The organism is Sphingobacterium sp. ML3W (genome assembly GCF_000747525.1).
Lineage (GTDB): Bacteria > Bacteroidota > Bacteroidia > Sphingobacteriales > Sphingobacteriaceae > Sphingobacterium.
Genome location: NZ_CP009278.1, coordinates 690533 through 748203 on the forward strand (window position 1 = coordinate 690533; position 57671 = coordinate 748203).

Sequence of the window (57671 nt, forward strand, 5' to 3'; positions counted from 1 at the left end):
CTGAACCATTTAGTCTTCGGGTTTTCTTGTGCGAAAGTTGTGGAAGTAAAGCTTAATAATAAACAAAAACTGAATAGGATTCTTTTCAAATGTATCATAAAGGTCATGGAAATTTAGATTGACTAAGATAGTGAAAATATTTTATGGATGGTCAAACGGGTATTTCTTGGTGCAAAGATGCGCCCTAGTAATTCTATAAACTATTTTTATTGTATTTCTGCTCAATTGTATAGAAAATTTAAACTTTTATTTGTTAATATTAAAAAATACTATATTTTTGTATAGTAAATCTATACATATTATTTATTATAAATCTCTAATTATGCAACTTAACACCCAATTATTGGTCGATCGATTGGTTCAGCGGATTGATTTAGATCGTATTTTTTTGTTTAATTTTCTCAATGATAGCGTCGAAAGTCCACATCTATTGTTGGTCGTGAATCCTGTAAAAGGTATCTCTGTTCAAAGTATTGAACCTATTATTCGCCTTTGTATGGCCGATATGCCCGATATTCCATTCCATGTGATATGGACAGGGGAGTGGAGCAATCAGTTGAAAAAGGGAAGTCTTTATTATACGTATGCGTCTCTGCCTGCGCACCTGCTTTATCAGGCAGACAGCAAAAAGACCCCCATTTTAGGGGGTAAGCTAGTGGTCAGTTTAATGGAAATGTCTCATGTGGACTATGCTAAAGGCAAAAATTTAGCAGATGAATTCATGTTCGCCTGTTACAATTTTCAATCTAAAACGGATTATTTTCAAGCAACAGCCATGTTGCATCAGTTTATTGTGTTGCGGTTAAAAGGGTTTCAAACCATGGCGGGTGTAACGATTGGTAAAGCGCAAAATCTGGAGCATATTCTCAAACTGATGCGTGGCACTTTACCGGGACTTTTTAAGATTTTTACTTATGATACGCATAGTACGCCTTTGCTGCGGTTATTGGATACTTGTCATGTTTATTCAAAGAAAAAAGATCGTTTCGATATTTTAGAAGAAGAATTTGAGTTTTTATTGGCGCATTGTCAGGCATTTGGTCAGGCTTTGGATAGTATGGTTGATTTTATATGGAATGGCGTAGCGGTATATCTTAAAGAGAGAAGTGATCATGCTGCTACTGTACCAGTAGATAAAGAATCTGCTGTTGTCATGGTTAAAAAAGTTCAGTCGATTGTTGCTGGACCTATCATCATGGAAAATTTCTCCAGTTTTCCTTGGCCTCAAAAGTATAAGGATGATGCGAATGCACTGATAGATAAAATTTATTCAGTTTATCGACCTGAACAGATTTTATTGGTCAATTATCAAACCGTAGGATTTTCAAAAGGTAATCCTTTTCATGATAAAGTTGATGTTGGGGCGAATGACATCAAAATGGAGCTTTATTTGGTTGTTTTAACAAAGAAAAGCTTACCCTTTTCATTTCGACGCAGGCATTTTGGGGATGTGGGCGCTTCTTTAGTCTTTCTAGATCTTCCCTATGTGGAGAAGCATCTGGCAATGGGAAGCCGGTTTGTGAATATCGTATGGGAAAAATCTTACGTTTTGCGGCAAAAGTCTACTTTCAACTCGCAGCTGGTACCTGGAGAAGTAGACTGGAGCCGTAAACTTGAGAAGATAAAAGTGATAGCAGACAATGCGATTGCTGTCATGCGAAACCTCTTAATGACGATGACAGATGCTCCTTTATTGATGCCCGACGCGGCTTTGCTATTACTGCGCGAGTTGCATCATATCGGTATTCATACTTACCTCCGTTGTGCCATTGGTTTTATTCCTAAAAATATGGATTTGCAAGAACTTATGGATTGGTCTGCCATTGCCAGTTTTGAAGTGATAGATGGTGTCTTGGGGGGTAATGAAATCAACAAGCTGATTCTTTCAATTATTCTAAAACCAAACGATATCTGGTGGAAAAGTTTGGCGATGGATATGGATGAAAAACATGAAGCGGTTGTCATTACACAAGGCCGCGCTGTTGTTGAATTGTATGAGCGCTTGTTTAAAGGGGTAGTTCACTCTATTGAACAACGTGTTGCTGCTCATGAGGGGAACGTTAAATAACTATAAACTTAAATTATGAAAACAGCTCATATTATTAAAAGCTCCTATTCAGGAATGATGTATTCACGTGATTTTCAATTGTGGTACACGTATTTAAGTCGTAGGCTTAATCAAGGTTGGAGTCCGCAAGACTTGTCATTTTTACTGGGTAAACCGGATCATTTCTATATGGATTTTGAGAAAATGTTTCAGGTTTCTAAATTTTTATCTGCCGAGTCTCTGCTATTAGATCGCGTATATATCAGTTCGGAGGTCGTGCCAATGGCCTTTCATCTTGAACCGTATGAAGTTTCAACTGAACGTATCGTTCGTGTCAAAATAGAGGAAGATGATGTAAAGTGGAACTATACAATTGAAATTCCTTGGCGATTTGAGCTAGGGAAAAAGTGTTCTGCGGCACCTTTGTTATATATGGAGGAATGGAAAGCTGAGAAGGACTTGCAATTGGAGTCGGATGCGATGATACATGTACGGGGTAAATTGGATTTTTTATTGGACAAGAAAATTCTTGAAAGAGGAAAATCATCTTGGGAATTGTTTCAGGAAGTTTGTACGACAGGATTATCGCAATTGACAATTTATCCTAGGCATTTGAAAAACTGTTTGTATACCATGATCCAGCAGGGAAAAATAGTGGTGCGCAATGTGGAGAATCGTTATTGTTTTAGTTCCATAGTATAAATATAGGTGATTTGTTATGATAGAATTATATGAGAATGCGAGGGAAAAATATCGTTTCCAGACAACTATGCGGTATGCAAGTTCAATCTATTTTCTGCTATTGAATCGAATAAGTTACGAATATAGTCCTGAAGAGCTTTCGTTTTTGTTAGGGCAGGAAGATGACTTTGTGTGGCGATTAGAACGACTTAAGATAGCTATGGGGAATCTCGAGTTGATGATTCATCTAAATTGGGTATTTGAAGGGAGGAATCTTTGTTTTGAATCTTATGATGATGAAATAACATATGATTTCGAACTCGAGATCTGGATGGAGGATGGGGTGAGATACTACCAAATGGATTATTTTATTAATTCCGTTGAAAGCATGTCTTTTTTCAGATTAATGGAAAATATCAACATAAAAAGCATCAAGCAGGCAGAAGAATCAAGTGCATTGAAACGGGGTATATGCCGAACGTTTTTTGAGGTTTTATTGCCTACAGACTTTTTTAAAAAGCCTAAGTCAGCTAGAGAAGTTAAGTTTCAACTTGATAATCATTCGGATATTAAAATCCCCGTTATTCATCTTAAAGAAGAGTTGGATTTGCTATGGGGCAGAAAGGGCGCTGCTCCTCTAAAAAGAAGTAAGGCCAAGAGCTTTGGTTATCGGTATAGCCTACACAAATAAAAAGATGTTAAAATTTTTAAACTAAATATTTATGGAAAATAAGCAGCCCGAAGCTATTGTAGTACCAAAAAGTTTTAGACTTGCCTGTCAGCTTTTTGGTATTGCAGTACCTGATTTTTTACAATTATATGTAAATCATTTTTCCTACATGGATCAGTATTTTCATGACAACTCCGTTTATGATTTGGTGACTAAATCTTTCGACTATGTGCTTCCTGAAAAGGATGACTTGAATGTTGAACTGAATGAAATGGACCGTGCTCGAGGGGCGAAACTTGTGCAGCAGCAAATTAAGCTCTCCATAAACAGGAACTATAGTTATGGACAAAGAAGAAATAAAGGGAAGTTGTTGACTAATCAACTCTTTGACCTTTGTTCAAAAGGCTGTGAATTGAAGAATGTGATTTACCTCGATGAAGAAACCAAGATAAGCTTAAACAAGGATTTGTTGTTAATGTCTCTTCTTACGGGTTTTTCGGTACCACAGTTTCTGAATAGCATCATGCAATGTTTAACCCTCCCTGACTATCTTGCTAGAATGCATTTGGATAAAGGTATATACAACCCTGTTGTAGCAGTATATATTAGGGTATTTGACGGTTTTGGTAATATCTGTGATAAGGAATATCAAGAATCTAAAGCATGCCGTGAGCTGATTATGGAAATTCAAGAGTTAAATAAACGTTACTTCTTTTGTCAAGATGTGGAGCAAAGAATCTCGTTTTATCAGGAATGGTTAGATAACTATTTAGAGAATAAAATTTCAATTTATTAGATATGAATAATTTAAAGGACATTAAGCTCACAAATGAGTTTAAGCAGTTTTGTGACATTTTTAATTTTACACCTGAAAAGGTGATTCAGGATTTTGTTGATAAAGTGGATATTGCACAGTACATGTGCTTTCCAATGGATCCTGATCGATGGGCAAATCTGTTCATGATGGAGTATTTGATTAAATACACGGAGTCTGAAAATGCATTGAAAGGTTACCTTCAATTTGGTGAAAAATGGGTTGAGATTATGAGATCTGGCGATAAAAATGCTGTCGAAAAGACTAAAAAATTATTGGAGAACTGGCATAAGGCTGTGTTGGAAGAGCGTATCAATAAGATTATGAACGCCGACGAAGGTAAATTAGAAGAATAGTAGCATTCTATTGGTGGCTTGTTGTAAGTATGGACTATACAAGTTCTGAAGATAGTCGTGGAGATGCTTATCTAAAAGAAATTTATGAAAATTTGCGTCGCGTGATTGAAGCAGCTCAATTAATTTATAGTTGGAATATGGAAAAATGGCCACGTTTGTTTGCAACCTAACATGCAGAACATCTTTTAAGAAGTGATTTCGTTGTCACATTTTATTGAGATTTAACGTTATCATATGACTAACAATATAGATTATGATTAAAAAGTATTTTTGCGGTGTCGCGATCTTGGCTCTCTTCAGCAATTGCAGTGAAGATAGTGGTACACCAATTTTAGAAATCCCAAAAGATGTTCAAAAGCAATTAGGAGCTTATGTCTGGTATCATATTACCGCTGATATAAAAGATGAAAATGAGTATGCTAACTACAAATTGCTTGACTGTGAAATGGACAATAGTTACCACTTTCTGTTTCAAGAAAATTTAAATCAGTTGAATTTTGACCCAGGAACTAAAGTTTGTAAGGTTAATACGGGGCGCTTTGAACAGATCGTTTTTAAGAAGAAAAATAGTTCCAATTTTACTTTTAATAAAGAAAGCGGTACGATTAAGTTTGAGGATCAAGATCAATACTCTTCTTACTTGGCGGTGGTTAATGGCGATAAATTGGTGCTGGCCAGTCAAAATAATAACCCTGCGGCCAATGTGGTACCAGTGAAGTATTATTTTAAAGGGGTGAAAGCGCAATAATTTGAGTTTTTTGATAAAGAAATTATCAAGATTGGGTAGGAATAGGATCATGCGTTTTAAAATACAAAAAAAGGAAGATTTATTCTTCCTTTTTTTATCCCTATGCTTCTGGAAATATTAATTCCGAATTACGGATTTCTAATACTAAAGCTTTATTTTAGTGGTTTAGAAACCGACTACTTACCCTTTTATAAAATTATAAATGAAACTCAGCAGTATCTTTTTTGGTGGAATGCTATTCCTTACAAGCCCTAATCTACAAGCACAGCAAATTCCGTATAAAAACAGTAATCTTCCGGTAGAAAATAGAGTTCAGGATCTATTGGGTAGGATGACAACGGATGAAAAAGTGGGACAATTATCGAAATTGTTAGGATGGGAAATGTATGAGAAGGGACCTGCTGGTGTTGGGGTGAGTGCAAAACTTAAAAAAGCAGTTAAAGAACAGCATATTGGTTTGCTATGGGCAACCTTACGTGCTGATCCGTGGACACAGAAAACACTTTTAAATGGTCTAAGTCCTGTGGAGGCGGCTCGTGCTACAAATGCAATCCAACGGTATATGTTGGATAGTACGCGTTTGGGTATTCCTTTATTATTGTCGGAAGAAGCTCCCCATGGCCATATGGCTATCGGCGCAACAGTTTTCCCAACAGCTATCGGACAGGCGAGTACCTGGAATCCAGCATTAATAGAACAAATGGCTGGAACGATTGCAAAAGAGACTTATGCCGTTGGTGGTAAAAATGGTTACGGTCCTGTTTTAGATTTAGCTCGCGACCCCCGTTGGTCGCGTACCGAAGAGACTTATGGTGAAGATGCATATTTGATCGGACAGATGGGAAAAGCGATGGTGAAGGGTTTCCAGGGTGGTGGCTTAGGCAAAGAGGATAAGATTATTGGAACGCTTAAACATTTTGTTGCGTATGCAGTTCCTGAGGGCGGGCATAATGGTGAGGCTGTTTCCATTGGTGAAAGGGCTTTAAGACATCATTTTTTGTATCCTTTTGAACAAGCAGTAAAGGCAGGTGTTGGTTCGGTGATGACGGCTTATAATAGTATTGATGGTATTCCATGTTCGGCAAACCCTTGGCTATTGAAGGATATATTGCGTAAGGAATGGGGTTTTAATGGTTTTGTCGTCTCTGACTTATTGAGTATATCGGGATTGAATGGTGGCCATGCTACGGCATCGAATGGTGCAGAAGCCGCTTCACAAAGTATACATTCCGGTCTTGATGTCGATTTGAGTGGTACAGGTTATGGCGCTAATTTATTGCAGGCTGTACAGGCTGGACTTGTGGAAAGTGCTGTGCTAGATACGGCCGTGGCTCGGGTATTACGGATGAAATTTAACTTGGGTTTATTTGACCGTCCTTTTGTGGATGAAAAGCTTGTCTTGAAAAAAGTAGGTACTCAAGCCAATAGGGAAATGGCAAGAAAGGTTGCTCAGGAATCCATTGTGTTGCTGAAAAATGAGGCGAATCTGCTGCCTTTGAAAAAGACAATCAAGCGCATCGCTGTTGTAGGTCCTAATGCGGATAATGTCTATAATCAATTGGGTGATTACACCGCTCCGCAGGCAGAGGCTAAGGTGACGACTGTGCTAAATGGTATCCGTGCTGCGGTGGGAAAGGGTACTCAGATTGATTATGTAAAAGGCTGTGCGATAAGGGATACTTTACACAGTCATGTTCAAGAGGCGGTTGCTGCTGCTCAGTTGTCCGATGTTGTTGTGGTCGTATTAGGAGGTTCTAGTGCGCGTGATTTTAAGACTTCTTATCAAGCTACTGGTGCGGCTAACGTGGATATCAATGCCATCAGCGATATGGAGAGTGGTGAGGGCTTTGATCGTGTTTCTTTGGATATGATGGGGGATCAATTGAAATTATTAAAAGCATTGGAACAAACGGGTAAGCCAATTGTATTGGTGACCATCATGGGGAGACCGTTGAATTTAAATTGGGCATCTGAACATATTCCTGCTATTGTCAATGCTTGGTACCCAGGACAGGAGGGGGGCTTGGCGATAGCAGATGTGCTTTTTGGAGACTATAACCCTGCAGGTCGTTTGCCAATTTCAATACCACGCTCCGTAGGACAATTACCGGTACATTACAATCATAACAAACCGAAGCATCATGATTATGTAGAGATGACAGCTAAACCTTTGTATACTTTTGGTTATGGTTTGAGTTATAGTGCATTTGATTATTCAAGTCTTCATGTTGATTTGAAAGAAAATACTGATGATTTTATTTGTACAGTTTCTTTTGATGTGGAAAATAAAGGGTCGATGAGTGGCGATGAAGTCGCACAATTGTACGTTGTAGATGAGGTGAGTTCTGTCGTAACAGCTGTAAAACAATTAAAACGTTTTGAACGTAAGTCTATTGGAGTAGGGGAGCGTGTGCGTATCTCTTTTCAATTGACAAAAGAAGATTTGAAACTATGGGCTGTGGATAGCGTTTGGAAAACAGAGAAAGGAAAGTTCAAATTGCTTATCGGCGCTGGTTCGGATGATTTGCGATTGGAAGGTGTACTGGAATTGAAGAAAGATTATTTGTAGGGAAAACATAAAGAGAGCCACAGAAGTGACTCTCTTTATGTGATTATTGAGTTTTCTATTCAATAGCTAAAATAAAAAACCGCTTCATAATTTCTTATGAAGCGGTTAGATTCAGTTTACTAAATCAAAATCTATTAATTCTGTTTAGCCCACCATAATGGAGTTAAGACAGCGTCAGTTCCACCAAGTAGTTCTTTTGCTTTGTCATAGCCATTCGGATCACTTTCTCTAAGCGAAGATGGGTATGGTATACGTTGTGGAAAAAACTTAATATTACTTGTTTTATAATTTCCACTATTAAGATCTGGTAAATTGGTTAAAGTATTTTCTATAGCAGGATTTTCAAAGAATGGTAAACCTAATCTTCGTTGATCGTTCCATGATTCTAATGGTAACCAAGGCATATTTGCAATATATTTTTGCGTGATGATTTTGGTCAGGATATCATTTTTTACAGATCCACTTTTGTAGAGGTTATTTACCGGATATTCGATATTTGCAGTTCCTGCAGTTCCTGTATAACCGTCAATGTATTTCATTGTATGCGAGCTGCCTGGCTCAGCAGTATGGGTGAATTTTGCCGAAGTACCAAGGCGGTTATAGCTTTCCGAAGCTAAATATTGGGTAGCAAATTGCTCTACTTTCCAATACTCGAAATTGGCTTTAACACCATTTTCATAAGCAGTTTGTGCAGAGGTTCCGGTATTCCATCCCCTAACAGCAGCTTCTGCCATCAAGAAATATGTTTCCCAGCTCGCGAAAAATATTCTCGAACTATTGCTTAATCTAAACTCTTTTGATAAGCCCGGTACTTTTCCTACTAACGTTGTTTTTGCTTTGTTTAAAGTTCCTTTTGCAGCCCAATCTCCGATTGCAAATGTATTCCAAGTGTATTTAGCATCTAACTTAATGTCATTGCTTTCATTGGCATCTTTGTCATCATCATCTTTTCCAATAACTAACTTGGTTGTTGTTGTGATTGCATCTGTCGTATACGAAGGGAAATTAGAAAAAGTAGAACCAGTTAAATCACCAGGTATAAAAAATGCTTTATATGCTCTTGGATCGATAGTGTTTGGTAATCCATCTAACCAATATCCTGCAGAAGGATCATTGGTCATTACAGAATAGTGATTCAAATATCTTTTACCGATATAATCGTTTTCTTTAATGGCACTTTGGAAAGCCGCTCCTAATTGTTCATTAGATTTTATTCCGCCCAATCCAATGTACATATTATTGAGTGTTGTGGATAATACCTGTGAATTCCATTCTCTGGACATGACACCAGCTAGATCATTCCATCCGTCAGCTTCTTTAACAGTAAAATTGTCTGCAGCAGTTGTAATCAAATTATTTGTGGCTATTGCTGCTTCGAACTCAGTTTTTGCTTTTGCAGGGTCAACTTCTGATAGACGCATCGCTAACCTTAAACGCATTGAGTTTGCATATTTTTGCCATTTAGCAAAATCAAACTTGTAAACACGGTCAAATTTCTCAATATCTCCCGGAATTTTTATTGCAGGATCTAATTTTTCACTGGCATCTTTAAGTTCGACCAACATGTATTCATAAACATCTTTAACCGAATTAAATTCCGGGTTGATACCTTGAAAAGCTTCAATTGGAAGCGGTCCGAATAAATCTGAGGCTTCACTCAATAGATATGCTCTCCAAATTCTTGATACCTGTATTAAGTTGTCGGTGTATTCTTTGCCAGCTCCTTTTGCTTTTTGTTCTTCTGCGACCTGAATTCCAGTATTGGTATTATTGAGCCATTTTGAAATTTGACTCCAATATACTCCAGACCATTCATCGTTATAAGAACCTCCTGAAATACCAGTTGTAAAATGCTGTCTAGCTGCAGTTTTCCAATACAATACGAATGATCTTTCAGCTACATCTGGATTCATCTGTGCTCCAGTAATTGAACCATTTATGAAATATTCAATTTGCACCTGATCACCATTTGCTGCTGTAGGAGAGGTGTTTATTTCTTCGAATTTGCTACAAGAAGCGAAGCCTGTACTGATCAGTAGGGCTAAGCTGATTTTTGATATGATAGTTTTCATTATAGTAAGTTTTAAAAGCCTAATGTTACGTTAAAGAAATATGAACGTGATGTAGGGGTTGAGAAGTTTTCAAAGCCACTAGCGTTGCTACTAATTGAAAATACTGATTCTGGATCAACACCATTTCCATAACTTTTGATCATCCAAACATTATTTGCTGTAATGCCGATTTTCGCACGTTGTATAAAATTGCCCTTAAATAGTGTAGATGGTAATGAATAGGTTAAGTTAACATTTCGTAAACGGATGTTCGTAGCATCATAAATGTTCGCTTCTCCAATTCCTAAGTTTCCATTTTCAGCTATTGCTTTCCAATAACGCTGTGGAGAAACTTCTTTATTATTTTGCTCTAATTTGCCATTATTATTAAAAACACCATCTACGATAAAATTGTCTCTTTTACCGTCAATTACTGTGGCTGCTGCAGTTCCGTTTCCTTGAAGTGCTACATTGGTTCCAGAGAAAAATTCTCCACCAAATCTTCCGTCGATTTGGAAATTGAATGCAAAGTTTTTATAATTAAAGGAGTTTGTCCAGCCAACTAGTGCTGTAGGAGATTGATTTCCTAGTTTTTCAATTTCAGATGTTGCTTGTGGTAAGCCATTTCCGTCCAATAAAAGCTGTCCCAGGTAAGGGCTTTTTTCATCTGTTACTCTCAAAAATTTTGTACCTAAGATATCGCCATATAGACTTCCTGTTACTGCACGTACGGCAACATTGTCAAAACCTCCTAGAGGGTAATAATCGCGGTCTGACGTTAGTGAAATGATTTTATTTTTGTTTTTAGAGAAGTTAACACTGGTATTCCATGATAAACCTTCTTTGTTATCTAGAATTGTACCATTCAACATGATTTCAATACCCTGATTTTGTATATTACCAGCGTTTACCATCTCAAAGCTATACCCACTCATTGGATTCATCGGTAATGCAATAAGTTGGTTTGTTGCATTTGTTTTATACCAAGAGAAATCGAATCCTAAGCGGCTATTGAACATTCTTAATTCAAAACCTGCTTCTACTGTTTTGATTAACTCACTGACAATATTTGGATTGTATTTGGTGTTGTCTCGATTTGCAACTGTATTTCCATCAGGATCTTTTCCAGTACTATAGACATTGAATAATTTATACGAACGTAAATCATTTCCTACAGCAGCGTATGAAGCCCTTAATTTCGTGAAATTTAACCATGAAGGCATTGTACCACCATTCTTCGATATCATTTCAGATAAAATAAGTGATGTACTTACTGATGGGTAAAAGAAGGAACGGTTCTCCTCAAGTAACGCTGAGGACCAGTCATTTCTTCCTGTCAGGTTAATAAACCAAAAGTTATCATAATCAATTTCGGCAGTAGCATAAAGTGAATTGATTTGTTTTCTATAGAAGGTTTCATCAACTGAAGGATTGTTTTTACCATTGTTGATGGTGAAAATATCAGGTACTTGTAAGTCTCCAGCATTTGCACTCAACCCAGTTTCTTTGGTGTTCATTATTTGTCCAAAAAGGGATGCTGATCCTCCCCATTTGCCTACCAAATCATCCTTTCTTGCATTCAAAGCAATGGTGTAATTGTTTTCAAAGAAAGTATTTTTTCCTAGCGAATATCGACCTGTTGTTGCTAAAGGACTTCCTGAATAGATTCTATCATTGTAATTCGTTGAATAACGATCCGACCCAACTCTACCTTCTACATCTAACCAATCAGTTAGGACATACTTGATGTTTGCATTCATGATGTAACGATCACGAACATCCTGATTGAGTCTATATTTAGCTAACCAATATGGATTTGTTGAATTTGATGTACCATACCAGTTCATCTTACCATCTTCATTGATTGGGTTTTTGAAATCCAAAATATTCAAATCTCTGGGCATTCTAAACAAAGTCGAATATACGTTTGACGAGTTTTGACCTGCTTGTGGGCGATTTAAAGCTTCGGTGTTCATATATTGAACTTTGACATCAGTAATCCACCGCTTATTCGGACCAAATGTCGTATTGACTTTAGATAGTAGGTTTATTCTTCTAAATGTTGAACCAGGGATTTTACTATCATCATTCAAATAGGTTGCCGAAGTATATACATTTGTGTTTTCTCCTATTTGTTGTTGAAACGAAAGATTTTGAGTGTGGTTGATACCAGTTTTAAAAAAATTGCCGATATTATCATAGGCAGTCTCAATTTCTGGGCCCCAATTTTCAGTGCTCGTTTTCTCACCTACCCCATCCTTTCCCTGACCAAAATTATTTTGGATCTCTGGGGTCATAAAAATGGATTCTAGACCAAGTGTAGAAGAAAAGGTGATTCCTGTTCCTTTTTGCAGCTTACCAGATTTCGTAGTAATAACAATTGCTCCATTTCCTGCTCTTGAACCATAAATGGCAGATGCTGCTCCAGATTTTAAAACAGACATGCTTTCAATGTCTTCTGGGTTGATATCACCAAGTCCACTCCCCATATCTAATGAGGGATTCCAATAATCATTATTTTTTGCTCCAATGAAGTTGTTAACCGGTACACCATCGACAATAATTAATGGTTGATTATCTCCTGTTAGTGAGTTATTTCCTCTTAATGTTAATTTGGTGGAGGATGCAGGGCCGTTTGACCCTTTAATAACTTGTAAACCAGATACTTTTCCGACTAAGGCATTCGCAATATTATTTTCTTTAGTTTCTAATAATTGCTCTGACTTTACTTCTTGAAAAGAATATCCAAGTGCTTTTTTCTCACGTTTTATTCCCATAGCGGTTACCACCACTTCACCCAAAGCTTCCGAATCTTGGACTAAGGAAACATTAATCGTTTTAGTTGAACCGACTACAATTTCTGTTGCTTTATAACCAATGTTTGAAAATCGCAGTGTTTCGCCTGCTGCTGCTTGGATGGTAAATGTACCATTTGCGCTTGTTTGTGTTCCGCGCGCTGTACCTTTTACGGATACGGTAACGCCAGAAACTGGGCCTGTAGCATCTGTTACCGTTCCAGTAATAGTTTGCTGTGCGAATAAGGATGATGCACTAAATAGGGTGCATAATGCCAAACCTGCACTTTTTTTGTAGAAATAACTCATAATAAGTGATTTATAAGTGTGATTAGTTAGCTTTTATTAGGGTTTGTGTTAAGTTTTCTATGACGAAGGCGGCAGTGCCTAAGCTCTGTGCCTGCTTATTTGTATTTGATATTTTTAATTCTGTTGCTTGAGCTAGTCTTGGTATGCAAAATTCATTAATAGCTGTTTGTATCTGGGGCATGAGTATAGTTCCTGCCTTGGCTCCTCTTCCACTAATGATTATTGCTTCTGGATTGAGGATGTGAATTAATGTTGCAATACCTTTTCCGAGCATATAACCAATTTTCCCTAGGCTGGCTACGGCAAGTTGATCGCCATTGATAGCACTTTCCAATAGTGCATCTCCTTGAGCTAAAAGATTATTATGTTGTTCGGATTCTAAACTTGACTTTTCTCCTGAATTTAATGCAGCTTGGACATTTTTTACTGCAGCGGTTAAAGATGCTTCGACTTCTAAACAACCTTTTTTTCCGCACGAACATAATTCATTACTGTCACTAAGCGGAATATGGCTAAATTCTCCGGCGTAACCGCTCGATCCTTTAAATATCTGATCGTTTACAATCATACCTAGGCCTACTCCCCAATTTAAATTGATGACTAATGAGTTTTTTATATTTTTAGCCGCACCAAATTTTTGTTCTGAAAAGGCGATGCAGGTAGAATCGTTTTCAATAATAGTCGGTATTTTGAAGTGTTCGGAGATATGTTTTTTGATATGGTGTAATTTAGATTGTTTATTAAACGAATCATTGATTCCTTTTTCTGTGTCAACGAAGCCAGGCATACTGATGCCGATACCTAAAAAATTTGCTTCAGGGATTTTGGATGAAGCTATTACTTCTTCTGTTGCATTGATGATAATTTCTAAAGCTTTATTATTTTTTAGTGGATTATATAAATCCACATTTTCTGAAACACTATTGTTTTCTAAATCAAAAATGTAAATAGACGTGTAATATTGATCCAGAGCTATGACTAATGTATAGATAGGGAGTTTGTTGTTAAGTTTAAATTGGATTGCTCTTCTTCCTCCTGTAGACACAGCGAGGTCATTGCCTTCAATTAAATCCATTTCTAATAATGAATTTATCGACTTTGTAATGACTGGTATGCTTTTGTTAAAAACCTTACTCAGTTGGGCAATCGATTGCAATTTTTGAAAGTATATAGCTTTAATAATTTGACTATTCATAACTGGATTGGTTTTCCGTTAAGACAAAGTTATGATAATATTTCTAAAAGATGAAATACTTTTTATTTTTTTTTAAGAAGTATGAATTGTTATTGCTTAAAATTATTATTAGGAATGGTGTTAGTTTCAATTATGAAATTAAAATCTTGATAGATTTAAAATGTTTTAGGTTTTATTTTTACTTTTTTGGAATAAGATAATATTTGTTAAACTTCAAAAGTTTATTGGAACACAATTAATGGAATATCGGTATTGTTTGTGCTATTTGTTATTTGTTTGCAGTAATCGAACGATTTTGATTGGTGAAAATGGTCTATTTTCTGCCCTAAAAACAATATCTTTGGTTCAAATAAACGAATTATGAAACAACGTTATTATTCACTTGACGTATTTCGCGGTGCTACAGTTGCGCTGATGATTATGGTCAATAATCCGGGGACATGGTCGCATATGTTCGCACCCTTAAAGCATGCAGGATGGCATGGCTGCTCACCAACAGATCTGGTTTTCCCCTTTTTCTTATTTGCAGTAGGTAATGCGATGTCATTTGTTATCCCACGCTTGCAAGAGGCGGGTGATGCCATCTTCTGGAAAAAAGTAATCAAGCGTACTGTTCTGATTTTTGCTATAGGTTTATTTCTGAATTGGGCACCTTTTGTCCAATGGAATGGCGATACTCTGGGATTGAAACATTGGGTGAATCCGGATAATGCTGAAAAAGGTATTCGAATCTTTGGTGTTTTGCAGCGTATTGCTTTGGCATATTGTTTTGCTTCGGTTTTAGCTTATTATTTTAAAGAGAAAACGCTCATTTGGATTTCTGCGCTTATCTTGTTGGTCTATTGGGGTATTTGTGCTTTTGCTGGTCAAGCGGGAGATCCATATAGTTTAGCGGGCTGGTTTGGTACAGCAATCGATATTAAGATTTTGGGTATAGCCCACGTTTATAAAGGTGAGGGTGTCCCTTTTGATCCTGAAGGATTGATGAGTACATTGCCTACTATTGTACAGGTCGTATTTGGTTATTTAGCTGGTACGTTTATCAAGAAACATGGACAGGTAGATTGGCTATGGTCTAAAGTTCCAGAGAGTAAAGAACCCCATTTTAAATTGCTTTCGGGCTTATTTGTTACCGGATTTATTTTGGTGGTATTGGGATGGGTTTGGTCTTTGGGCTTTCCAATCAATAAGAAAATATGGTCAAGTTCCTATGTGTTGTATACAACAGGACTTGGTATGATGACAATTGGTGGTATGATTTGGTTTATCGAAGTGCAGGGAGTGAAGAATGGTGTTACCAAATTTTTTGATGTATTTGGTAAGAACCCCTTATTTATCTTTGTATTGAGTGGTGTCTTACCGCGTTTAGTCGGGCTTATTCGAATACCAAATGGGGTAGGGGAAGAGGGGCAGCAAGTGTATACCAATGCATTTACCTGGTTTTATACGACAATTTGTAAGCCTTTACCGGGGCCTCCTGAAGTGGGTTCGTTCTTTTATTCCCTATGTTTTTTAGCATTCATGTGGCTGATCTGTTTTTACTTGGATAAAAAGAAAATCTATGTAAAAGTCTAGCTCTTATACTTAGTTAAGTATGCTATGCAATTGCTACACTGTTGTCATACGGCAAAGCAGCGCTGCGTATAAGTGATAAGCCAATGATTGGTAGATCTGCACACAAGCGTCTATGCCTTGATAGTGAGGGTATACCTGAATTTTAATCTGCATTAATTTTTGTGGGTTAAAGTTTATTGCTACCTTTGCAGTCAATTAACAAAAATTTTTAACGCTTTAATATTATTTCAGAGATGTATTTAAGTAAAGAGTACAAAGCAGATATCTTCGCGGAATTTGCAGGTTCGGCAACGAACACAGGTTCTACAGAAGGACAAGTAGCTTTATTCACTAAGAGAATTGCTCACTTAACTGAGCATTTGAAAAAAAACAGAAAAGATTTTAACACACAACGTGCCCTACAAATGTTAGTAGGTAAACGTCGTTCATTATTAGCTTACCTGTTCAAAACTGATATCAACCGTTACCGTGCGATCATTAAAGGTCTAGGTTTACGTGATATCATCAAATAAGCTTTTAGTATAAAACTTTAGAAAAGCCGTCTCCTTCGAGATGGCTTTTTTTTGTTCCCCTGTTTTTTGAAATGTTGTTTTTAACTGCTCAATGTCGCGCTAAAATAATCTGCTATGGTGGAGGAGATAATGTTAAGTTGCTTTGACATGCAATTATAGTAGTATATAAAAGCAAGTTATCTAAGTTTGATTCTGAAAATTTTACCTTATCTTTGCGATGAAATTAAATAGTTTTAATAATAGGTATGCCGCCAAAAGATGAAAAGCATATCGCAAATAACAACGAATGAGTTATAACGAAATCAAAACAGTAATTGATATGGGCAATGGCTCCCAGATCGAGCTTTCTACTGGTAAATTGGCTAAACAGGCTGATGGTGCAGTAGTTTTAAAACAAGGTGATACGATGATTCTTGCGACGGTAGTTTCTGCTAAAGAAGCGAAATCTGGAGTTGACTTTTTACCTTTGTCAGTAGATTACCAAGAAAAATATGCGGCTACAGGTCGTATTCCTGGTGGTTTCTTACGTCGTGAAGCACGTTTGTCAGATTACGAGATTTTAATTTCTCGTTTGGTTGATAGAGCTTTACGTCCTTTATTCCCTGAAAATTATCACGCAGATACACAAGTGATGATCTCTTTGATCTCTGCAGATAAAGATATTATGCCAGATGCATTAGCTGGTTTAGCAGCTTCTGCTGCTATTGCAGTGTCTGATATTCCTTTCAATGGTCCTATTTCAGAAGTTCGCGTAGCGAAAATCGATGGACAATTGGTGATCAATCCAAAAATGTCTGAATTAGAAAGAGCAACTTTAGAATTCATCGTTGCTGGTTCTGCTCAAGATATTGGTATGGTTGAGGGTGAATGTAGCGAAATTTCTGAGGCTGAAATGGTAGAAGCAATTGCTTTTGCGCATGAAGCGATCAAAAAACAAGTTGCTGCTCAAGTTGAATTGGCTAACTTAGTTGGTAAGAAAGTAAAACGTGAGTACAACCACGAACCTACAAATGATACGTTGAGAGCTGAAATCTTCAGCGCAACTTACGATAAAGTATATGCAGTTGCTGCTTCAGCGTCTGCTAAGCATGATCGTTCTGAAGCTTTCGCGAAGATTGCCGACGAATTCAGAGCTACTCTTCCTGAAGAATTGGATGAGGATACTAAATTCTTATTCAAAAAATACTTTCACGATGTACAATATGATGCCGTTCGTAATTTAGTATTGGATGAAGGAAAACGTCTTGACGGTCGTGATGTACGTACAGTACGTCCTATCTGGTCAGAAGTAAATTACTTACCAGCAGCTCACGGTTCAGCAGTATTTACACGTGGTGAAACACAAGCATTGACTTCGGTAACTTTAGGTGCTAAAGATGCAGAACAAATGATTGATGGTGCATTCATCAACGGTTATAATAAATTTATCCTTCACTATAACTTCCCGGCATTCTCTACAGGTGAAACTAGACCAAATAGAGGTCCAGGCCGTCGTGAAGTAGGTCACGGAAACTTGGCACTACGTTCATTGAGACAAGTATTGCCTCCAGTAGCGGAGAATCCTTACACCATCCGTGTTGTTTCTGATATCTTAGAATCTAATGGTTCTTCTTCAATGGCAACAGTTTGTGCTGGTACATTGGCATTATTAGACGCAGGTATTAAATTGAAAGCGCCAGTTTCTGGTATTGCTATGGGTTTAATCTCGGATGAGAAAACAGGTAAATATGCGATTCTTTCGGATATCTTAGGTGATGAAGATCATTTGGGTGACATGGACTTTAAAGTAACAGGTACTGAAAAAGGTATCGTTGCTTGTCAAATGGACTTAAAGATCAATGGATTGAAATGGGAAGTATTAACACAGGCGTTGGATCAAGCGAAAGAGGCTCGTCTTCATATCTTAGGTGAGATGAAGAAAACGATTGCTGCTCCTCGTGAAGATTACAAACCACATGCTCCTCGTATCGTTCAGATCATCATCGATAAAGAATTTATTGGTGCGATTATTGGCCCCGGTGGTAAAATCATCCAAGAAATGCAACGTGAAACTGGCGCTACTATCTCTATTGAAGAGGTAGATGGTAAAGGTATCGTTCAGATCTTTGCTGATAATAAAGCGGCAATTGATGATGCGAGTACACGTATTAAGAATATCGCTGCTAAACCTGAGGTTGGAGCTACTTACGAAGGTAAGGTGAAGTCTATCATGCCTTTTGGTGCTTTCGTTGAAATCATGCCAGGAAAAGATGGTTTATTGCACATCTCTGAAATTGATTGGAAACGTTTTGAAACCATGGATGGTATCTTTACAGAAGGTGATCAAGTAACGGTTAAGTTATTGGATATCGACAAGCAAGGTAAATTGAAACTTTCTCGTAAAGCTTTATTACCTCGTCCTCCTCGTGAAGACAAACCAGCTGATGAAGCTCCAAAAAATGATGCTCCTAAAGCGTAAGTTATAAAAACTTAAATATTAAAAAAGCTCACTGAAAAGTGAGCTTTTTTTTGGTTGACAAAAAAAACAGGCTGTCTTATTGACAGCCTGTTTTCGTCTTATTATAACATTATAACAGATTCTATTTTCGATACTTCTTTGTAATAATCAATTACTTCATCTGCATTGTTCACAAAAGTCTCAACCGTGATGGATTTGTATTTACCACCAGATGATTCTTTTTCAGCATATTTGGTACTAGCATGTGTAAATACCTGCTTTACTTGCGCTATTTTTTCCAAATCGGCTTTTACAATGAATTTGAATTTGTACAAGGATGGAAATTTTTCTACAGCAATTAATTTTTCTCTGAAATTGGTGTAGAAGTCTTTATTGTTATCTCCGTCTTGGATATCTTCTATGTTGATGTTGTTGTTCAATTCTGACATTTTTAATCTCCTTATTTTAGCCTAACTAATACAATAATTGTACCTTGGCTTTTTTGGTGTCTATTTGGCAGTTTTTAGTGCTAATTGTTCAAATATACGTGCTACAATTTCAGCTCCTGGATCTACGATATTTTTCAAAGTCTCTTCATTTAAATACGATGACCTTCCGAAATTTGTTTTGGTGATTTTCTTAGTGCTTTCAGCACCCTGTCTGGCAGCGTCAGCAATTTGTGTTAAATCTTTTTTGTCAGATATTGCTTTGAAAGCTGGACTTAAAGCATCTATCATCGTACGGGCACCCTCTTTCGCTCCTCCGTATGCCATCATTTGATCTAAACCCGCTGATAGAGCTGTTCCTAAATTTTGGTTTACTGAATATGCTTCTGCTGCTTTTGTAAACATGATGGAAAGTAATACTCCAGATGATCCTCCTGCATCACGAGCCGTTAATCGACCTATAGTTGCAAGTAAAGCTTGAATGTCATCGTAGGGAAGTTGTTGCGCGTAACGTGTAATTTGGTTTCCTATAATAGCAAAAGTGGAACCTGCATCGCCATCACCTACTAATTGATCAATAGCATTCAATTCTGTTTCAGATTTAATCAATAGCGCTGTAATTTCTTTAATAATTATTTCATTTTTTGCATTTGAAGAGGCTTTTGATTGTATTATTTTTGGTAAATCTGGAACCTCCATGTAGTCAGGTTTTCTGATTTGTTGTAATTGAAACCAGTTACTATTTGAATCTGCTGCTAACGCTTCTAATACAGCAGGTGTTTCTTTTATAAGTGTAATGGAAATACCTTTCATATTGAGTGCTGTCATGAAAGTATGTGGGCCTAGGATATGGTTGACAACTGGCTGTAAATCTTTTTGGTGTAATAATGAATTAAGAATTACAGAAAGTTCTAAAGAAGTTACCGTTCCTAGATTGTTCAGTAATAGCGTATATTTTGAATCCGTAGTGAGGTAGGGGATTAATAGATCGACGGCTTCTTTTAATAAATTATCTGCTGTTGAGTAAGGAATGGTTTTAATGCCAGGCTCACCATGAATACCTAGTCCTAATTCAGCTTGATCTTCATGAAGACGTTCAGGTGCTTGTTGATCAAATTTTTGACAAGAGGTTAATGATAACCCTATAGTGAACGTATCATTTAATGCCTCTTCAACGATTTGTTTAATTTCGATTAGGGATTTTCCTTTTTCAGCATAATAGCCTGCGATTTTGTGAGCAAGAATAGTACCTGCCAAGCCACGTCTTTTTCCAGATGTTCCAAGTGCAATATCATCTCCTACAATGACCATTTCTACCTGGTATCCTAAAGCTTTTGCCTGTTCTGCTGCTAAGCCGAAATTTAATCGGTCACCTGTGTAATTTTTGATAATCAAAAGACAACCAGATTCTCCGGTTGTGCTGATAATGGCCGTGAGTACGGCGTCAACAGAGGGGCTCGCGAAAATCTCTCCACAAACGGCGGCTGTCAATAGTCCTTTTCCAACAAAACCAACATGCGCTGGTTCGTGACCAGATCCTCCACCAGAAATAAGCGATACTTTTTTCTTATCCCAATCTGAACGAATGACGACATTGACTTCGTCTGATTTGATTCTTTTTAAGGGCTGGTGTAAAAGAGATACCTGCAAAGCTTCTTGGAGGATATCCTTGGGATTATTGATGAAAAATTTCATTCCTTATGAATTTTAGTTACTTTCGATTATTCAAATGAAAGCTGATTTTATTATAAAGTGTAATGTGTCAAAATTAAAGAAATAAATCATTTAAAAATAAAAAAGACAGCTTTTAGCTGTCTTTTTATTCCTTCCTAGTTATTGACTGAGACGGGCCTATCTTGTACTGCTTTTCCCCAGTTCTTGTTTGGTGTACTGCTCATCTCAATTTCGATCGTTCCTCCTTTTAAGATGTCTTCATAGGTGATGTATGATTTTGAGTAGGCGCTACCATTACGTTTGATGTTTTTAATATAGCTGTTCTTTTTAGCTTGGTTTTTAACCACTATGTTCAATTGTTTTCCGTTTGGAAGACTCATAGTCGCTTTCTCCATCAAAGGAGAGCCAAAGACGTATATACCGCTAATAGGGTTTAAAGGATACATACCCATGGCAGAGAATACATACCAAGCACTCATCTGTCCTGCGTCATCATTACCACATAGTCCATTTGGTTTGCTCGTGTAGAACTCTGTCATGGCTTTACGGACAAGCGCTGAGCCTTTCCAAGGTTCTCCTGCGTAAGCATGTAGATAAGGAACATGGTGATTCGGCTCGTTTCCTTGCGCGTACTGACCGATAAGGCCGGTGATATCATTCGATGCTTCGTCGCCCAAATCGGATGACATGGTTGTGAATTCATCTAATTTTTTCAAAAAGTTTTTGTCTCCTCCAAAGAGGTTGATCAAACCCTTAACATCTTGAGGCACCAACCAAGTATATTGCCAAGCATTCCCTTCACAATAATCATTTTCACGGTGTTTGGCCATCAAAGCATTGAAGGGTCTTCTGAACTCACCTGTTGCTTTTCTTCCAACAAAGTGACCGACTTCTTTGTCGAAATATTGTTCATATAGTTTATATCTCTTTTGGAAGTAAATAGCATCTTCTTTTTTACCGAGTTTCTCTGCCATTTTGAATGCACTGTAATCTGCAATAGCATATTCCAATGCCCATGCTACAGATTCGTGATCCATGCTGTCTATAGGGATATACGTTAGGTCACGAACGAATTTCAAACCATTGTCATAGCCCATTGCAGTTGTTTTGACTGCTTCCCAAGCCAATTCATAGTCTTTTTCATCCAAGATTCCTTTTATGACTGCATCGGCAACTACTGGTATAGCCGGTAGGCCTACCATCGTATTGGTTTCGTTGCCTTGTAAGTGCCATATGGGTAGTTTGCCCTGTTGCTGATAGATGGCCAACATGGTTTTAATAAAATCTTGATTGATCTTACGATCTTCTAATAAATTCATCAATGGATGTAGTCCACGGTAGGTATCCCATAATGAAAAAACGGTGTGATTCGTGAAATCTTGCTTCTCGTACACTTGTTTATCTGTGCCTAGGTAATCGCCATTTGCATCGTTGAAAATTGTTGGGGCAAAATAGGTATGATAGAGTGCGGTGTAGAATATCGTTTTGGTATCTGCGTCTCCTTCAAATTGGATTTTATTCAACGTGCTATTCCATTTGTCGTTTGCTTGTTTTTTCGTTTGCGCAAAATTCCAAGTAGGAATTTCTACTTGTATGTTTTCTAACGCATTTATTGTGCTCACGGCTGAAATACCTACTTTCACTTCGATGGTTTTATTTTTGATTGCATCAAAAAACAAAGCCGCTTTAATGGCTTGGCCTTTTACTGTGGAAGAACCAAACTTTTGATCGTTATCATCGTAGAATTGTACCTTTTGGATTGGGACTGATGTTCTTAATGCAAAATATACTTTTTGATCGCTTGCCCATCCTGAAGAAAAGCGGTAGCCAACAAAAGTGCTGTCGTTGATTTGCTTGATATAAGAGTCTGTTGTCTTGTCCCAATTCATTTTAAAGGAGAGGTCAATGAATAGGTGGGCATTGTCCGATTTATTGTAGACATATTGATGGTAACCTACACGTTCGGTGGCGGTCAGATTAGCCTGTACTTGGTAATCGTCCAATTGCACGCTGTAGAATCCCGGTTGGGCAATTTCATTTTCTTTTTTAAAGCTAGATCCGTAACCTGTATCCATCTTATTGAATTCTGCCGGCTTCAATTGTACTTTTCCGTTTGCTGGTACAATCATGATATCATTGAGGTCACCGATTCCTGTTCCGCTCAGATGTGTATGTGTAAATCCTAATATTTCTTTGCTTTTGTAATTGTATCCACTGCACCAATCCCAACCATTGAATTGGTCCCAAGTTTGGGCGATTTGTGATGGTCCCAATTGTACTGCTCCTAGTGGAACATTGGCGCCTACGAATACATGGCCATGATCTTCGGAACCTATTAATGGGTTGACGTAAGGTGTCAAATTTTGTTGTGCTACTAGACTTAAGGGTGATAATGCAAGAATGCTGAATAAAAATTTATTGTAATTCAATCGAATCATAAGTAATTAATTTGGTCTCATTTAAGGGCGAAATATAGTATTTTTTTTGTTTAATAAAACCTTTTAGCTTAAATATTTTTAGATTATATGGCATTAATTATATAATTTTTTTTAGTTTAGTAACTGATAAATCTAAAAATATTATACTTAATGAAGAAAAGAATTTTGATTAGTGACATCGCTAAAGCTTTAGGGGTTTCGGTTACGACAGTATCTTTTATATTGAATGATAAGGCCAAAGAAAAGCGGATCAGTGAGTCATTGACAAAGCGTGTTCTTGATTATGTGAAAAAAGTGGGTTATAAACCCAATGAACTAGCCAAGAGTTTGCGTACAGGTAAGACGAAAATTATCGGATTAATTATTGAGGATATTTCAAATCCATTTTTTAGTAATATAGCGCGCTTGATCGAGACAAAGGTCTATGAGCAGGGTTATCGGATTATTTATTGTAGTACGAATAACGATACTGAGAAGACGAAGGAGTTGATTGGTATGTTCAATGATAGGCAGGTGGATGGTTTTATCATTACGCCTTCTGAGGGTATAGAGGATACGATTTCAAATTTATTGCAAGCAAACGTGCCTGTGGTTTTATTTGATCGTTACTTGCCAGAAGTGGAGACTGACTATGTGATCGCGGATAACTTTCAAGGTTCGTTTGATGCGACTGTTCATTTTAATGAACAGGGATATAAGCGTATTGGTCTGGTTTCACTATATTCGAATCAAACGCAGATGCGTGACCGATTGGATGGGTACATGAAGGCTATGGATCAATTTAAGAAGCAGGCGTATATTAAAAAGATCCAACTGGATGTTTCGGAGGAGGAGGCTATGGATGAGCTGCATGAGTTTGTGGTAGACAATCGGTTGGATGCTGTCTTATTTGCGACCAACTATCTGGCCATTACCGGTCTTAAATCGGGTAAGAGAAATGAATACAAATTGCCTGCATTGATTGCATTTGATGATCATACGCTTTTCAAATTGCATGAGCCTGCTATTACGGTTGTTTCTCAACCTATTGAAGAGATTGCAAATCAGATTATCAATATCTTACTTTTAAAATTACAAGGTAAAGCCAAGTCTATTAAATGCTTGACCTTACCCTGTGAGTTGAAAATACGCGAATCTTCTATTATGAAGTAGATTCGGTCGTATCTGCGACAAATTTCATAGCGATGGAATTAACGCAATGACGCATGTTTTTATCGGTTAATCTTTCACCGGTAAAAACATGGCCTAAATGTGCACCGCATGTATTACATAGAATTTCTGTTCTTCTTCCATCGGCATCCGTTTCTTTTCGAATGGCACCTTTGATCTCATCGTCAAAACTTGGCCATCCACATTGCGAATCAAATTTGTCTTCCGATCGGTAAAGGGCGGCGTTGCATCTTTTGCATACGTATGTTCCTTTGGTTTTGTTATCCAATAAAGTTCCTGTGTAAGGACGTTCTGTTCCTTTGTGAAGAATGACATGTTCTTCTTCGGATGTTAATGCATTGTATTTTTTTGAATCTTCCATTGTATTAAAGATTAATGTCTGTACTGGGCGATATGAAGCTCTTGGAACGGATCTAGTCGTCAAAAAACCAAGCCCTATAAAATTAGCAATTTTTTCATGATAATCTATAGCTGTAAAGTTACACATCTGTAATCAATTCTTTGTCAACATACTGTTATGAAGAAAGCTGAAGTGGGTAGGCTGTATTTTTTTATGTCATCTTTAAGTCTTAAATTTGGCGTTTATCGATTTCTGCCTCGAAGTACAAGAGGTGGTTTGTTCCCGCTCAATATAGTTGTTTTAATTTATTTAGAACGATTATAAATTGATAAATTACGTCACAAAATTGTCAGGGATTTATTAATAAGTTATACTTTTGTGGCATTAATAGGCAGGGGTATGTTCTGTCTAGAATGGTGTTTAAATTTTTATATTCACAAATAAATAGTATAAAGTGCTAAATATGAGAAATGTCTCATCCGTTTTGGGAAAACTTGCGAGGATAGTGTCAATGAGTTTGGCGCTATTATTTGCCGTTACGACGTTGCGTGCGCAAGATGTCAAGGAAGGTGAAAAAATCTTCAAATCTAAATGTGCAAGCTGTCACGCTATTGGTCAGAAGCGTGTTGGTCCTGCTTTAAAGGGTATTACCGATACAAAATCTGAAGAATGGTTGATTAAATGGGTTCAAAACTCAGCGGCTTTAATTAAGTCTGGAGATCCAGATGCTGTTGCAATCTTTGAGGAGTACAACAAGTCTGTAATGACAAACTTTACAGATATGCCAGATGAACAAGTGAAATCTGTGTTGGCTTATATCAAAGATGAATCTACAGAGAAGCCTAAAGAAGGTGGTACTGTTGGTGGTGGAGCTGCGAAAGATGACAATGCTAACTTATTTATGATCTTCGGATTGGTAGGTGTAGTTGTTTTGGCTATTGTTGTTATCGTAGTTTTAAACAGAGTAATCCGTACCTTAGAGAAAGTAATCGCTACTAATCAAGCTGCTATAGAGGCAGAAGAGGAGCCAAAAACGAGCAAGAAATTCCTTTCTTTCGCTCAAGGTTTTATTAAAAACAAAAAGTTAGTTGGTTTTGCTGTATTGATGTTGGTTGCTTTATTAGGTGTTGGTGGTTGGAAAACGATGTGGAACGTAGGTGTTCATACAGGTTATCAACCGGTTCAACCCATTAAGTTCTCTCACCAATTGCATGCTGGTGTAAACAAGATTGAATGTCAATATTGTCATGGTGGCGCTTTTAAATCTAAAAATGCCTCTATTCCTTCTGCAAATGTTTGTATGAACTGTCACAATACAATAACCGGTTCGGAGCATTATGATGGTGAGATTTCACCAGAAATTGCGAAAATCTACCGTGCGTTGGATTGGAATCCTGAGACACGTGCCTATGGTAATAATCCTAAGCCGATTCAGTGGGTTCGTATCCATAATTTACCAGATTTTGCTTACTTTAATCACTCTCAACACGTTACAGTGGCAGGAGTGGAGTGTCAAACATGTCACGGCCCTATAGAAACAATGGAAGAAGTATATCAATACTCTCCTTTGACGATGAAGTGGTGTGTGGATTGTCACCAAACTACAGATGTGAAGTCAGATAACAAATACTACGAAGATTTAATCAAGGCGCATGAAAGCATCAAAAAAGGTGAGAAAATGACAGCGGCTATGATCGGTGGTCTTGAGTGTGGTAAATGTCACTATTAATAATTATTCAGAAATACGCAATCTTATATACAGCTTAAATGGATAGCAATAAAAAATATTGGAAAGGTTTGGAAGAATTGAAACAAACACCTGCTTTTGTTCAAAAGAGTAAGGGTGAGTTTGCCGAATCTATTCCTGTAGAAGATGTTTTAAATGAAGCAGGGTTGAGTACAAAAACTCCACGCCGTGACTTCTTAAAAGCATTAGGTTTTGGTGTTGGGGCTGTTACTTTAGCAGCTTGTAATAGCACTCCTGTGCATAAAGCAGTTCCTTATTTAATAAAACCAGAGGAGATTACTCCTGGTATTCCTAACTTTTATACTTCGACATTCAATGGTCAAAGTATTTTAGTAAGAACACGTGAAGGTCGTCCTATTAACGTAGAGGCTAACCCGAATGCCATTGGTTTAAATCAAGGTACGGATTCAGGAACTGCAGCATCAGTTTTAGATTTATATGATGAGTCTAAATTAAAAACAGCTCAATTAAAAGGGCAAGATGTTGAATGGTCTAAATTAGATAGTACTGTTGTTGCTGCTTTAAATGCAGCTTCAAGTGCTGGTAAACAAATTACTATTGTTGCTAGTACTGTAAATAGTCCTACTACATTGGCTGCTATCGCAAAATTAACAGCGAAGTACCCAACGACTAACTTGGTACAAGTAGATGCTGTTTCTTACAGCGCTATTATTGAAGCGAACAAAAACACTTTTGGAAAAGCAGTCGTTCCTTCTTACAATTTTGATAAAGCAAATGTTGTTGTTTCTGTAGCTGCTGATTTCTTAGGAACTTGGTTAGCTGGCGAAGAACACACGCAGCAATATGTTAAAAATCGTGATCACAAATCATTGAAAAATGGTAAAATGTCACGTCATATTCAATTTGAATCTGGTCTAAGTATGACGGGTTCTAATGCGGATGTGCGTATCGCAATTAAACCTTCGGAAGAAGTTGCTGTTTTAATTTCATTGTATAATGAAATCACAGGTTCATCTTTAGCGGGTGGTATTGCTACTAAAAGAGCACAAACGGCAGTTACTTTAGCTGCTAAAGAATTAGTAAGTAATAAAGGTGCTGCAGTTGTAGTTGCTGGTTCGAATGATGTTAACATTCAAACCTTAGCAAATGCGATCAACAGTGCATTGGCTTCATACGGATCGACAATTGATTTAGATAATTATTCTAAACAACATCAAGGTTCTGATGCTGCTTTTACACAATTCTTAACAAGTGCTCAAGCAGGTCAAGTAGGTGTTGCTTTATTCTTGAACAGTAACCCTGTTTATGATTATTTCAAAGCTGAAGAAGTTAAAGCTGCGTTAAAGAAAGTTGATTTTACATTATCTTTCTCACAACGTGCTGATGAGACTGCTTCTGAATTGACGGCGATTGCTCCAACAAGTACGTTCTTGGAATCATGGGGTGATGCTTCTCCAAAAGAAGGATTATTCTCTATCGTTCAACCGACAATCAATCCTGTATTCAACACACGTCAAGCAGATCAATCTTTATTGGTATGGGCGGGTGATACGACAGATATCTATACTTTCGTTAAGGATCTTTGGACTTCAACTATTTTAGCTGGAAGTGCTAAAAACTGGAATGCAGTATTACAGACTGGTTTTGAATATAAAGGTGCTAAAACAGCTTCTTCTTATTCTTTCTCTGGTAATGTAGAGGCTGCTGCTAGTGCAGCTCTTGCTGCCGCTAAAACAGTAGTTGGTGATTTCGAGTTGAAATTATATGAGCCAAGTGCTATTCGTGATGGTAAATTTGCAAATAATGCCTATTTACAAGAGGTGCCAGATCCAGTTTCTAAGGTAACTTGGGACAACTATGCTGCTATCAATCCGAAAGACGCTGAAAAATTAGGTTTAGCTGAAGATTCAACGGTAACAGTTGAAGCTAATGGTTACAAAGTTGAGCTGCCAGTTGTGCAACAACCAGGTCAAGCTTTGGGTACAGTTTCAGTAGCTATTGGTTACGGACGTACTAAAGTAGGTAAGGCTGGTAACAATGTTGGTCAGAATGCTTATCCTTTTGCGAGCTTGGTAAATGGTACAATTCAATTTGTAGCAAAAGCAACTATTGCTAAATCAACTCGTATCTATCAATTAGCACAAACGCAAACACACCATACCATCGAAGGTCGTAACATCATTCGTGAGACTACTTTCGCTAAATATTTAAAAGATCCTAACTCAGAGTCAGGTCGCTTTACAGATAAACACAAAACTTATGATTTGTGGAATAAGTATGAGCAACCAGGTCATAAATGGGTCATGGCAATCGATTTGAATGCTTGTACAGGTTGTGGTTCTTGTATTGTTGCTTGTAACGTAGAAAATAACATTCCTGTTGTAGGTCGTGATGAGGTTCGCCGTCGTCGTGAAATGCACTGGTTACGTATTGATCGTTACTATACAATCGAGGAAGATGGTAAAGAGTATACAAAAGAGGATGATATCAAACAGTTGAGCGATTTCGAAAATGTAACTGTTGTTCACCAACCGATGTTGTGTCAACATTGTGCGCATGCACCATGTGAGACAGTTTGTCCAGTATTAGCTACTGTACACTCATCAGAAGGTTTGAACCACATGGCTTACAACAGATGTTTCGGAACACGTTACTGTGCGAATAACTGTCCATATAAAGTACGTCGTTTTAACTGGTTTAATTACTGGAATGATTCGCGTTTTGACAACTACTTGAATAATGAGTTTACACAATTGGTGTTGAATCCAGATGTAACAACACGTTCACGTGGGGTTATGGAGAAATGTTCGATGTGTATCCAACGTATCCAAGCTGGTAAGTTACATGCGAAAATGGAAAATCGTAAAGTAAAAGACGGTGATATCCAAATGGCATGTCAACAAGCATGTTCAGCGAATGCAATTATCTTTGGTGATGCTAATGATCCAGAATCAGAAGTATCTAAAGCATTGCGCAATGAGCGTGTTTATTACGTACTTGAGGAAATCAATGTACAGCCGGGTATCGGTTATATGACAAAAGTTAGAAACACTTTTGAGGCGTAATCTTGTTCATTATTTGAAATAAAAATACTATGTCATCGCATAACGAATCAATATTAAGAGAACCATTAATGACCGGTAAGGACATCACGTATGCTAAAATTACGGATGATATCTTACTACCGGTTGAGAATAAACCGAATAAAGCATGGTGGATTGGCTTCACTATAGCCGTATTAGGTGCTTTATTATGGGTAGTCAGCGTTAGTTATACCTTTTGGACAGGTATCGGCGCTTGGGGTCTGAATAAAACTGTAGGCTGGGCTTGGGATATCACCGACTTTGTATGGTGGGTAGGTATCGGTCACGCTGGTACGTTAATTTCGGCCGTATTATTAATTTTCCGTCAAAACTGGCGTAACTCCATTAACCGTTCAGCAGAGGCAATGACGATCTTTGCCGTTATCTGTGCTGCAACGTATGTTGTTGCTCACATGGGACGACCTTGGTTAGCATACTGGATTTTCCCATTGCCAAACCAATTCGGATCTTTATGGGTTAACTTCAACTCACCTTTAGTATGGGATGCATTTGCAATTTCTACGTACTTCACGGTATCATTGGTATTCTGGTACTGTGGATTGTTACCTGATATTGCTACTATTCGTGACCGTGCTACAGGCCTAAGACAAAAAATCTATTCTGTCATGTCATTTGGTTGGAACGGATCTGTGAAGACTTGGCAACGTTTCGAAATAGTCTGTTTAATCTTAGCAGGTATTTCAACTCCATTGGTACTTTCGGTACACACGATCGTATCTTTTGACTTTGCAACTTCTGTTATCCCAGGATGGCATACAACAATCTTCCCTCCATATTTCGTTGCAGGTGCGATCTTCTCAGGTTTTGCGATGGTGCAGACCTTATTGTTGATCTTACGTAAAGTGATGAATTTTGAGAACTACATCACGATGTTCCACATTGAATCCATGAATAAAATTATCATGGTAACAGGTTCTATCGTAGGTATCGCATACTTAACGGAGTTATTCATCGCGATGTACTCGCAATCAGAGTACGAGATGTATGCTTTCGAAAACCGTATGTTTGGTCCATATGCTTGGGCTTACTGGACGATGATGACTTGTAACGTAGTTTCACCACAACTATTCTGGTTTAAGAAAATTCGTACAAGTATTCCAATTTCATGGATATTATCTATTGTGGTAAATATTGGTATGTGGTTTGAGCGTTTCGTAATTATCGTGACTTCTTTACACCGCGATTACTTACCATCATCTTGGGCTATGTTTTACCCTACTTGGACAGACGTTGGTATTTTCGTTGGATCTATCGGTCTATTCTTTACGATGTTCTTATTGTTCTTACGTTTCTTACCAGGTATCGCGATTGCGGAAGTTAAATTGTTGTTGAAAAGCTCAAGTTTACAACACAAAACGAAATTGGTTAAAGAAGGTGCTTTCCCTGCAGAGCAAGTGGAACACTTTAGAAATTCTTTAGGCAAATATGATTCGGTAACAGAACAGGAAATTAAAGAGTTAAAATAATAGCAATGGGCAATACAAAATATATAATAGGTAGTTTTGCTGATCCGGATGATATGATGCATGGGATCGACAAATTGCAGAAAAATAATGTAAGCATTTATGATTGCTTTACTCCAATGCCAATTCACGGTATTGAAGCTAAATTGGGCGTTAAACCTTCGCGTTTGCCTATTGCAGCATTTTGCTTTGGAGTGTTAGGAACAACATTGGGCTTTAGTTTATTGTATTATACAATGGTACACGATTGGCCAATGAATATCGGTGGTAAACCATCGTTTGCTATTCCGAACTTTGTTCCAGTAACATTTGAGGTGACTATTTTAATCTGTGCATTAGGTATGGTTGCGACATTCTTTTATCGCAATCACTTATTCCCAGGTCGTACACCTCGAGTAATGGATTTAAGAGCTACAGATGATCGTTTCATCATCGCTATTGATGCTCGTGAAAACACAGACCATGCGTTGATCGATTCTATATTGAAAGAAACGGGTGCTGTAGAAGTTAAGTACAATGATAGAAAATATGTTAGTTATGAATAAGAAGAATTTACTCGTTACAGTATGTGCAGCTCTGTCGTTGACAGCAGTCGTTTCTTCTTGTGGTGACAAGACAACTCGTAGTACAGGTTGGGAATTCTCTCGTAACATGTATGATCCAATTGCGTATAATCCGGATCAACCAAACGAGAATTTTAAAAATAAGCAAACTGCTCAAACGCCACCTCAAGGAACAGATCCTATTGGTTTTATCCGTTTTGAGTATGCGAATACTTTAGAAGATTACGAACGTGCAGGACGTGAGGTTAGCAATCCTTTGGAATACACAGCACTTAATTTGGAAAAAGGGCAAGCTTTGTTTGCAACTTACTGTGCTGTTTGTCACGGTCCAGAAGGTAAAGGTGATGGCAATATTACAAAAGATCGTAGTATTACCGATTCAAAAGGAACTCGTAAGTTAGAAAACTTCCCTAATCCACCGTCATATCATAAAACGGATGGTGCAAACTCTTCAAGAGGTGGTTTGATGGCTGATTTGACAGCTGGTAAAATTTACCATACGATTTATTACGGTCACAACTCTATGGGATCGCATGCATCGCAGATGTCTCCTGAAGAACGTTGGGAAGTAGTTATGTACGTTCATGAATTACAAAAGAAATAATCTAACATCAGATAAATAAATGGGAACTCACAATCATCATCACGATTATAATTTCAACGAGCGATACGAGTTTGCTGGTAAAGCAAAGACATACAGTATTATCGCAATCGTTGTTGGTATAGCTGCAGTAGCCTACGGAATGCTTATGGGCGATCATATTCTAGTAGAGCGTACTTATGCTAACTTATTATTGATGGGTTATTATTTTACATGCGTATGTGCTGCGGGAGCGTTTTTCGTAGCGTTACAATATGTAACTCAATCTGCTTGGTCAGCAGGTATCGTTCGTATACCTCAGGCAATGGCAGCTATTTTGCCTATTGCTTCAATCATATTATTAGTGATTGTTGTGTTAGGATTAAGCACTCACAATCTATACCACCATTGGTATGCAGAGGGTCTTACAGATCCAAATAGTCCGAATTACGATAGTATCATTGCTGGTAAGTCTTGGTATTTGAATTTTTCAGGATTTTTAACACGTCAAGTAATTTTTATGGGAGCGTACAGTATTTTTGCTGTTATCCTTGCTAAATTGTCTTACAAAGAAGATTTAGACGGTGGTTTAAACTCTTATAAAAAGAGCTTTAAATTATCAGCTTTATTTTTAGTAATTTTTGGTTTCACAACTCCAATTTGGTCATTCGATACGATCATGTCATTGGAAGCACACTGGTTCTCTACGATGTTTGGTTGGTACAACTTTGCTGCCATGTGGGTTAGTGCTTTATGTGTAATCACGGTTATCTTAGTCGTATTGAAAAAAGCAGGTTATATGAATTGGGTAAATGAGAATCATTTACATGATTTAGGTAACTTAATCTTTGGTTTCTCTATCTTCTGGACTTATGTTTGGTTTGCACAATTTATCCTTATTTGGTATGCAAATATGCCTGAGGAGACTGTGTATTTCTACAAACGTTGGGAGCCGGAATATAAACCATGGTTCTGGTTAAGCCTTATCATCAATTTCTTAGCTCCTTTATTACTATTAGTAGATCGTCATGCAAAACGTAGACAGAACTGGATGTTATTCGTTGCTATCTTGTTATTAGCGGGTCACTGGTTAGATTACTATATTATGATCATGCCAGGTACAGTTGAGGAGAATCGTGGATTTGGTTTTGTAGAAATTGGTACAGCACTTGGTTTTGTAGGTTTGTTTACATTCTTGGTAATGAATAAATTGAGTAAGCAAGGTTTGGTAGCGAAAAATCATCCTTTCTTGGATGAGAGTTTGCATCACCAAATATAGTTTCGCTTTTAAAGGGATATTACGTAAAATCGTTATAAAGAAATGAGCTTTAAATTAAATAATAGATTCAAATCCATCTTGGGTTTTGTACTTGCAGTCGGATTGTTTTTCGCAGTCCCTTCTTTCGCAAGTCAAGATACTGTAGTGGTAGATACGACTAAAGCTACGGAAGCTGTTGCAGTTAATGCAACAGCTGATGGAGCAAATGTTGTTGATTCGGCGGCTACTGCAAAAGCAGAAGTAGCGGTTTCAGCAGGTGCGTCTACGACAAAAGTTGACGCTGCAGCTGCAGCAGAAGTTAAATCGATAGACCCTCAGGTTTATAAAAACTTCGTTTATTATGTTTTACTATTCTTGGTTATCTGTACAGTTGTTGCTGTTATAGGTAAAGTTATCTCTATTTATGAGTTGACGAACAAGATGAATAGAAAATATAATCCTTTAGCATCAAATAATGTTCAAGCTAGTTTGTTATTCATCTTCCTATTTGTTTTCTTAGGTGGAGTTTACTATTCCTTCCATGTACATGGTGGTATGGCTTGGAGAGATGCTGCTACTGAACATGGTGCTAAGATTGACACGATGTTTATCATTACGACGGTCATTACAACGTTCGTATTGGTGGTTACACACATTTTATTGTTGACGTTCACGTTTATCTATAGAATGCGTAAAGATCATAAAGCATATTATTTGCCACATAATAATACATTGGAGAAAATCTGGACGATTATTCCAGCTGTTGTATTAACGGTATTGGTTTTATTTGGTTTCTTTACTTGGAGATCAATTACAAATGTACCTGAAGATTTACAAAAATCAGCTATCCAAGTTGAGGTATTAGCAGAGCAATTTGCTTGGAATATCCGTTATGCTGGATCTGATGGTGAAATCGGAAAACGTAACTACAAATTAACAACTCCAACGAATGGTTATGGTATCGATTTCAAGGATAAAAGATCTTGGGATGATATCAAGGCTGACGACATTGTATTACCTGTTAATAAATCAGTTCGTTTTCATATCCTTTCTAAAGACATTATTCACTCGTTCTATATTCCTGATTTCCGTGTTCAAATCAACGCAGTACCAGGTATGACGAATTACTTTCAGTTTACACCAACGGTGACTACTGAAGAAATGCGTGAACGTATGGATGACCCTAAGTACGATTTCATTATGTTATGTAATAAGATCTGTGGTCAAGGTCACTATAGTATGGGTAAAAAAGTTATAATTGTTTCTGAAGCTGAATACAAGGAATGGTTAGCAACTCAAAATAAATATTTTACTGAGGATTTACAGAAAGAGTTTGCTGATAATTCAACAACTCAGGAAGTAAATAATAGCGTAAACGTTACTGCTTCATTAAATTAATTAGAATAATTGAATTTTAAAAACGAATATGTCAAGTACAGTTATTTCTCATAGCGCTGAGCATCACGATTCGCACGGACATCATCAAGAGTCATTCATCTCGAAGTATATCTTCAGTGGTGACCACAAGATGATTGCCAAGCAATTTTTGATCACGGGTATTTTCATGGCGGTATTTGCCATGATCTTATCGATCTTATTCCGTATCCAACTTGCTTGGCCGGACAAAGAATTTCCAATTTTAGAAGTATTCTTAGGTAAATGGGCTGAAGGTGGTCGTATCAATCCTGAGTTTTTTCTCTCATTGGTTACCATTCACGGTACCATCATGGTATTCTTCGTATTAACAGCGGGGTTATCGGGTACTTTTAGTAATCTATTGATTCCTTATCAAATTGGTGCGCGCGATATGGCGTCTCCACTAATGAATATGTTGTCATATTGGATGTTCTTTGTAGCATCTGTTATTATGATTGCTTCTTTCTTTGTTGAAAGTGGACCTGCATCAGCAGGTTGGACAATTTATCCACCGTTATCTGCTGTTCCAAAGGCCATTTCTGGTTCAGGTACTGGTATGACATTATGGTTGATCAGTATGGTTTTATTTGTGGCATCACAAATTATTGGTGGTATCAATTACGTGAGTACAATTTTGAACATGCGTACTAAAGGGATGGATTTATGGAAAATGCCATTAACAATTTGGGCATTCTTCTTAACTGCTATTGTAGGTATGTTATCTTTCCCAGTTTTAGTTGCAGCTGTTGTTCTATTGATTTTTGACCGTTCATTCGGTACTTCTTTCTACTTATCAGATTTAGTTGTTCAAGGTCAGATTTTACCGAATGAAGGTGGTTCACCACTATTGTTCCAACACTTATTCTGGTTCTTAGGTCACCCAGAAGTATATATCGTTGTTATGCCTGCATTGGGTCTTACTTCGGAAGTTATTTCAACAAACTCTCGTAAACCAATCTTTGGTTACCACGCGATGGTTTACTCGTTAATTGGTATTACTGTTCTATCATTTATCGTATGGGGTCACCACATGTTTGTGACGGGTATGAATCCTTTCTTAGGAGGGGTATTTATGATCACAACATTGATTATTGCGGTTCCTTCAGCTGTTAAGGCTTTTAACTATATGGCTACATTATGGAGAGGTAACATTCGTTTCACTCCAGCGATGATGTTTGCTATTGGTTTGGTATCATTCTTTATCTCAGGTGGTCTTACAGGATTGTTCGTAGGTAATGCGGCATTAGATATCAACTTACACGATACTTACTTTGTTGTTGCCCACTTTCACTTGGTAATGGGATCTGCTTCAATTTTTGGTATGTTATGTGGTGTATACCACTGGTTTCCAAAAATGTTTGGTCGTATGATGAACACGAAGTTGGGTTACTTACACTTCTGGATGACTTTCATCGGAGCGTACTTGGTATTCTTCCCAATGCACTTTATGGGTATAGATGGTGTTCCTCGTCGTTACTATGCATTCACTGAATTTGCTTTCATGGAGAAATGGGTATCTGTTAACTTATTGATTACTTGGGCTGCGATCATCGCTGGTTTAGGACAAGTTGCTTTCTTGTTTAACTTTTTCTACTCTATCTTCTTTGGTGAGCGCGCTCCTCAGAATCCATGGAACTCGAATACATTGGAGTGGACTACTCCAGTAGAGCACATTCATGGTAACTGGCCAGGAGAAATCCCGACTGTATACCGTTGGCCTTATGATTACAGTAAGCCAGGTCATGATGCGGATTTTATCCCTCAGACTGTTCCTTTCTCTGAAACTATGAGTTCGAATTTCATTCATGATTTCGAAGGCAACGAAGAGGCAGAGCGTATCCAAGCAGAATGGGATGCTCAAAATAAAAAATAAATAATTGATGATGTTTAGTGTAAGTCGCACAGCGTGACTTACACTAAACATTATTCATAACATAAAAGGGTTAAAGATATGTTTCCAGCTGCTGAAAAGCGTTTTATTCGATCTAATTTCATTACTATTATTGTTTTGTTTTTAGTTATTGTAGCTGGAGGGGTCGTACGTAGTACGGGGTCTGGCATGGGTTGCCCTGATTGGCCTAAGTGTTTTAATCAGGTTATTCCTCCCACAGATGTATCGCAGTTGCCTGTGGGTTATGAAGAACATTATATTACGGGTAGAGCAAATAAGAATGAGCGGTTTGCCAAAATGATTGAATTCTTTGGTTACCGTGAATTGGCCACTAAAATTCGTCATGACAAGACTATTCTTGAGCATGAGGAGTTTAACGTAGCGAAGACCTGGACGGAGTATGCCAATCGTCTGGTTGGTGTGATAGCAGGTTTTTGTTTATTGTTTACGGCCATTTATTCCTTTACCTATATTAAATCTAAGCGATCGATCTTTATTTGGTCTGTAGTTAATGTTTTTGTTGTTGTTGTTCAAGCATGGTTAGGTTCTATAGTTGTTTCAACTAATTTGACTCCTTGGGTAATTACGGTACATATGCTTTTAGCTTTAGTTATTGTTGCTATCGCCATATATACCTATTTTAAAGCAACAACTTGGCGCGATAAATCAATTTTAGTTAATCGCGACTCAAGTGGATTAAAAATACTTGCTTTCATCTCACTTTTGTTGATGTTGGTGCAAGTTGTCTTCGGAACGGAAGTGCGTGAAATTGTTGATATGTTGACAGCTTCAGGTATGCCAAGAGAAGACTTTATACAAAATATCGGCCAACATTTTGAAATTCATCGTTGGCTAGCATATAGTTCTTTGATTTTAGTAATTGTATTGTTCTTTTTAGTGCGTACTAAATTTAGTGGTAGTACAGATCAAGCGAGGTTTGTTACTATACTCTTTATTTTAGTCGGTATTCAAATGTTGTCAGGTATTGTTTTGGCAAAGTTTGCAGTTCCGGCATTCGCACAGACAACTCACTTAGTGGTTGGTTGCCTTTTATTTGGCACTCAATATTACTTGATGTTGTTACTAGGAAAATCGCAACGTTAATTGAATGAATGAAATGGATGTACAATGTGATATTGATTTGTACACGAAATTAAAAAGAGGACATTTGTCGCTATGAAAGAGTTTATTTCTGATTTCAAGAAATTAGTTAAGTTAAGACTGACATTAACGGTTGTTTTCTCGGCGTCTATCTCTTTTTTGATTGGTGCTAAGCAACTAGGTGGAGATTTGTTGTGGGTGAATTGGTTGTTATTAACAGTAGGAGGTTTCCTAGTGACTGGTGCAGCTAATGGATTCAACGAAATCATTGAAAAGGATTTGGACAAATTAATGACTCGTACCGCTGATCGTCCGTTACCTTCGGGTAGAATGACAACAGGTCAGGCTTTGATCCTAAGTTTAATTATGGGGATCTTGGGTACTTTAGTTTTAGTGCGTTTAAATTTCGTTGCAGGCCTGTTATCGGTTTTTTCTATATTGTTATACGCTTTTGTGTATACACCATTAAAAAGAAAATCACCAATCGCTGTATTTGTTGGGGCTTTCCCTGGGGCATTGCCTCCGCTAATCGGATATTTCGCGGCTTTTAGTCAAGACGATTTAGCGATGTACAGCCAAACGAATGAGAGTGCTATCATTATGATTCCATTTATCTTATTTGGAATTCAGTTTCTATGGCAGTTTCCTCATTTTTGGTCTTTGGCCTGGGTGATTGATGATGATTATAAACAAGCTGGTTTTAGGTTGTTACCGACCACTAAGCGTGATAAGATTTCTGCTTTTATGGTTTTCTTTTCGGCTTTAATTATGATACCTGCGGGTTTTCTACCCATGTATTACGGTTTCGCTGGTTGGATCTTTACCGCTGTTTCAGTAATTGGAGGTGTGTTCTTTGCTTATTATGGGTTTTTGCTCTTTAAGAATCAGGATATTGCTTCAGCTAGAAAAGTGATGTTTACATCGTTTTTCTACCTTCCTATTACGCAACTGGTCTTATTATTTGACTTTTTACCTTTGAAATAATGTTAAATCAAGGAGAACAACAAACTGACGAGAAGTTAGTAACGCGTAGGGCTCAAAAATTTGCGCTATGGTTAGGTATGCTGGGTATGTTTATGATATTTGCCGCACTATCAAGTGGTTTTATTGTTTATACGGCCAGTGGTGTGGATAAAGGTATCAAAACATTGTTACCCCATACGTTTATCTATAGTACAATTGCTATTGTATTGAGCAGTATCAGTATGCACTTGGCTTATAAAGCTGCGCAAGCAGGTCAATTGGCTAGACAGAAGGCACTATTATTTGTGACTTTGTTATTGGGTGTTATATTTTTTGTGTTTCAAGTTGATTCTTGGGAAATATTGACAGAGCGTGGCGTTTATTTTGTGAATAATAACGCATCGCAATCTTTTGTTTATATTTTTACAGGGATGCACTTAGCACATATAATTGCGGGTTTGATCGTATTGATTGTTGCCTTAGTAGGTGTGTTTAAGCCACTTCCTGCTGATAGCAATCAATTCCGCATGAATTTAGCCACTATATTTTGGCATTTTCTCGATCTTTTATGGATTTATATATATGTTTTCTTACTTTTGAATCAATAATAGTAAACAATGAGTACAACTGTATCACAATTGGATAAGGTAAAAACTGGTCCATGGAATGGTGGAAAATCACCTTGGAATTTGGAATACGGAAAAATCATGATGTGGTTTTTCTTGGTAGGAGATGCTTTTACATTTTCTTCGTTTTTGCTTTATTACGGAGCGCAACGTTTTGCACACAGTACATGGCCTGATCCTGATAAGATTTTCCAATCGATTCCGGGTATTGCTGAAAGCGGACAGCCTTTAGTTTTCGTAGGTATCATGACCTTCATTTTGATCATGTCATCTGTAACGATGGTAATGGCTGTAGAAGCAGGACATAGAAATTCGAAACAAGAAGTTGTTAAATGGATGTTATGGACAATTCTAGGAGGTATTTGTTTCGTAGGATGTCAAGCTATTGAGTGGACTCACTTACACCATGCTGGTTTTTGGTTTGGAAGAAACCCGGCAACAGGTTTAGAGGGTGAAGCTATTAAAGAAGCTTTACAACCATATTTTACGAGTGATATTTCCTATACGTCAGCACTTCAATTTGCGAATCTATTCTTTACAATTACTGGTTTCCACGGATTCCACGTTAGTATCGGTATTTTATTAAATATTATTGTATTGTTCATGACCATGAATAACACATTCCAGAATCGTGGTTCATATTTAATGATTGAAAAAGTAGGTTTATACTGGCACTTTGTGGATTTAGTTTGGGTGTTTGTATTTACATTCTTCTATTTAGTATAATTATAAGTTTTTAATTTTAGAAAAGCTATGTCACAACATCAAGATAATATTGCCGCTCACGATGAGCATGCACACGGAATGGATAAGAAAGGTATCTGGAGAATTTTCTTCGTACTTTTAGCTTTAACGGCTTTAGAATTCTTAATCGCATTGGGATTTGTTCATCACTGGCAAATTTTAACAAAGGGTGCTTTTGTTAATACGATTTATATCGTGTTGACATTAGTAAAAGCATACTATATTGTTGCTTACTTTATGCACTTAAAATTTGAGAAATCTAGTTTTATAATTACCGTAAGTATTGTATTTCTTTTTATTATTTACTTTATCATTTTACTACTTACTGAAGGTAATTTCTTATTGACAGATTTGGTACCTCACGAAGTGTGGGAAAATAAATAATGTAAATGAGTAAAAATACTGGTAAAAAGAGAGGTATTCAAACTATCATGATCCTGGCAATAATATTATTATTGCCAGGATTTTTGTATGTAGTATTGAATAGAAATGGGATGGCAAATTCGTATGCCACACTGCCTATTTTTGGTGAGAAGGAAGTTCCTGGTACTACTCATAAAAAATGGGGTCGAGAGCGTATGGATACCATCTATCATGAGGTTCCCAACATCTCCTTTGTAAATTACGATGGTCAGCCTATACAGCTGTTTGATCAAGATAGTGCTATTTCTGTTGTGCATCTGTTTTATTCTCGAGATAAATCATTTTCAACTTCATTGATCAATAACTTGAATAAGGTTTCGGGTGATTTTAGACATAATGGAATGGTTAAATTTTATTCTGTTACTGTGGATACCACCTATGATAGTCCAGAAGTAATAAAAAATTACATTCAGAATATAGATCCTTCGGGGAAAAGATGGTATTTTGTGACCAAGCCGTCATCGGATATTTTCAAATTCGCACAGCAGGGTTTATTGCAAGATGCTTTAGCAAGTGACGATGTTAATAAACCATTTGTTATCGGTTCTTCCTATGTTTTGATAGATTCAAAAAGAAGAATTCGTGGATTTTACGATATCACGACGAAAAGGGAGGCTGAGCGTTTGAGTGATGAAATTAAATTATTGGTTGTGGAAGAAATAAGAAATCATCCACCAAAGATTGAAAATAAATAAAATGGGACAGACTGCAGAAGAGAAAAAATATAACAAGTGGATTATCGTTTTGTCGGTTGTTATTCCACTTGTCGTTGCTGCGTTATTTGGCGTTAACTTAAAGAAACTAGGTTATGATGTTGAGCCTTTGAGTTTTTTGCCTCCGATATATGCAACGATCAATGGTCTTACAGCTGTTTTATTGATTGCTGCTGTTATGGCTATAAAAAATGGTAATAGAATTTTACATGAGCGACTTATTAAATTATGCGTTTGTTGTTCTGTTGCTTTTTTAGGGATGTATGTGGCTTATCACATGACTTCTAATTCAACATCATATGGTGGTGAAGGGATATTACGTCCAATTTATTATTTTATCTTAATTACGCATATTATTTTGTCGGTCATCATTATTCCTTTTGTATTGATTACTTATGTAAGAGGTATGGCAGGATCTTATGAAAGGCATAAAAAAATAGCACGTATAACCTATCCAATGTGGTTGTATGTTGCCATAACGGGTGTTATTGTTTATTTGATGATTTCACCTTATTATGTTTAATAATTAAATTAAAAGGTATGACAAGTGCATGGGTATATCAATCGAATCGTTTCTTTACTGATGAAGAAGCTTTATTGATTCAAAATAGATTAACTGATTTTGCAGCGGGTTGGAAAGTTCATGGAGAACCATTATCTGCCCAAGCGGAAGTTAAGTTTAATTTGTTCGTGGTACTTTCGGTTGACGAACATATTGCGGCGGCTTCTGGCTGTTCGATCGATAGCTCCGTTCGTTTTCTAAAAGTTTTGGAGGAGGAATTTAATATTCAACTTTTTGATCGTATGAATGTTGCTTTTAAAACTGCTGGTGAACTTCAAGTCGCTTCAAGGAGTGAATTTGAAGGGCTGGTAAAAGGTGGTGCTATTCATGACGATACGTTGGTATATGATAATACCATTACATCGCTTGCTGCTCTTGCAGATAAATGGGAAGTTCCTTTTGTCGAAAGCTGGCACAAACGTGTATTTGGTTAAATAAAAAAAGCGATGATAGTGAATCATCGCTTTTTTTATTGCTATACTATTTTGCGCAGCATATTGGCGTTGCGGGCTTTATAGCTATTCGGGTATTTGATAATGATTGAGATACCTAACAATGGCATTTGCCCTACGATTGACGTATACAGAGGGGTTACGTGCATCCCATTGCCTTGGATTGGGTAATATGGCGATGATCAATGCCGCTTGCTTTTTCGATAGGGAAGAAGCCGATTTCTTGAAATAGTACTGCGATGCTGCTTCTGCACCATATACACCTTGTCCCATCTCAATGACATTGAGATATACCTCCAAGATTCTTTTCTTGCTCCAGAATATTTCGATCAATCCTGTAAAGTAGGTTTCCAATCCTTTCCTTAACCAAGATCGTTTGGGCCAAAGGAATACATTCTTTGCTACTTGTTGACTAATGGTGCTGCCACCACGTAGTTTTTTGCCATCTTTATTTTTTTCTATTGCTTTTTGAATCGCATCTGTATCAAATCCCCAGTGGGTCAAGAAATGTGCATCTTCTCCAGCTATTGCTGCTCGCTTTAAATTATCAGATAGCTCGTCGTAATTTCGCCAGTCTTTATCTAATTTAAATCCTTTATCTGCTGCTTTTAATTCAAAACCACGCTGTATCATTAACCAAGTGATTGGTGGGTTGATAAATTTAAGAGCAATGACCCAGAATAGCGTGACGGCGAAGAAACCTCCTATAATTCGTATTGACCAGGTTTTGATTTTTTTCTTCCAACTTGCTTGAACCTTTTTTTTCTTAACGTTGTTCGCTCTTTTTATTGCCATATCTTTTGAAAAACTATGCAAAGGAACGAAATATTTTCTCAATGGTAAGCGTGTGTTTTTAGGATTGTCTTATTGTATTTGAAGATGGGTTTGTATATGCGAAAGAATCGACCGCGTAACCGATGTCATGCCTTATACTGGTGTGCCGTCAAATTACTTAAATTAGATTTAGTTTTTCATATTATCCTTGTTCATTTGTCTAATCAGGTAGATTATGTTATTTTTACAGCTTATTATCAATAAACGAAATCCAATTGGCAAAGGCAGAAAAAAAGGTAACTCCATTAATGCAGCAGTATAATGCAATCAAGGTGAAATATCCAGGTGCGTTATTGTTGTTCCGTGTAGGTGATTTTTATGAGACATTTGGTGAAGATGCCATAAAGGCGGCCAGTATTTTAGGAATTGTACAAACGAAGAGGGGGAATGGTACCGAATCCGAAACTGCTTTGGCAGGTTTCCCGCATCATTCTTTGGAGACTTATTTACCCAAATTGGTTCGTGCTGGACAACGGGTGGCAATTTGCGACCAATTGGAAGATCCAAAACAAACGAAAACAATCGTGAAACGTGGGGTTACTGAATTGGTTACCCCGGGTGTGTCGTATAATGATAATATAGTACAGCAGAAATCTAATAATTATTTAGCTTCTATTTATTTTGATAAGACTCAGATTGGGATTTCTTTTTTAGATATCTCTACCGGGGAGTTTCTTGTTGCTCAAGGCACCTCTTCTTATATTGATAAACTTCTACAGGGATTTAAACCGACAGAAGTAATCATGTCCAGAAAACAATCAAAAGAATTTACGGAACATTTCGGTAACCAGTATTATACCTATACTTTGGATGAGTGGCCATATACAGGTGACTATGCGACAGAAAATCTATTAAAACATTTCGAAGTTAATTCCATGAAAGGTTTTGGTATTGATCGTATGCCTGTAGGTGTTATTGCTGCAGGTGTTGCGTTGCATTATTTGAATGAGACCGAGCATCGCAATTTGCAACATATCTCAAATATTGCTCGTATCGAAGAAGATCGCCATATGTGGTTGGATCGTTTTACAGTACGTAACTTGGAATTGATTGGTTCTGCTAATGAGAATGCAACTACGTTATCTGATGTTTTAGATCAAACAGCTTCACCAATGGGAGCTCGTTTACTGAAACGATGGATCGTAATGCCTTTGAAAGATCGTAAATCTATTCAAGAACGCTTGGATGTTGTCGCCTATTTTTCGGAACATAAAGAATTGCGTGATGCATTGATTCAAGAAATCAAATATGTTGGGGATTTGGAACGTTTAATCTCCAAAATCGGTCTACAGAAAGCTTCTCCTCGGGAGATTGTGCAATTGAAGCGCGCATTATATGCCGTTGAGAAACTCAAAGAATTAACCAATCAGGAAAATTCTGAAGCCCTTCGGGTGATTGCCGAACAATTGAATGTCTGTTCTATCATTCGTGATAAAATCGAAAGAGAGGTTTTTCCAGAACCTCCAGTAGCACTGAATAAAGGTAATGTGATTGCTGATGGCGTGGATGAAGATTTGGATCGTCTACGAAAAATTGCTTTCGGGGGTAAGGATTACCTCATTGAGATACAAAAAAGAGAGGCTGAATTAACGGGTATTCCTTCGCTTAAGATTGCTTTTAATAATGTCTTTGGTTACTATCTGGAAGTGACCAATACGCACCGCGATAAAGTACCTGAGGGCTGGATTCGTAAACAAACGTTGGTGAATGCAGAGCGTTATATTACGGAAGAGTTAAAAGAGTATGAAGATCAGATTTTAGGTGCTGAGGAAAAAATCCAAGTTATTGAGAATCGTCTCTATGCAGAGTTGCTGATTGCTATCGCTGCTTATATAAAACCGATACAATTGAATGCGCAGTTGCTAGCGAAGTTAGATGTGTTGTTGAATTTTTCGGTTATCGCAGAGAAGAATTATTATGTTCAGCCTGAGATTTCTGAAAGTAAGGTTTTGGATATAAAGGGTGGTCGTCATCCGGTTATTGAAAGGAAAATGGCTATTGGTGAGGATTATATTACCAATGATGTTTATTTGGATAACGATACACAGCAGATTATCATTATAACAGGTCCGAATATGGCGGGTAAGTCTGCGCTCTTACGTCAGACTGCTTTGATTGTATTGATGGCTCAAATAGGCTCTTTTGTACCTGTAAAGGAAGCTAAGATTGGTCTTGTTGATAAGATTTTCACTCGGGTAGGGGCTTCTGATAATCTGTCTTCAGGTGAATCGACTTTTATGGTTGAGATGAATGAGACGGCAAGTATTATGAATAACCTTTCGGATCGTAGTTTAATCTTGTTGGATGAGATCGGTCGTGGTACGAGTACTTATGATGGTATTTCCATTGCTTGGGCTATTGCAGAGTTCTTACATAATCACCCTACTGCTAAGGCAAAAACTTTATTTGCCACGCATTATCATGAGTTGAACGAATTGACAAATTCGATGCCTCGTATCAAGAATTATAATGTGACGGTAAAGGAGATGAACAATAAGGTTATATTCTTACGTAAATTAGTTCCAGGTGGTTCAGAGCATAGCTTTGGTATTCATGTTGCAAAATTGGCAGGTATGCCCTCTAAGCTACTTTCACGTGCCAATGAAATATTGAAAAGATTGGAACAGGAGCGAACTGGGGGAGAGCAGATCAAGGATAGTATGCGGAAAATCCAAAAACAAGCATATCAATTGCAGATGTTTTCTATTGATGACCCTGTTTTGGAAAAAATTCGTGATATGTTGAATAATTTGGATGTCAATACGTTGACTCCTGTTGAGGCACTGATGAAGCTGGATGAAATCCAAAGGTTATTGAAGAACTAGAAGCGGAAAAATAGTTCGAGGCTTCCGTAGTGATTATAAATAGCACTCATGAGCTTACTATCCCACTGGTATGGGGTATAATGATAACCTGCCTCGAGCCCGATGTAATTTTTTCCTTTTAGTTGACGCATGGTGGCTAAACTCAGGCCAAGGTGCATGGTATTGACTGTATATAATTTTTTTGAGCTTCCGCCGTAGTTATAATCGCCATATCCATCGTAATAATCGTCTGTATAAACATCTTCTGAGATTCCTGTATCAATCATATCTATTCCTAGATTGAGTTTCGGAATAATAATGAATTTGGTATTATCATAGATTTTATAGCCTACTGAGCCTCCAAAAAATAAACTAAAGTTAGCGTTAACGGATTCTGTTTGATTGTCATAATTGTAGTCGAAATTTCGGTCATTGCTATTAATTCGAACTTTAAAACCACCTTCGAAAATAAAGGATTTTTTCAAGGAACTCATGACCGTAAACCCAAGAGACATATTGGTTCCAAATGTGGTGTTTTTACCGCCTAGTGGTCCATATATCCCAATATAGGGTAGGAAACCCAATTTCGACTTATTATAGTACTCTTCCAATTCTAATTCCGTTTCTGCTTGTTCTTCTTCTTGTATTACAGGTTCTTCTTTAATTAGGGGAGGGGCTATGCTTTCAACAACCTGTTTTTTTAATAACTCTTCATTGGAAAAGAGGTTGAGGATATCAATTTCTGAATCGGACAGCTTATAAGATTGGGATAGCAACAAGGCTTTTGCACGAGTCTTAATTAAAAGATCGATCGGATGGCGTAATGGAAAATAATTGTATTGCACTTTATTGGATTCATATTGATAAGCATAATCCTCTCGTTCAGCATCTTGAAAACGCTTTATCAATTGCTCATCAAAGTGCATTTCTAAATATTTATTGATAGCATGAGAACTGCTTTCTTTCGCTATGATCAACTTTAATATCTGGATACGCAGCGATAATTCGGTTGGTCCACAGCTGCGCTCAATATCTGCTAATAATGGCATGAGTGTTTCATATTGATTTCCATTTAATGCGATTGTCAAGGGTTCTAACGAGTTCTTCAGCGTGGCTTCACATTTTTCTTGTGCAAAAGAAGAGGGTACGATATACACGAATGAAATAATGCTGTATAAAGTAAGTAGTAGATAACGATTCATATGCTGTGTTATTAATAAACCAAAGTAAAGAAAATTTATCTAAATATTATGGTAAGCTCATAAGCTAGCATTATTAAAAGATTTATCTTTGTGGTCATGGCTTCTATATTTCAGTTTAAAGAGTTTGCAGTAGATCAGTCGGATTGTGCGATGAAAATTAATACAGACGGTGTTTTATTGGCTTCATTGGTCGATGTTGGTTCTTCCGCCCGTATATTGGATATTGGTACAGGAACCGGCGTCATTGCTTTGATGTTGGCACAGCGGTGTTTGGATAGCGAAATAGCTGCTGTGGAAGTGGATTCCCTTGCAGCAAAGCGTGCTGAAATGAATTTTAATAGTTCTCCATATGCCGAACGCATGAAGCTACACGCTTGTTCTTTTCAAAATTTAGATGACATTGGCTTATTCGATTTTATCATTTCCAATCCACCTTTCTATACAGATTCTTTGCATAATCCGGATGCTCGAAAAAAATTGGCTCGACATACTAATTTGGAGTTTTTTAACGAATTGTTGCAGTTTTCGGCTGCTTCTCTCCAGCAACAGGGTAGATTGGCGTTGATCTTGCCTACTTTATTAGCGGAAGAGCTGGGGGTAATAGCACAATCTTTTGGTTTGAATCTTTTAGAGGTTATCCAGATTCGTTCTTTTGAAGGAGAGGATATCATTCGTAAGATTGTTATTTTTCAACAGGGTTTTGGTGGCGACGTTGCCATTTCTGATTTTATTATTTATCAAGCAAAGGGTGTCTATTCGGATATGTATAGAGCCACTTTGAAGCCTTATTTTTTAGCTTTTTAATATGACTAGGATTGGATTGATATCAGATACACATGCTTATTTGGATGAAGCTGTATTTAAACATTTTGAGCATTGTGATGAAATTTGGCATATTGGTGATTTCGGTAATGCTGCTGTTGCTGATCAGTTGGAAGGGTTTAAACCTTTGCGGGGAGTGTATGGTAATATTGATGACCATCAGTTGCGTCTTCGTTTTCCTGAAGACTTGCGGTTCACTTGCGAGGGGGTGGATGTATGGTTGACCCACATTGGAGGTTATCCGGGTAAATATGCACCCAGGATAAAGAAGGAGATCACGGAGCATCCACCACAACTATTTATAACAGGCCATTCGCATATCTTGAAAGTGATGTTTGATCAAAAGTTGAAATGTCTACATCTGAACCCAGGTGCAGCAGGAAAACAAGGTTGGCATACGGTAAGAACATTGATGCGATTTGAGATTAATGGAAGTAAGATCGAGCATCTTGAGGTTATTGAACTCGCAGGCCGATAAGTAGTATATACATCGGTGGATTATATTTCATTTTTTGAAAGTGGATACTATTAACTTATCCAACAAATTGAAAATACCGCTTTAAAGCACCACTTTCTCTAGCTACTTCTTTGGTTTTGGTAGTCACTTTGTTTGGATAAGTGTTCTCTTGTTTTTAAAAAGGAAATACTTATCCACAAGATGTAGGCAGTTGTGGGCAATATGTGCTAGTTGTTTCGGATAAGGATACACTTCTTTGAATGTTGTGTGTCCTCTTTGACAATGAGTGAACACTTGTTGTGAACAACTAGTCTCTTGTTAACAAAAGTGAATGCTAGTTTACCAGAGTTATTCACTTGTTGTGAACAAGTGCACAGGAATTGTGAAAAAGTGTCCACTAGTTTGAACATGTGTTCATATCTTGTTAATAAGTCGTTTGTTCTTATCGATAAGGGAGCACTGCTTCTGAATAAGTGTTTATTTGTTGGAAAGATGGTACCCGTTCTTTAGAGAATCTATCCACATCTTGGGAATAAGTGGCACCTCTTGTGAATAAGTGTTCACATGTTCTCAAGTTTGGTTCACTTTTTTTAAAAAAATGGTCACTACTTTTAAACAAGTGAATAGTGAAAGCCAACAAGTGATTAGTTTTTGGAGGGGATATTTCACTTTTTCTCCTTTTAAACGTCCCATATCGGCTTTACAATTGTAATTATTACTTTTAGCAGCGTTATGTTTGTTCCATGATGTTCGTCCGGAAGTGCCTCTCTCTAAACTAAATTTTTAATGGGACTTAGGTGCTATGGTATTTTAAAAGGAAGGGAAATAAAAAAGTAATCTTGGACCATTCATTGATCGATAATGATAAAGTTGAATACTTTGAAGAACAACATGATCTACAGCAAAAGTTTATGGATTGCGGCATTGAGTATGCCTTAAGTGTGCTATTAGATTTTGAAAACAAACCTGTTTATTAAAAAATATAAGTCAAAAATCAATAGGTTGAGTTGCTATTAAAATTAAGTATATCTGTTCCTAGATCTATAAATAATTATAGGCTATCACGAACCTCTAATAGGAAGTTTTTCAATTTCTCTAATGAATCCAAAACGCGCTGATTTTCTTTAGCTTCTGATTTGTTCGTCCGAAGGTATTCTCGCGCACCTTGAAGGGTGTAACCTTTGTCTTTTACCAGATTGAAGATAATTTTTAAATTAGCAATATCATCTTGTGTGAACAGACGGTTTCCTTTTTTATTCTTTTTGGGTTGAATAATGTCAAATTCACGCTCATAAAAACGAATTTGGGAAGCATTGACATTGAACATTGCAGTCACTTCACCCATCGTATAATACAATTTATTAATTTCGCGCTCTTTGTAAGGCATACTAATTTGTTAATTTATATATAACAAACTTAGATAAATTTACTTAGATACGCAATTGTATTGTGTATCTAAGTGAAGTTATTCGTTATCATGTACTTAATACTGATGTATCTTGGGTATTTTTCTTCTGCTTTTGAGATGTGTATCGGGTATAGCAATATCCTGTTTGATTGATAGGAATAATTGGTTATCTTGATTCAACGTATTTAAAGATTAGATTTTAAAAATAATATGATTGTGATAAGCCGCTTCTGGACGAAAGTTTTTTCATTGGGAAAAGCTGATGCGATCACTATCTATCCGTTTGTTTTTTTGAAGAGCAGGATTTTTAAGCATAATCTGCAGCTTATCAATCATGAAAAGATTCATATGAGGCAGGCTACAGAGCTATTGATCGTGTTTTTCTATATCAGCTATCTACTCGAGTTTTTATTCCGATATGTACAATATCGAAATTTCCATCAGGCTTATTTGAATATATCGTATGAAAGAGAAGCTTATGCGAATGAAGCCAATTTTGATTATTTATCGCAACGAAAGTTTTGGGCCTTTAAGGATTATATCAAAAAATAAGAGCTCCATTTTGTGGAGCTCTTATTTTATTCTTTTCCTTATTAAATAGACTGCCTTTTATTTAAGCAATCTCAAGTAAGTGGATACTTTTTCTTTTAATTGTCTTCTATCTACGATGAAGTCTAAGAATCCATGCTCTAAAATAAATTCTGAAGTTTGGAATCCTTTTGGAAGGTCTTTTTTGATTGTTTCTTTGATAACACGAGGTCCTGCGAAACCAATTAAGGCACCAGGTTCAGCGATATTAATATCTCCTAACATGGCATAGGAAGCAGTTACGCCACCTGTTGTTGGATCTGTTAATAAACATACATAAGGTAAACCAGCTTTAGCTAGCATGGCTAATTTTGCTGCAGTTTTAGCCATTTGCATTAAAGAAAATGCAGCTTCCATCATACGTGCTCCGCCTGATTTGGAAATCAGCATAAACGGAATTTTATGTTCGATACAATAATCTATGGAGCGTGCAATTTTTTCACCGACAACGGATCCCATTGAACCTCCAATGAAAGTGAAGTCCATACAAGCAATAACAAGCTCTTGGCCATCAATCTTACCATGTCCTGAACGAATCGCATCTACCAAACCTGTTTTAGCTTGACTTTCTTTTAAGCGTTCCGCGTAAGGTTTTGAATCGAAGAAATTAATCGGGTCTCCTGAGCTTAATGTAGGGAATAATTCTGTAAACTCATTATTATCAAAAATGATTGAAAAATAGGCTGCAGAACCAATTCTAAGGTGGTATCCACAGTATTGACAAACGTAATTGTTTTCGATTTGTTCAAGGTTCAACAACGGTTTTTTACATGATGGACATTTGTTCCACAATCCGTCTGGGGCCTCTTTTTTATTTTCTGTTGCCGTGTTAATTCCGGCTTTATCTCTTTTAAACCAACTCATACGATAGTTCTAATTCAGTTACAAATAAACAAAATTATTTTGTTTAGTAGAAGTATTCCTTAAAATTGCTGTGTATTTACGATTTGTGAAAGGAAGCTACCCGAAATTTTGGGCATAAAAAATGGGTAAGCTCCTTTTATCGCACCGCTCAACCAGATACCCTTGCTTTGTTCCCAACCTGGGGGAGTCAATGGGAGCTGGTCGTAAAAGACTTACCCACCACAAAAGTAGAAAAAAAATCGTTCTAAAGAAAGATTTTTTGCTAATTGTGCTTAGCCCACTGATAGTCAGGGAGAATAATTTTATGTCTTATCTTTTGCATAGTCTCCGCAGAGCGAATAATACCCAAAAAGCCCAAGTCCAATTGAAATAATTGGCGTTAAAATGAACATAATGATGATTCCGAAGACTAAATCTTCTTGATGTCCTATTTTTATTTTAGGAATCGCCAATTCAAATAGGCAAAAATATGCGGTGTATAGGGCGAGTGCTATCCAGAGGATGCCTAATATTCTTTTTAGATTATCCATTATTGAGATGATTAGGTTTGTTTTTAATGTAAATGGTACCAATGATAAAACATACTGCAGCAATTATGATGGGATACCATAGGCCAGCCAAATAGAATTCGGGGTCAAGGGCAAGTTGGGCATTGGTGGTGAGGTATGTGGATATGGCTGGAAGTTACCCCCCAAATATGCCGTTTCCTACATGGTAAGGAAGCGACATGGACGTATATCGGATCTTGACTGGGAACATCTCTACTAGAAAAGCAGCAATTGGCCCATAAACCATGGTGATATAGATGATCTGGATAAAAATGAGTGCTGTTAGCCACAATCTATTTTTGCCGTGTACGGTCACCGTTTTTTTGATGACGGGTTCTTTTGTATTAGACTTTTCCTGGCTTATCTGCTGTTCATATGTGTCATCTGTATAGTGCGTGATGGTTTGTATCTTATTCTCTTCCAACTTTAATGTTTCGGTCGAACGGATATCTTTTGTAGTGGTATCTGCGAGTTGGTACATGGCTTTATATATTGGTCGGTAAGTGCATAACGCAAGTAACATACCTAAAAGCATGATCCACTTTCGTCCAACTTTGTCGCTTAGCCAACCAAAAAAGATAAAAAATGGTGTACCTACGAGTAATGCTGTACCCAATATCATATCGGCTTCATCTGAGTTGAGGTGCATGACGGTCTTCATATAGCTCATGGAGTAGAATTGGCCTGTATACCAGACGACACCTTGTCCCATAGCTGCACCGAATAAGGCGAGCAGTACAAATTTAAGGTTATAGCGATTGCCGAAACTTTCTTTTAACGGATTTTTACTGGTTGTACCCTCTTCTTTAGCCTTGGCAAATTCTGGTGATTCACTCATGTTTTTACGGATGAGATAAGATACATAGACCATCAGAAGGGATAGAATAAAAGGAACCCGCCAGCCCCAGTCATCAAATTGCTGTTCGGTGAGGATGTTTTTGGTGACGAGAATAACGACAAGCGAAATAAAAAGACCAAAGGTAGCTGTTGTCTGAATCCAAGATGTCCAATAGCCTCTTTGCCCTTCTGGAGCATGTTCAGCGACGTATGTGGCTGCTCCGCCATATTCACCGCCTAATGCAAGTCCTTGCAATAGGCGAAGGATGAGCACGAGTAAAGGGGCCAAGAAACCGATGCTTTGGTAACTTGGTATACACCCGATTAAAAATGTAGCTCCACCCATGAGTAGTAGTGTGACCATAAAGGTGTATTTTCGGCCTATTAGATCACCAAGTCTTCCGAAGAATAGGGCGCCAAATGGTCTGACGACAAATCCTGCTGCAAATGTCGCTAAGGTGGATAGAAATGCCGCTGTTGGATTGTCTGCAGGAAAGAATTTGGTCGAAATCACGATGGAAAGGCTTCCGAAAATAAAGAAGTCGTACCACTCGATGAGTGTGCCCATTGAAGAGGCACCAATTACTTTCCAAATGGTTTTATTGTTTGGACTTTGTTTCATTTAGGTTGATGGTTTATTGGATTAGGTTGTCTTATAGTTGGTATATTTTTCCGGGTAAAGAGGTGATATGGCCACTCATTTCCATTTCTAGAAGTACCATGGCTAGCTTACTTTGTGGCCATGCGCAGTATCTACTGATTTCGTCAATGCCCACTTGTTGTTTATCTTGGATGAAAAGATAGAGGTAAAGCTGTGCTTCATTGAGCTCTGGAGGCATGAGCGTGAGCTGAATAGCCTCTTTTACTTTTTGATTTTCCCAATTCATGAGGTAGCACAAATCTTTAACATCTCTGATGAGATGAGCGCGATTGGTTTTGATCAGGTAATTGCATCCGGCAGAATAGGGGCTGTCTATTGCTCCTGGAAATGCACATACATCGCGGTTGTAGCTGTTGGCTATTTCTGCAGTAATAAGTGCTCCTCCTTTTGTGGCGGCTTCTACGACAATAGTGACGTCGGACATACCTGCAATTATGCGGTTGCGCATGGGGAAGTTCTGACGATCTAAATTGCTGTCTGAGGGGAATTCGGTTATTAAGCCCCCTTGTTGTAGCATTGCAGATGCGACTTCTCTATGACTGGCTGGATAGATACGGTCTAACCCGTGTCCCAATACACCAATTGTGGGTATTTGTTGTTTTAAAGCATTTTTATGGGCCATGATATCGATACCGTAAGCAAGTCCACTGATGATGGTGGTATCTAATGGTTTCAGCTGTTCTAGGAGCATTTCGCAAATATGCCGACCATAGTTTGTTGCATTTCTTGTTCCTACAATACTGACTACTCGTTCTTTATTGAGGTCTGCATTGCCTTTGTAGTATAGGACTAGCGGTGCATCTTCACAATTTTTTAATTTCTGTGGGTAGTCTGGATTTGCAATCCATAATACTTGGATTTGATGCTTTTTAATAAATGCAATTTCTTTTTCTGTGGCTTTTTGATAGTTTTTACTGGCTATTTCTGCGGCTGTTTTACTATTTACCCCTGGTATTGTTGCTAATGTGCTGGCCTTTGTTTCTAAAATCTCTTGCACAGATCCACACTGAGCGAGTAAAATCCGCGCAGTTTTAGGACCTACTCCCTTGATTTTGGTGAGTGCTATTTGATGATAAAAGTTCATAGTTGGTTATTTAAAGATAGTAATATTTTATTGAATTTCAGTTGTTAACGTTTATTTGTTGTTTTTTTTTTAATGGTTTTGGCAAGAATTTTTGAGGCATTTTTAGAGAATATTGAGATAGCTTGTATCTTTGTACTAAATAAAAAGATTTGACTATGGAAATGAAAGAACCTTTTGATATAGAAATTGAGGATGTTGTTTATTCTGTTTTCCCTGAGGAGGAAGATACTTACGTTATTTTTAAAGAGGGGGTGGAGTATGTGCAGATCATTAAGGATACGGAGAGCTTATGGTTAAAAACTAATCCAGAGACGGGTTTGCCGATGTTTGGTATGGATGAAGAGGTGAACGCTATTGGCAAAAAAATTATAGAAGAATTGGGTTAATTTTTTAAGATCGATAGACAGTTAAACAAAGTTAAAATCTTGTGTTGCGTTTCTTTTGTTGTTATGTTTAAATAACCAAATTATAAGAAATGAATCCAGGCCGTTTACTTTTTTTGCTGTCTATCTGTCTCGTTTTGTTTTTTAGCAGGGCGAAATCTTCATCTGCTCGTATAGCTCTTTACATTCAGGATACCAGTCGTCGGGACAAAAAGTTGGTTAACTTTGATACGACTAAAATGGATACTGCGCTAGTCGTTGGTGAAAAATTGTCGGCGGAAGAAAAGATGGCGGAAAAGCAAGTCGCATATAAGTCGATTTATTTTTGGGGAGATACCAAAAATATGGTCACCTTACCACATCAGGGTGGTCTCGCAATTAATCTCAATAAGTTATATAATCTGTTGAGCAGGCAGGGTAGAGCATCGCGACGACTTCAGCGGCAGTTCGAACGGGAGTTTGAACAAGATAAGGTATTAGCGCAATGGAATGCCCTATCCGAGGCGTATACTCCTTTAACGGGAGACTCGTTGATAAAATTTCGTATTTACTATCAACCTTCTTACAAATGGTTACGGCATTCAGACCATTATGATCAAATTGCTTATGTACAAAATAATTTAAAAAACTATCTGGATTCTGTTGTAATCATCCACCAACGTTTGAGTCTCCCCAAATTGGAAATCTTAAATCCCTAAATTACATAGGGACATAAACGACATATTTTGTTTCAAAGAAATCTTCTTTGAAGTAATCTGATAAGGGATGCAATTCCGCTTTTAAGCGTGATTCTTTAATCTCTTCTTTTAAATCGCCACCTTTGAGGTATAGGATACCGTTAGGGACTCCATTTTTATCTTGTTTGAGAAACTTGTTGCGTATCCAAGGTGCAAAATCTGCTAATCGTGTTACTGCTCGTGATACGACAAAATCGTATTTATCATCTAACTGTTCTGCACGGATGTGATCGGCTTCTACATTCTTTAACCCCAATGCTGCTGCAATTTCGCGTACGACTTTTATCTTTTTTCCTATGGAGTCTACTAAGTGAAAGTGGACTTCTGGAAATAGTATAGCGAGTGGAATCCCTGGAAATCCACCTCCTGTGCCTACGTCTAAGATACGTGTGCCTGGTGCAAATGTCATCGCATACTTAGCGATGCCCAGTGAATGTAACACATGGTGCAAATAAAGGCTTTCCACGTCTTTGCGTGAAATGACATTGATCTGGTTATTCCAGAATGGATATAGCTCTGCTAGTTGTGCAAACTGGGTTTTCTGAACTTCTGTTAAGTTCGGAAAATATTGATATATGATATCTACTGTAGGATTCAAAGCGAAAGTTTTAAAATGAATATTATTTCCAGCTAATGGATTTCTTTTTTCGGTTAAATAAACCGTTGGTACAAATATAGAAATAGTAGATGATGTCTAATAATGGTAACCACCAAATGAGATCAAAAACTGCTAATTTCTTATAAATGGAGCTAAAAGTGATAAGCTGTGCAAGTAAGCGAATGAGGTAAGCTGCTACTGGCACATACCAGTAATTGGGGAATAATATTGCTGTTATGATGATAGCGCAATAAAACATAAAAGAAGTAATCAGTTGGATACCGAGCATACGTTGATGCTTTTTCTTGTAGATAACGGAAGCACCGGAATGTCTTGCTTTTTGCTTATAGTAGCTTTTCCATGTTGTTTTGGGTTCGGAGTATACGATAGCATCCGGATGGATGGATATAATGGTATTGCTCTTGGTAGCATTTTGATTGACAAAAAGGTCATCATCTCCCGATTTGATATGCATATGGGAAGCAAACCCCTTATTGCGAAAGAATAAGGATTTCGTATATCCCATATTTCTTCCAACAGCCATATAAGCGTCTTTTTTTAAGGCATACGAGAGGTAGCTCATGGCCGTGTGTGTGGTTTCAAAACGGATGAGCTTGTTTAAAAATCCTTTATATTTGAAATAGGGAGAATAGCCGATCACAATCTCCTTATCTGGTTGACTTAATGCGCCAACAATTTCTTTTAACCAATTGTTGGAGTTTGGATTGCAGTCAGCATCTGTAAAGACCAACTTTTCATGTTTAGCGGATTTGATACCGAGTGAGACTGCGAACTTCTTGCCATGTTTAAGACGTATATGTTCTTTTATATCGACAACACGTAAGTGATTATATTTTGATTCAAAATCTTTTAGAACCCACCTGGTTTCATCGGTAGAGTAATCGTTGACAACAATAACTTCAAAATCAGGGTAATCTTGTTCTAAAATAGAGGTTAGAAACTGTTTGAGGTTTTCCTGTTCGTTATGTGCACATATAATGACCGATATAGGGTCTACTGTCTCTTGTTGTTGATAGGATTGTACTTGGTGTCGACTTAATTTTCCATATACAACTATAATATAGTACAATTGGAAGAGCAACAATAGTGCAATGATGCCAAGGGCGATGTAAGGGTAATAGAGGGCGTATTGTTGTACGATGGTCATATGTTGCAAAGATAGTATGTTCGAAGGATATTTGTTTTATTATTGTTTTTTGTAGCATAAATGTTAAAATGTTGTGAAAGGTCAATCTTTGCATTGGTTTTTATAGTATTTTTGCAGAGATTTTTGAAAAAAGCAAGTCGGGGAATTTGTTTTCTGAAACTTTAAGAATCATCAAATTAGACTCCCCAAAAAAATAAATATTTAATGAAATTCACCCTTCAAGTACAAGATAAATTTTCGAAAGCGCGTGCAGGTGTTGTTGAGACTGCTCACGGAAAAATT

General features: G+C 37.4%; 52 protein-coding genes, 1 other RNA gene and 1 pseudogene (2 of these 54 running past the window's edge). 36 read left to right on the forward strand and 18 right to left on the reverse strand.

Annotated elements, in window-relative coordinates:
* Nucleotides 1-98, reverse strand: the start of a protein-coding gene (locus tag KO02_RS03165) for an alpha-L-fucosidase (protein ID WP_144243250.1). It extends 1690 nt beyond the left edge of the window; the window shows 98 of its 1788 coding nt (coding positions 1-98); it begins with the start codon at nucleotides 96-98; its stop codon lies beyond the left edge, outside the window.
* Nucleotides 99-322: 224 nt separating this feature from the next.
* On the opposite strand from KO02_RS03165, the gene KO02_RS03170 reads away from it, so the two are divergent.
* The 8 genes from KO02_RS03170 (at nucleotide 323) to KO02_RS03200 (ending at nucleotide 7885) form a co-directional block, all read left to right on the forward strand.
* On the forward strand, nucleotides 323-2068 hold the full coding sequence (locus KO02_RS03170; RefSeq protein ID WP_038695764.1) for a hypothetical protein: 1746 nt from the start codon (nucleotides 323-325) through the stop codon (nucleotides 2066-2068).
* A 15-nt stretch (nucleotides 2069-2083) separates the two neighbouring features.
* Complete coding sequence (locus KO02_RS03175; RefSeq protein WP_038695766.1) at nucleotides 2084-2749, forward strand: hypothetical protein; 666 nt, start codon at nucleotides 2084-2086, stop codon at nucleotides 2747-2749.
* A 16-nt stretch (nucleotides 2750-2765) separates the two neighbouring features.
* Entirely contained in the window at nucleotides 2766-3419 is a 654-nt protein-coding gene (locus KO02_RS03180; RefSeq protein ID WP_038695768.1) for a hypothetical protein, read from the forward strand.
* A gap of 31 nt (nucleotides 3420-3450) precedes the next feature.
* Nucleotides 3451-4194: a hypothetical protein gene (locus tag KO02_RS03185; protein ID WP_038695771.1), complete on the forward strand. Its 744-nt coding sequence runs from the start codon at nucleotides 3451-3453 to the stop codon at nucleotides 4192-4194.
* Nucleotides 4195-4196: 2 nt separating this feature from the next.
* Nucleotides 4197-4568 (forward strand): hypothetical protein, encoded by a 372-nt coding sequence (locus tag KO02_RS03190; RefSeq protein ID WP_038695773.1) that lies wholly within the window; start codon nucleotides 4197-4199, stop codon nucleotides 4566-4568.
* Between the two features lie 29 nt (nucleotides 4569-4597).
* Nucleotides 4598-4738 carry a hypothetical protein gene (locus KO02_RS23710; protein ID WP_158500260.1) on the forward strand — a complete coding sequence of 47 codons (141 nt, stop codon included), beginning with the start codon at nucleotides 4598-4600 and terminating at the stop codon, nucleotides 4736-4738.
* 83 nt (nucleotides 4739-4821) lie between these two features.
* Nucleotides 4822-5316 (forward strand): hypothetical protein, encoded by a 495-nt coding sequence (locus KO02_RS03195; protein ID WP_038695775.1) that lies wholly within the window; start codon nucleotides 4822-4824, stop codon nucleotides 5314-5316.
* Between the two features lie 202 nt (nucleotides 5317-5518).
* Entirely contained in the window at nucleotides 5519-7885 is a 2367-nt protein-coding gene (locus KO02_RS03200) for a glycoside hydrolase family 3 N-terminal domain-containing protein (RefSeq protein WP_038695777.1), read from the forward strand.
* Nucleotides 7886-8019: 134 nt separating this feature from the next.
* On the opposite strand, the gene KO02_RS03205 is transcribed toward KO02_RS03200, so the two are convergent.
* From KO02_RS03205 to KO02_RS03215, 3 genes are read right to left on the reverse strand one after another with little or no spacing between them, the layout of a single operon-like run.
* Nucleotides 8020-9957 (reverse strand): SusD/RagB family nutrient-binding outer membrane lipoprotein, encoded by a 1938-nt coding sequence (locus KO02_RS03205; protein ID WP_038695779.1) that lies wholly within the window; start codon nucleotides 9955-9957, stop codon nucleotides 8020-8022.
* An 11-nt stretch (nucleotides 9958-9968) separates the two neighbouring features.
* Nucleotides 9969-13040: a SusC/RagA family TonB-linked outer membrane protein gene (locus KO02_RS03210; RefSeq protein WP_038695781.1), complete on the reverse strand. Its 3072-nt coding sequence runs from the start codon at nucleotides 13038-13040 to the stop codon at nucleotides 9969-9971.
* 22 nt (nucleotides 13041-13062) lie between these two features.
* Nucleotides 13063-14235, reverse strand: coding sequence for an ROK family protein (locus KO02_RS03215; protein ID WP_038695783.1), 1173 nt, complete (start codon nucleotides 14233-14235; stop codon nucleotides 13063-13065).
* 360 nt (nucleotides 14236-14595) lie between these two features.
* Here KO02_RS03215 and KO02_RS03220 point away from each other — a divergent pair, with 360 nt between their 5' ends.
* The 3 genes from KO02_RS03220 (at nucleotide 14596) to pnp (ending at nucleotide 18780) form a co-directional block, all read left to right on the forward strand.
* Nucleotides 14596-15810 carry an acyltransferase family protein gene (locus KO02_RS03220; RefSeq protein WP_038695785.1) on the forward strand — a complete coding sequence of 405 codons (1215 nt, stop codon included), beginning with the start codon at nucleotides 14596-14598 and terminating at the stop codon, nucleotides 15808-15810.
* A gap of 233 nt (nucleotides 15811-16043) precedes the next feature.
* Nucleotides 16044-16322 (forward strand): 30S ribosomal protein S15, encoded by a 279-nt coding sequence (gene rpsO / locus KO02_RS03225; RefSeq protein ID WP_038695787.1) that lies wholly within the window; start codon nucleotides 16044-16046, stop codon nucleotides 16320-16322.
* Between the two features lie 286 nt (nucleotides 16323-16608).
* Nucleotides 16609-18780, forward strand: a complete 2172-nt coding sequence (gene pnp / locus KO02_RS03230; RefSeq protein WP_038695789.1) for a polyribonucleotide nucleotidyltransferase — start codon at nucleotides 16609-16611, stop codon at nucleotides 18778-18780.
* Nucleotides 18781-18881: 101 nt separating this feature from the next.
* Here the strand turns inward: pnp and KO02_RS03235 are convergent, their stop codons facing one another.
* The 3 genes from KO02_RS03235 to KO02_RS03245 form a co-directional block, all read right to left on the reverse strand.
* Nucleotides 18882-19208 (reverse strand): DUF493 domain-containing protein, encoded by a 327-nt coding sequence (locus KO02_RS03235; protein ID WP_038695791.1) that lies wholly within the window; start codon nucleotides 19206-19208, stop codon nucleotides 18882-18884.
* 60 nt (nucleotides 19209-19268) lie between these two features.
* On the reverse strand, nucleotides 19269-20900 hold the full coding sequence (locus KO02_RS03240; protein WP_038695793.1) for a dihydroxyacetone kinase subunit DhaK: 1632 nt from the start codon (nucleotides 20898-20900) through the stop codon (nucleotides 19269-19271).
* A gap of 134 nt (nucleotides 20901-21034) precedes the next feature.
* Complete coding sequence (locus tag KO02_RS03245) at nucleotides 21035-23317, reverse strand: GH92 family glycosyl hydrolase (RefSeq protein ID WP_038695795.1); 2283 nt, start codon at nucleotides 23315-23317, stop codon at nucleotides 21035-21037.
* 150 nt (nucleotides 23318-23467) lie between these two features.
* On the opposite strand from KO02_RS03245, the gene KO02_RS03250 reads away from it, so the two are divergent.
* On the forward strand, nucleotides 23468-24469 hold the full coding sequence (locus KO02_RS03250; protein WP_038695797.1) for a LacI family DNA-binding transcriptional regulator: 1002 nt from the start codon (nucleotides 23468-23470) through the stop codon (nucleotides 24467-24469).
* On the opposite strand, the gene KO02_RS03255 is transcribed toward KO02_RS03250, so the two are convergent.
* On the reverse strand, nucleotides 24459-24974 hold the full coding sequence (locus KO02_RS03255) for a methionine-R-sulfoxide reductase (RefSeq protein ID WP_081918294.1): 516 nt from the start codon (nucleotides 24972-24974) through the stop codon (nucleotides 24459-24461). The two genes, KO02_RS03250 and KO02_RS03255, sit on opposite strands and share 11 nt — an antisense overlap.
* Nucleotides 24975-25290: 316 nt before the next feature.
* Between KO02_RS03255 and KO02_RS03260 the strand changes: the two genes are divergently transcribed.
* The 16 genes from KO02_RS03260 (at nucleotide 25291) to KO02_RS03335 (ending at nucleotide 42376) form a co-directional block, all read left to right on the forward strand.
* Complete coding sequence (locus KO02_RS03260; RefSeq protein ID WP_038695799.1) at nucleotides 25291-26556, forward strand: c-type cytochrome; 1266 nt, start codon at nucleotides 25291-25293, stop codon at nucleotides 26554-26556.
* A 38-nt stretch (nucleotides 26557-26594) separates the two neighbouring features.
* Nucleotides 26595-29600, forward strand: a complete 3006-nt coding sequence (locus KO02_RS03265; protein WP_038695801.1) for a TAT-variant-translocated molybdopterin oxidoreductase — start codon at nucleotides 26595-26597, stop codon at nucleotides 29598-29600.
* Between the two features lie 29 nt (nucleotides 29601-29629).
* A complete protein-coding gene (gene nrfD, locus KO02_RS03270) occupies nucleotides 29630-31105 on the forward strand; it encodes an NrfD/PsrC family molybdoenzyme membrane anchor subunit (protein WP_038695803.1) in 1476 nt (491 codons plus the stop codon).
* Between the two features lie 5 nt (nucleotides 31106-31110).
* Nucleotides 31111-31647, forward strand: a complete 537-nt coding sequence (locus tag KO02_RS03275; RefSeq protein ID WP_038695805.1) for a DUF3341 domain-containing protein — start codon at nucleotides 31111-31113, stop codon at nucleotides 31645-31647.
* Nucleotides 31640-32269: a c-type cytochrome gene (locus KO02_RS03280; RefSeq protein ID WP_400262359.1), complete on the forward strand. Its 630-nt coding sequence runs from the start codon at nucleotides 31640-31642 to the stop codon at nucleotides 32267-32269. The genes KO02_RS03275 and KO02_RS03280 overlap by 8 nt, the downstream gene beginning before the upstream one ends.
* Nucleotides 32270-32288: 19 nt before the next feature.
* Nucleotides 32289-33524, forward strand: coding sequence for a hypothetical protein (locus KO02_RS03285; RefSeq protein ID WP_038695807.1), 1236 nt, complete (start codon nucleotides 32289-32291; stop codon nucleotides 33522-33524).
* 42 nt (nucleotides 33525-33566) lie between these two features.
* The gene (locus KO02_RS03290; RefSeq protein WP_235212340.1) at nucleotides 33567-34901 is read left to right on the forward strand and encodes a cytochrome c oxidase subunit II; all 1335 of its coding nucleotides are present in this window, start codon (nucleotides 33567-33569) and stop codon (nucleotides 34899-34901) included.
* A 28-nt stretch (nucleotides 34902-34929) separates the two neighbouring features.
* A complete protein-coding gene (locus KO02_RS03295) occupies nucleotides 34930-36792 on the forward strand; it encodes a cbb3-type cytochrome c oxidase subunit I (protein ID WP_200878599.1) in 1863 nt (620 codons plus the stop codon).
* 78 nt (nucleotides 36793-36870) lie between these two features.
* Nucleotides 36871-37914 (forward strand): COX15/CtaA family protein, encoded by a 1044-nt coding sequence (locus tag KO02_RS03300; protein ID WP_038695809.1) that lies wholly within the window; start codon nucleotides 36871-36873, stop codon nucleotides 37912-37914.
* Between the two features lie 72 nt (nucleotides 37915-37986).
* On the forward strand, nucleotides 37987-38895 hold the full coding sequence (gene cyoE / locus KO02_RS03305) for a heme o synthase (protein WP_038695811.1): 909 nt from the start codon (nucleotides 37987-37989) through the stop codon (nucleotides 38893-38895).
* Nucleotides 38895-39482: a heme-copper oxidase subunit III gene (locus KO02_RS03310; protein ID WP_038695813.1), complete on the forward strand. Its 588-nt coding sequence runs from the start codon at nucleotides 38895-38897 to the stop codon at nucleotides 39480-39482. The genes cyoE and KO02_RS03310 overlap by 1 nt, the downstream gene beginning before the upstream one ends.
* A gap of 9 nt (nucleotides 39483-39491) precedes the next feature.
* The gene (locus KO02_RS03315) at nucleotides 39492-40226 is read left to right on the forward strand and encodes a cytochrome c oxidase subunit 3 (RefSeq protein ID WP_038695815.1); all 735 of its coding nucleotides are present in this window, start codon (nucleotides 39492-39494) and stop codon (nucleotides 40224-40226) included.
* A 27-nt stretch (nucleotides 40227-40253) separates the two neighbouring features.
* Nucleotides 40254-40628 carry a cytochrome C oxidase subunit IV family protein gene (locus tag KO02_RS03320; protein ID WP_038695817.1) on the forward strand — a complete coding sequence of 125 codons (375 nt, stop codon included), beginning with the start codon at nucleotides 40254-40256 and terminating at the stop codon, nucleotides 40626-40628.
* Between the two features lie 5 nt (nucleotides 40629-40633).
* A complete protein-coding gene (locus tag KO02_RS03325) occupies nucleotides 40634-41362 on the forward strand; it encodes an SCO family protein (RefSeq protein ID WP_038695819.1) in 729 nt (242 codons plus the stop codon).
* A 1-nt stretch (nucleotide 41363) separates the two neighbouring features.
* Complete coding sequence (locus KO02_RS03330) at nucleotides 41364-41903, forward strand: DUF420 domain-containing protein (protein WP_038695821.1); 540 nt, start codon at nucleotides 41364-41366, stop codon at nucleotides 41901-41903.
* A gap of 17 nt (nucleotides 41904-41920) precedes the next feature.
* Nucleotides 41921-42376: a hypothetical protein gene (locus KO02_RS03335; RefSeq protein ID WP_038695824.1), complete on the forward strand. Its 456-nt coding sequence runs from the start codon at nucleotides 41921-41923 to the stop codon at nucleotides 42374-42376.
* 84 nt (nucleotides 42377-42460) lie between these two features.
* Here KO02_RS03335 and mtgA read toward each other — a convergent pair whose 3' ends face one another.
* Nucleotides 42461-43189 carry a monofunctional biosynthetic peptidoglycan transglycosylase gene (mtgA, locus tag KO02_RS03340; protein WP_038695826.1) on the reverse strand — a complete coding sequence of 243 codons (729 nt, stop codon included), beginning with the start codon at nucleotides 43187-43189 and terminating at the stop codon, nucleotides 42461-42463.
* A 254-nt stretch (nucleotides 43190-43443) separates the two neighbouring features.
* Here mtgA and mutS point away from each other — a divergent pair, with 254 nt between their 5' ends.
* Nucleotides 43444-46053 (forward strand): DNA mismatch repair protein MutS, encoded by a 2610-nt coding sequence (gene mutS, locus KO02_RS03345; RefSeq protein ID WP_038695828.1) that lies wholly within the window; start codon nucleotides 43444-43446, stop codon nucleotides 46051-46053.
* Here mutS and KO02_RS03350 read toward each other — a convergent pair.
* Nucleotides 46050-47234 carry a hypothetical protein gene (locus tag KO02_RS03350; RefSeq protein WP_051959748.1) on the reverse strand — a complete coding sequence of 395 codons (1185 nt, stop codon included), beginning with the start codon at nucleotides 47232-47234 and terminating at the stop codon, nucleotides 46050-46052. The two genes, mutS and KO02_RS03350, sit on opposite strands and share 4 nt — an antisense overlap.
* A 96-nt stretch (nucleotides 47235-47330) precedes the next feature.
* Here KO02_RS03350 and KO02_RS03355 point away from each other — a divergent pair, with 96 nt between their 5' ends.
* The 3 genes from KO02_RS03355 to KO02_RS23715 all read left to right on the forward strand — a co-directional run bounded on the left by KO02_RS03355 (nucleotide 47331) and on the right by KO02_RS23715 (nucleotide 49490).
* Nucleotides 47331-48038, forward strand: coding sequence for a tRNA1(Val) (adenine(37)-N6)-methyltransferase (locus tag KO02_RS03355; protein ID WP_038695830.1), 708 nt, complete (start codon nucleotides 47331-47333; stop codon nucleotides 48036-48038).
* Between the two features lies 1 nt (nucleotide 48039).
* Entirely contained in the window at nucleotides 48040-48534 is a 495-nt protein-coding gene (locus tag KO02_RS03360; RefSeq protein ID WP_038695832.1) for a metallophosphoesterase family protein, read from the forward strand.
* Nucleotides 48535-49352: 818 nt separating this feature from the next.
* On the forward strand, nucleotides 49353-49490 hold the full coding sequence (locus KO02_RS23715) for a hypothetical protein (protein ID WP_158500261.1): 138 nt from the start codon (nucleotides 49353-49355) through the stop codon (nucleotides 49488-49490).
* Nucleotides 49491-49564: 74 nt separating this feature from the next.
* Here the strand turns inward: KO02_RS23715 and KO02_RS03370 are convergent, their stop codons facing one another.
* Nucleotides 49565-49900 carry a MerR family transcriptional regulator gene (locus KO02_RS03370; protein WP_038695836.1) on the reverse strand — a complete coding sequence of 112 codons (336 nt, stop codon included), beginning with the start codon at nucleotides 49898-49900 and terminating at the stop codon, nucleotides 49565-49567.
* A gap of 231 nt (nucleotides 49901-50131) precedes the next feature.
* On the opposite strand from KO02_RS03370, the gene KO02_RS03375 reads away from it, so the two are divergent.
* Nucleotides 50132-50473, forward strand: a complete 342-nt coding sequence (locus KO02_RS03375; protein ID WP_038695838.1) for a hypothetical protein — start codon at nucleotides 50132-50134, stop codon at nucleotides 50471-50473.
* 57 nt (nucleotides 50474-50530) lie between these two features.
* On the opposite strand, the gene accD is transcribed toward KO02_RS03375, so the two are convergent.
* The 5 genes and pseudogenes from accD to dprA form a co-directional block, all read right to left on the reverse strand.
* Entirely contained in the window at nucleotides 50531-51373 is an 843-nt protein-coding gene (gene accD, locus KO02_RS03380) for an acetyl-CoA carboxylase, carboxyltransferase subunit beta (protein ID WP_038695839.1), read from the reverse strand.
* 120 nt (nucleotides 51374-51493) lie between these two features.
* An RNA gene (ffs, locus tag KO02_RS23165) (signal recognition particle sRNA small type) lies at nucleotides 51494-51591 on the reverse strand.
* 84 nt (nucleotides 51592-51675) lie between these two features.
* Complete coding sequence (locus tag KO02_RS03385; RefSeq protein WP_038695842.1) at nucleotides 51676-51903, reverse strand: DUF6814 family protein; 228 nt, start codon at nucleotides 51901-51903, stop codon at nucleotides 51676-51678.
* Nucleotides 51896-53380: pseudogene (locus tag KO02_RS03390) on the reverse strand (MFS transporter). Before KO02_RS03390 ends, KO02_RS03385 begins: the two are co-directional and overlap by 8 nt.
* Nucleotides 53381-53411: 31 nt before the next feature.
* A complete protein-coding gene (dprA, locus tag KO02_RS03395; RefSeq protein WP_038695844.1) occupies nucleotides 53412-54503 on the reverse strand; it encodes a DNA-processing protein DprA in 1092 nt (363 codons plus the stop codon).
* 155 nt (nucleotides 54504-54658) lie between these two features.
* On the opposite strand from dprA, the gene KO02_RS03400 reads away from it, so the two are divergent.
* Nucleotides 54659-54889 (forward strand): hypothetical protein, encoded by a 231-nt coding sequence (locus KO02_RS03400; RefSeq protein ID WP_038695847.1) that lies wholly within the window; start codon nucleotides 54659-54661, stop codon nucleotides 54887-54889.
* 89 nt (nucleotides 54890-54978) lie between these two features.
* Entirely contained in the window at nucleotides 54979-55584 is a 606-nt protein-coding gene (locus tag KO02_RS03405; RefSeq protein WP_038695849.1) for a hypothetical protein, read from the forward strand.
* 1 nt (nucleotide 55585) lies between these two features.
* On the opposite strand, the gene rsmG is transcribed toward KO02_RS03405, so the two are convergent.
* The gene (gene rsmG / locus KO02_RS03410) at nucleotides 55586-56221 is read right to left on the reverse strand and encodes a 16S rRNA (guanine(527)-N(7))-methyltransferase RsmG (protein WP_038695851.1); all 636 of its coding nucleotides are present in this window, start codon (nucleotides 56219-56221) and stop codon (nucleotides 55586-55588) included.
* Nucleotides 56222-56243: 22 nt separating this feature from the next.
* Entirely contained in the window at nucleotides 56244-57389 is a 1146-nt protein-coding gene (locus tag KO02_RS03415; protein WP_051959749.1) for a glycosyltransferase, read from the reverse strand.
* A gap of 204 nt (nucleotides 57390-57593) precedes the next feature.
* Here KO02_RS03415 and tgt point away from each other — a divergent pair, with 204 nt between their 5' ends.
* Nucleotides 57594-57671: the 5' portion of a tRNA guanosine(34) transglycosylase Tgt gene (gene tgt / locus KO02_RS03420; RefSeq protein WP_038695853.1), read on the forward strand. Its footprint extends 1053 nt past the window's final position; the window shows 78 of its 1131 coding nt (coding positions 1-78); its start codon is at nucleotides 57594-57596; the stop codon falls past the right edge of the window.

Excerpts from the sequence above, each read along its gene's own strand:
- KO02_RS03170 (WP_038695764.1), top strand. The coding sequence starts at position 323 with ATGCAACTTAACACCCAATTATTGGTCGATCGATTGGTTCAGCGGATT.
- KO02_RS03175 (WP_038695766.1), top strand. The coding sequence starts at position 2,084 with ATGAAAACAGCTCATATTATTAAAAGCTCCTATTCAGGAATGATGTAT.
- KO02_RS03180 (WP_038695768.1), top strand. The coding sequence starts at position 2,766 with ATGATAGAATTATATGAGAATGCGAGGGAAAAATATCGTTTCCAGACA.
- KO02_RS03185 (WP_038695771.1), top strand. The coding sequence starts at position 3,451 with ATGGAAAATAAGCAGCCCGAAGCTATTGTAGTACCAAAAAGTTTTAGA.
- KO02_RS03190 (WP_038695773.1), top strand. The coding sequence starts at position 4,197 with ATGAATAATTTAAAGGACATTAAGCTCACAAATGAGTTTAAGCAGTTT.
- KO02_RS23710 (WP_158500260.1), top strand. The coding sequence starts at position 4,598 with ATGGACTATACAAGTTCTGAAGATAGTCGTGGAGATGCTTATCTAAAA.
- KO02_RS03195 (WP_038695775.1), top strand. The coding sequence starts at position 4,822 with ATGATTAAAAAGTATTTTTGCGGTGTCGCGATCTTGGCTCTCTTCAGC.
- KO02_RS03200 (WP_038695777.1), top strand. The coding sequence starts at position 5,519 with ATGAAACTCAGCAGTATCTTTTTTGGTGGAATGCTATTCCTTACAAGC.
- KO02_RS03205 (WP_038695779.1), bottom strand. The coding sequence starts at position 9,957 with ATGAAAACTATCATATCAAAAATCAGCTTAGCCCTACTGATCAGTACA.
- KO02_RS03210 (WP_038695781.1), bottom strand. The coding sequence starts at position 13,040 with ATGAGTTATTTCTACAAAAAAAGTGCAGGTTTGGCATTATGCACCCTA.
- KO02_RS03215 (WP_038695783.1), bottom strand. The coding sequence starts at position 14,235 with ATGAATAGTCAAATTATTAAAGCTATATACTTTCAAAAATTGCAATCG.
- KO02_RS03220 (WP_038695785.1), top strand. The coding sequence starts at position 14,596 with ATGAAACAACGTTATTATTCACTTGACGTATTTCGCGGTGCTACAGTT.
- rpsO (WP_038695787.1), top strand. The coding sequence starts at position 16,044 with ATGTATTTAAGTAAAGAGTACAAAGCAGATATCTTCGCGGAATTTGCA.
- pnp (WP_038695789.1), top strand. The coding sequence starts at position 16,609 with ATGAGTTATAACGAAATCAAAACAGTAATTGATATGGGCAATGGCTCC.
- KO02_RS03235 (WP_038695791.1), bottom strand. The coding sequence starts at position 19,208 with ATGTCAGAATTGAACAACAACATCAACATAGAAGATATCCAAGACGGA.
- KO02_RS03240 (WP_038695793.1), bottom strand. The coding sequence starts at position 20,900 with ATGAAATTTTTCATCAATAATCCCAAGGATATCCTCCAAGAAGCTTTG.
- KO02_RS03245 (WP_038695795.1), bottom strand. The coding sequence starts at position 23,317 with ATGATTCGATTGAATTACAATAAATTTTTATTCAGCATTCTTGCATTA.
- KO02_RS03250 (WP_038695797.1), top strand. The coding sequence starts at position 23,468 with ATGAAGAAAAGAATTTTGATTAGTGACATCGCTAAAGCTTTAGGGGTT.
- KO02_RS03255 (WP_081918294.1), bottom strand. The coding sequence starts at position 24,974 with ATGTGTAACTTTACAGCTATAGATTATCATGAAAAAATTGCTAATTTT.
- KO02_RS03260 (WP_038695799.1), top strand. The coding sequence starts at position 25,291 with ATGAGAAATGTCTCATCCGTTTTGGGAAAACTTGCGAGGATAGTGTCA.
- KO02_RS03265 (WP_038695801.1), top strand. The coding sequence starts at position 26,595 with ATGGATAGCAATAAAAAATATTGGAAAGGTTTGGAAGAATTGAAACAA.
- nrfD (WP_038695803.1), top strand. The coding sequence starts at position 29,630 with ATGTCATCGCATAACGAATCAATATTAAGAGAACCATTAATGACCGGT.
- KO02_RS03275 (WP_038695805.1), top strand. The coding sequence starts at position 31,111 with ATGGGCAATACAAAATATATAATAGGTAGTTTTGCTGATCCGGATGAT.
- KO02_RS03280 (WP_400262359.1), top strand. The coding sequence starts at position 31,640 with ATGAATAAGAAGAATTTACTCGTTACAGTATGTGCAGCTCTGTCGTTG.
- KO02_RS03285 (WP_038695807.1), top strand. The coding sequence starts at position 32,289 with ATGGGAACTCACAATCATCATCACGATTATAATTTCAACGAGCGATAC.
- KO02_RS03290 (WP_235212340.1), top strand. The coding sequence starts at position 33,567 with ATGAGCTTTAAATTAAATAATAGATTCAAATCCATCTTGGGTTTTGTA.
- KO02_RS03295 (WP_200878599.1), top strand. The coding sequence starts at position 34,930 with ATGTCAAGTACAGTTATTTCTCATAGCGCTGAGCATCACGATTCGCAC.
- KO02_RS03300 (WP_038695809.1), top strand. The coding sequence starts at position 36,871 with ATGTTTCCAGCTGCTGAAAAGCGTTTTATTCGATCTAATTTCATTACT.
- cyoE (WP_038695811.1), top strand. The coding sequence starts at position 37,987 with ATGAAAGAGTTTATTTCTGATTTCAAGAAATTAGTTAAGTTAAGACTG.
- KO02_RS03310 (WP_038695813.1), top strand. The coding sequence starts at position 38,895 with ATGTTAAATCAAGGAGAACAACAAACTGACGAGAAGTTAGTAACGCGT.
- KO02_RS03315 (WP_038695815.1), top strand. The coding sequence starts at position 39,492 with ATGAGTACAACTGTATCACAATTGGATAAGGTAAAAACTGGTCCATGG.
- KO02_RS03320 (WP_038695817.1), top strand. The coding sequence starts at position 40,254 with ATGTCACAACATCAAGATAATATTGCCGCTCACGATGAGCATGCACAC.
- KO02_RS03325 (WP_038695819.1), top strand. The coding sequence starts at position 40,634 with ATGAGTAAAAATACTGGTAAAAAGAGAGGTATTCAAACTATCATGATC.
- KO02_RS03330 (WP_038695821.1), top strand. The coding sequence starts at position 41,364 with ATGGGACAGACTGCAGAAGAGAAAAAATATAACAAGTGGATTATCGTT.
- KO02_RS03335 (WP_038695824.1), top strand. The coding sequence starts at position 41,921 with ATGACAAGTGCATGGGTATATCAATCGAATCGTTTCTTTACTGATGAA.
- mtgA (WP_038695826.1), bottom strand. The coding sequence starts at position 43,189 with ATGGCAATAAAAAGAGCGAACAACGTTAAGAAAAAAAAGGTTCAAGCA.
- KO02_RS03350 (WP_051959748.1), bottom strand. The coding sequence starts at position 47,234 with ATGAATCGTTATCTACTACTTACTTTATACAGCATTATTTCATTCGTG.
- KO02_RS03355 (WP_038695830.1), top strand. The coding sequence starts at position 47,331 with ATGGCTTCTATATTTCAGTTTAAAGAGTTTGCAGTAGATCAGTCGGAT.
- KO02_RS03360 (WP_038695832.1), top strand. The coding sequence starts at position 48,040 with ATGACTAGGATTGGATTGATATCAGATACACATGCTTATTTGGATGAA.
- KO02_RS03370 (WP_038695836.1), bottom strand. The coding sequence starts at position 49,900 with ATGCCTTACAAAGAGCGCGAAATTAATAAATTGTATTATACGATGGGT.
- KO02_RS03375 (WP_038695838.1), top strand. The coding sequence starts at position 50,132 with ATGATTGTGATAAGCCGCTTCTGGACGAAAGTTTTTTCATTGGGAAAA.
- accD (WP_038695839.1), bottom strand. The coding sequence starts at position 51,373 with ATGAGTTGGTTTAAAAGAGATAAAGCCGGAATTAACACGGCAACAGAA.
- KO02_RS03385 (WP_038695842.1), bottom strand. The coding sequence starts at position 51,903 with ATGGATAATCTAAAAAGAATATTAGGCATCCTCTGGATAGCACTCGCC.
- dprA (WP_038695844.1), bottom strand. The coding sequence starts at position 54,503 with ATGAACTTTTATCATCAAATAGCACTCACCAAAATCAAGGGAGTAGGT.
- KO02_RS03400 (WP_038695847.1), top strand. The coding sequence starts at position 54,659 with ATGGAAATGAAAGAACCTTTTGATATAGAAATTGAGGATGTTGTTTAT.
- KO02_RS03405 (WP_038695849.1), top strand. The coding sequence starts at position 54,979 with ATGAATCCAGGCCGTTTACTTTTTTTGCTGTCTATCTGTCTCGTTTTG.
- KO02_RS03415 (WP_051959749.1), bottom strand. The coding sequence starts at position 57,389 with ATGACCATCGTACAACAATACGCCCTCTATTACCCTTACATCGCCCTT.